The organism is Streptomyces sp. NPDC050504 (assembly GCF_044458065.1).
Classification (GTDB): domain Bacteria; phylum Actinomycetota; class Actinomycetes; order Streptomycetales; family Streptomycetaceae; genus Streptomyces.
In genome coordinates this window covers 114,201-171,871 of record NZ_JBITHO010000012.1, presented here as the reverse complement: position 1 = coordinate 171,871, position 57,671 = coordinate 114,201, and the positions used below count along the sequence as shown (strand labels likewise).

40 protein-coding genes (2 of these 40 cut by a window edge) are annotated in these 57,671 nt (G+C 73.5%); 21 read left to right on the top strand and 19 right to left on the bottom strand.

Annotated elements, in window-relative coordinates; genetic code table 11:
- The 19 genes in view from ACIBNE_RS35540 to ACIBNE_RS35450 are tightly spaced (at most 25 nt apart) and all read left to right on the top strand, a layout consistent with a single transcriptional unit that may run on beyond the window.
- Window positions 1-476 carry the final stretch of a glycosyltransferase family 4 protein gene (locus ACIBNE_RS35540; protein WP_399279137.1) on the top strand. Its footprint begins 793 nt before the window's first position, so only the last 476 of its 1,269 coding nucleotides appear in the window; the start codon falls outside the window, past its left edge; its stop codon occupies window positions 474-476.
- Window positions 473-1,840, top strand: coding sequence for a Wzz/FepE/Etk N-terminal domain-containing protein (locus ACIBNE_RS35535; RefSeq protein ID WP_399279135.1), 1,368 nt, complete (start codon window positions 473-475; stop codon window positions 1,838-1,840). Before ACIBNE_RS35540 ends, ACIBNE_RS35535 begins: the two co-directional genes overlap by 4 nt.
- Window positions 1,837-3,363, top strand: a complete 1,527-nt coding sequence (locus ACIBNE_RS35530; protein ID WP_399279133.1) for a Wzz/FepE/Etk N-terminal domain-containing protein — start codon at window positions 1,837-1,839, stop codon at window positions 3,361-3,363. The genes ACIBNE_RS35535 and ACIBNE_RS35530 overlap by 4 nt, the downstream gene beginning before the upstream one ends.
- A gap of 3 nt (window positions 3,364-3,366) precedes the next feature.
- Complete coding sequence (gene asnB, locus ACIBNE_RS35525) at window positions 3,367-5,295, top strand: asparagine synthase (glutamine-hydrolyzing) (protein ID WP_399279132.1); 1,929 nt, start codon at window positions 3,367-3,369, stop codon at window positions 5,293-5,295.
- 25 nt (window positions 5,296-5,320) lie between these two features.
- A complete protein-coding gene (locus ACIBNE_RS35520) occupies window positions 5,321-7,513 on the top strand; it encodes a bi-domain-containing oxidoreductase (protein ID WP_399279130.1) in 2,193 nt (730 codons plus the stop codon).
- Complete coding sequence (locus tag ACIBNE_RS35515) at window positions 7,510-9,450, top strand: alginate lyase family protein (protein WP_399279128.1); 1,941 nt, start codon at window positions 7,510-7,512, stop codon at window positions 9,448-9,450. The genes ACIBNE_RS35520 and ACIBNE_RS35515 overlap by 4 nt, the downstream gene beginning before the upstream one ends.
- A gap of 9 nt (window positions 9,451-9,459) precedes the next feature.
- Entirely contained in the window at window positions 9,460-10,995 is a 1,536-nt protein-coding gene (locus ACIBNE_RS35510; protein ID WP_399279126.1) for a right-handed parallel beta-helix repeat-containing protein, read from the top strand.
- A gap of 1 nt (window position 10,996) precedes the next feature.
- Window positions 10,997-12,334, top strand: coding sequence for an O-antigen ligase domain-containing protein (locus ACIBNE_RS35505; protein ID WP_399279125.1), 1,338 nt, complete (start codon window positions 10,997-10,999; stop codon window positions 12,332-12,334).
- Window positions 12,335-12,336: 2 nt separating this feature from the next.
- Complete coding sequence (locus ACIBNE_RS35500) at window positions 12,337-13,614, top strand: glycosyltransferase (protein ID WP_399279123.1); 1,278 nt, start codon at window positions 12,337-12,339, stop codon at window positions 13,612-13,614.
- On the top strand, window positions 13,611-14,846 hold the full coding sequence (locus ACIBNE_RS35495) for a class I SAM-dependent methyltransferase (protein WP_399279121.1): 1,236 nt from the start codon (window positions 13,611-13,613) through the stop codon (window positions 14,844-14,846). Before ACIBNE_RS35500 ends, ACIBNE_RS35495 begins: the two co-directional genes overlap by 4 nt.
- Window positions 14,843-15,637, top strand: a complete 795-nt coding sequence (locus tag ACIBNE_RS35490) for a glucose-1-phosphate cytidylyltransferase (protein ID WP_399279119.1) — start codon at window positions 14,843-14,845, stop codon at window positions 15,635-15,637. The genes ACIBNE_RS35495 and ACIBNE_RS35490 overlap by 4 nt, the downstream gene beginning before the upstream one ends.
- Entirely contained in the window at window positions 15,634-16,281 is a 648-nt protein-coding gene (locus ACIBNE_RS35485; protein WP_399279117.1) for a PIG-L deacetylase family protein, read from the top strand. Before ACIBNE_RS35490 ends, ACIBNE_RS35485 begins: the two co-directional genes overlap by 4 nt.
- 3 nt (window positions 16,282-16,284) lie before the next feature.
- Window positions 16,285-17,310: an NAD-dependent epimerase/dehydratase family protein gene (locus tag ACIBNE_RS35480; protein WP_399279115.1), complete on the top strand. Its 1,026-nt coding sequence runs from the start codon at window positions 16,285-16,287 to the stop codon at window positions 17,308-17,310.
- Complete coding sequence (locus ACIBNE_RS35475; protein ID WP_399279113.1) at window positions 17,307-18,581, top strand: DUF4910 domain-containing protein; 1,275 nt, start codon at window positions 17,307-17,309, stop codon at window positions 18,579-18,581. Before ACIBNE_RS35480 ends, ACIBNE_RS35475 begins: the two co-directional genes overlap by 4 nt.
- A gap of 5 nt (window positions 18,582-18,586) precedes the next feature.
- The gene (locus ACIBNE_RS35470; protein WP_399279111.1) at window positions 18,587-19,882 is read left to right on the top strand and encodes a hypothetical protein; all 1,296 of its coding nucleotides are present in this window, start codon (window positions 18,587-18,589) and stop codon (window positions 19,880-19,882) included.
- Window positions 19,879-20,835 (top strand): glycosyltransferase family 2 protein, encoded by a 957-nt coding sequence (locus tag ACIBNE_RS35465; RefSeq protein WP_399279109.1) that lies wholly within the window; start codon window positions 19,879-19,881, stop codon window positions 20,833-20,835. Before ACIBNE_RS35470 ends, ACIBNE_RS35465 begins: the two co-directional genes overlap by 4 nt.
- The gene (locus ACIBNE_RS35460) at window positions 20,832-22,076 is read left to right on the top strand and encodes a polysaccharide pyruvyl transferase family protein (RefSeq protein ID WP_399279107.1); all 1,245 of its coding nucleotides are present in this window, start codon (window positions 20,832-20,834) and stop codon (window positions 22,074-22,076) included. Before ACIBNE_RS35465 ends, ACIBNE_RS35460 begins: the two co-directional genes overlap by 4 nt.
- Window positions 22,073-22,624: a dTDP-4-dehydrorhamnose 3,5-epimerase gene (rfbC, locus tag ACIBNE_RS35455; protein ID WP_399279105.1), complete on the top strand. Its 552-nt coding sequence runs from the start codon at window positions 22,073-22,075 to the stop codon at window positions 22,622-22,624. The genes ACIBNE_RS35460 and rfbC overlap by 4 nt, the downstream gene beginning before the upstream one ends.
- Before the next feature lie 22 nt (window positions 22,625-22,646).
- The gene (locus ACIBNE_RS35450; RefSeq protein WP_399279394.1) at window positions 22,647-23,966 is read left to right on the top strand and encodes a glutamate-1-semialdehyde 2,1-aminomutase; all 1,320 of its coding nucleotides are present in this window, start codon (window positions 22,647-22,649) and stop codon (window positions 23,964-23,966) included.
- Window positions 23,967-23,978: 12 nt separating this feature from the next.
- On the opposite strand, the gene ACIBNE_RS35445 is transcribed toward ACIBNE_RS35450, so the two are convergent.
- From ACIBNE_RS35445 to ACIBNE_RS35410, 8 genes are all read right to left on the bottom strand, one after another.
- Window positions 23,979-24,713, bottom strand: a complete 735-nt coding sequence (locus ACIBNE_RS35445; protein ID WP_399279104.1) for a phosphatase PAP2 family protein — start codon at window positions 24,711-24,713, stop codon at window positions 23,979-23,981.
- A gap of 149 nt (window positions 24,714-24,862) precedes the next feature.
- Window positions 24,863-25,528 carry a DUF5825 family protein gene (locus ACIBNE_RS35440; protein WP_399279102.1) on the bottom strand — a complete coding sequence of 222 codons (666 nt, stop codon included), beginning with the start codon at window positions 25,526-25,528 and terminating at the stop codon, window positions 24,863-24,865.
- A gap of 60 nt (window positions 25,529-25,588) precedes the next feature.
- Window positions 25,589-27,490 (bottom strand): RiPP maturation radical SAM C-methyltransferase, encoded by a 1,902-nt coding sequence (locus ACIBNE_RS35435; protein WP_399279100.1) that lies wholly within the window; start codon window positions 27,488-27,490, stop codon window positions 25,589-25,591.
- A 218-nt stretch (window positions 27,491-27,708) separates the two neighbouring features.
- Complete coding sequence (locus ACIBNE_RS35430) at window positions 27,709-29,577, bottom strand: prolyl oligopeptidase family serine peptidase (RefSeq protein WP_399279098.1); 1,869 nt, start codon at window positions 29,575-29,577, stop codon at window positions 27,709-27,711.
- Window positions 29,574-30,836: an MFS transporter gene (locus tag ACIBNE_RS35425; RefSeq protein ID WP_399279097.1), complete on the bottom strand. Its 1,263-nt coding sequence runs from the start codon at window positions 30,834-30,836 to the stop codon at window positions 29,574-29,576. The genes ACIBNE_RS35430 and ACIBNE_RS35425 overlap by 4 nt, the downstream gene beginning before the upstream one ends.
- A 201-nt stretch (window positions 30,837-31,037) precedes the next feature.
- Entirely contained in the window at window positions 31,038-31,907 is an 870-nt protein-coding gene (locus ACIBNE_RS35420; protein WP_399279095.1) for a DUF4436 family protein, read from the bottom strand.
- Between the two features lie 20 nt (window positions 31,908-31,927).
- Complete coding sequence (locus ACIBNE_RS35415; protein ID WP_399279093.1) at window positions 31,928-33,097, bottom strand: agmatine/peptidylarginine deiminase; 1,170 nt, start codon at window positions 33,095-33,097, stop codon at window positions 31,928-31,930.
- Between the two features lie 201 nt (window positions 33,098-33,298).
- The gene (locus tag ACIBNE_RS35410; RefSeq protein WP_399279092.1) at window positions 33,299-33,889 is read right to left on the bottom strand and encodes a TetR/AcrR family transcriptional regulator; all 591 of its coding nucleotides are present in this window, start codon (window positions 33,887-33,889) and stop codon (window positions 33,299-33,301) included.
- A 225-nt stretch (window positions 33,890-34,114) separates the two neighbouring features.
- Between ACIBNE_RS35410 and ACIBNE_RS35405 the strand changes: the two genes are divergently transcribed.
- Window positions 34,115-34,693, top strand: a complete 579-nt coding sequence (locus ACIBNE_RS35405; RefSeq protein WP_399279090.1) for a TetR/AcrR family transcriptional regulator — start codon at window positions 34,115-34,117, stop codon at window positions 34,691-34,693.
- A 293-nt stretch (window positions 34,694-34,986) separates the two neighbouring features.
- Here the strand turns inward: ACIBNE_RS35405 and ACIBNE_RS35400 are convergent, their stop codons facing one another.
- From ACIBNE_RS35400 to ACIBNE_RS35370, 7 genes are all read right to left on the bottom strand, one after another.
- The gene (locus ACIBNE_RS35400; RefSeq protein WP_399279392.1) at window positions 34,987-38,070 is read right to left on the bottom strand and encodes an AMP-binding protein; all 3,084 of its coding nucleotides are present in this window, start codon (window positions 38,068-38,070) and stop codon (window positions 34,987-34,989) included.
- 60 nt (window positions 38,071-38,130) lie between these two features.
- Entirely contained in the window at window positions 38,131-41,421 is a 3,291-nt protein-coding gene (locus ACIBNE_RS35395; RefSeq protein WP_399279089.1) for an amino acid adenylation domain-containing protein, read from the bottom strand.
- Window positions 41,418-47,066, bottom strand: a complete 5,649-nt coding sequence (locus tag ACIBNE_RS35390) for an amino acid adenylation domain-containing protein (protein ID WP_399279087.1) — start codon at window positions 47,064-47,066, stop codon at window positions 41,418-41,420. Before ACIBNE_RS35390 ends, ACIBNE_RS35395 begins: the two co-directional genes overlap by 4 nt.
- 165 nt (window positions 47,067-47,231) lie before the next feature.
- Complete coding sequence (locus tag ACIBNE_RS35385; RefSeq protein WP_399279085.1) at window positions 47,232-50,366, bottom strand: amino acid adenylation domain-containing protein; 3,135 nt, start codon at window positions 50,364-50,366, stop codon at window positions 47,232-47,234.
- A 622-nt stretch (window positions 50,367-50,988) separates the two neighbouring features.
- Complete coding sequence (locus ACIBNE_RS35380; RefSeq protein WP_399279084.1) at window positions 50,989-51,171, bottom strand: hypothetical protein; 183 nt, start codon at window positions 51,169-51,171, stop codon at window positions 50,989-50,991.
- A 266-nt stretch (window positions 51,172-51,437) separates the two neighbouring features.
- Entirely contained in the window at window positions 51,438-51,656 is a 219-nt protein-coding gene (locus ACIBNE_RS35375) for a DUF6243 family protein (protein WP_399279082.1), read from the bottom strand.
- Between the two features lie 187 nt (window positions 51,657-51,843).
- Entirely contained in the window at window positions 51,844-52,980 is a 1,137-nt protein-coding gene (locus ACIBNE_RS35370; protein ID WP_399279080.1) for a magnesium and cobalt transport protein CorA, read from the bottom strand.
- Window positions 52,981-53,123: 143 nt separating this feature from the next.
- On the opposite strand from ACIBNE_RS35370, the gene ACIBNE_RS35365 reads away from it, so the two are divergent.
- Window positions 53,124-54,245: a winged helix DNA-binding domain-containing protein gene (locus ACIBNE_RS35365; protein WP_399279078.1), complete on the top strand. Its 1,122-nt coding sequence runs from the start codon at window positions 53,124-53,126 to the stop codon at window positions 54,243-54,245.
- Window positions 54,246-54,291: 46 nt separating this feature from the next.
- On the opposite strand, the gene lysA is transcribed toward ACIBNE_RS35365, so the two are convergent.
- The 4 genes from lysA to ACIBNE_RS35345 all read right to left on the bottom strand — a co-directional run.
- Window positions 54,292-55,638, bottom strand: coding sequence for a diaminopimelate decarboxylase (lysA, locus tag ACIBNE_RS35360; RefSeq protein ID WP_399279075.1), 1,347 nt, complete (start codon window positions 55,636-55,638; stop codon window positions 54,292-54,294).
- A gap of 26 nt (window positions 55,639-55,664) precedes the next feature.
- Window positions 55,665-56,042: an SAV_915 family protein gene (locus tag ACIBNE_RS35355; RefSeq protein WP_399279073.1), complete on the bottom strand. Its 378-nt coding sequence runs from the start codon at window positions 56,040-56,042 to the stop codon at window positions 55,665-55,667.
- Between the two features lie 582 nt (window positions 56,043-56,624).
- A complete protein-coding gene (locus ACIBNE_RS35350) occupies window positions 56,625-57,362 on the bottom strand; it encodes a LysE family translocator (protein WP_399279071.1) in 738 nt (245 codons plus the stop codon).
- A gap of 62 nt (window positions 57,363-57,424) precedes the next feature.
- Window positions 57,425-57,671: the 3' end of a response regulator transcription factor gene (locus tag ACIBNE_RS35345; RefSeq protein WP_399279390.1), read on the bottom strand. It continues 623 nt past the right edge of the window; only the last 247 of its 870 coding nucleotides appear in the window; its start codon lies beyond the right edge, outside the window; the stop codon is at window positions 57,425-57,427.

Here is a 57,671-nt window from a genome sequence, read left to right as displayed (position 1 = left end):
ACGCGATGGTGGAGCTCTCCCGGCAGCTCGGACTCGCCGACCAGGTGCAGTTCACCGGGCGCATCCCGGACGCCGACCTGGCGCGCTACCTCTCCACCGCGGACGTGTGCCTGTCGCCCGACCCGCACAATCCGCTCAACGACGTGTCGACCATGAACAAGGTCCTGGAATACATGGTGATGGGCCGGCCCATCGTCTCGTTCGACCTCAAGGAGGCGCGGGTCTCCGCCGGCGACGCCGCCGTCTACGCCCCCGCCAACGACGAGGCCGAGTTCGCCAAGCTCGTCGCACTGCTGCTGGACGACCCGGAGAAGCGCGCCCAGATGGGGAAGATCGGCCAGGAGCGGATCAACGGACCGCTCTCCTGGCGGAACTCCCAGAGATCGCTGCTCGACGCCTACGCCGCCGCATGCCGTGACCACGCTCCGGTGTCGGCGGGCGACCAGGGCCGGGCGGGGAGGAGGCCGCACCATTGAGCGATGACACGATACGTCTGGTCACGATCGGGCGGATCCTCCGTCGGCGGTGGCGGCTGCTCGTCGTGCTCGCCGCCGTGGGCGCGCTCGTCGGCTACGGCGCGTCCGTGGTGTTCCCGCCCCGCTACACGGCATCGGTCTCGGTGCTGCTTCCCGGGCAGTGGGAAGAACGCGAGCTGCTGACCCAGGCGGAGATCGCGACCACCTCGGCGGTGGTCGACCGCACCGCCGCGACGCTCGGCTGGGCCGGGGTCGGCGGCAGTGACCTGCGGGACCGGGTGGGCGCCACGGTCGCGGACGGAAACATCATCAAACTCTCCGGAACGGCCGAGACCCCCGAGCGGGCGCAGCGGCTGTCCGACGAGATGGCCCGGCAGTTCGTCGCGTTCGCCGCGCGGATCACCGGCGCCGACACCGCGGCCGACCCGGAGACGGGACCCGAAGCGCTGCGGAAGAAGGTCGCCCAGACCAACACCCGCATCACCGACCTGGCCAACGCGGCCGACCCAGGACAGACCGTGGAGAGCGTGCAGGCCCGCACCGAGCTGGAAAAGCTGCGCACCGCGCTGCAGGACGCCATGAAGAAGCTGGAGGAGGCCGACCCGTCGGCCAACAAGGCCACCATGGTCGTCATGGGCCCGGCCGCCAAACCGACCGGCGAGGCCCCGCCGACGCGCGTGCAGCTCATCGCCGCGGGGGCGGCGCTGTCCTTCCTGCTCGCGGTCATCGGCCACCTCACCGCCGCCCGGATCAACCGCAGGCTGCGCACCGCCCCCGAGATCGCGGCGGCGCTTGGCACCGCGCTGCTGGGCACCGTCGACGTGCCGGGAGAGCGCCCCGCGCGCCGCCCGGACAGCGGCGGACCCGGTGCGCTGGTGCGCCGTCTGCTGGGCGTCGACACCCGGTGGGACGTACCGGCGGCGCGGGTTTCGGGCGACGAGGCCAGCAGGCAGGTCCGCTACCGGCGGGTGCGCACCCGCCTCAGGGAGAAGCTGCCCGCCCCCCGGCGGCTGCTGGTCGTCGTGCCGGAGGGCGACGAGACCGCCCACCGGGCCGCCGCACAGTTCGTCGCCGAGGCCGAGGGCGACCCCGCGCTGCGCGTGGTCGAGGTCGAGATGGCCCGCCCGCTGGTGCCGGACCGCGCCACCGACTCGGGCGCCCTGGTCGTGCTCAGCGCGGGCAACTGGACCGCGGTGGAGCTCGCGGGCATCGCCGAGGCGTGCGCGGACGCCCGGCACGAGGTCGTCGGCGTCGTCGTCTCCGACCCCGTACGGGCCCGTACGGGACGGACCGCCGAACAGCCCCCGCAGCAGCGGGCCGTGCCGGTGGCGGCGGGCGACGACGCGAGGGGCGGTTCGGCGTGACCGGCGTGACCGGCAGGACCGCAGAGCCGTCGACCGCCGCTCCGCTCGTAGACCTCCAGGCACTGGTGGTGTCGGTGCGCAGGCGCCGCCGCCTCTGGTCGTCCCTGGCGCTCCTGGGAATGCTGCTCGGCGCGGTGGTCGCGGTCCTGATGCCGCCGCCGCCGACCGCGATGACCAAACTGCTGGTCGCGCACCAGGAGGACCAGCCGAACGACATGGGAACGCTGATCCGCACCGACATCGAGCTGCTGAAGACCACCCGGATCGCCGGGGAGGCCCTGAAGACCCTCAAGTCCGCGGAGAAGCCCGAGGACTTCATGGAGGAGTACCAGGGCACGGGGGTGACCAACAACCTGCTCCAGATCACCGTGACCGCCGACAGCGACACCGCGGCGCTGGCCCGCGTCAAGGCGCTGTCCGCCGCGTTCATCGCCGACCACGTCAGGCGGATGCGGGAGGCGGCGAAGGCCGAGTCCGACGCCCTGCTCGCCCAGCGCGACCGGATGAAGGGCGAACTCGCCAAGGTCAACAAGGAGATCGGGGACCAGCCGCCGCAGAGCGACCCGAAGACGTCGGCCAGCACGGAGTCGCTCTTCGCCCGCAGGGCCGAACTCAACTCGCGGATCGCCGACTTCGACCAGCGCGCCGAAGAGGCCCGCATCGGCGTGCCCCGGGTCATCTCCGGCACCCAGGTCGTGGACGCCCCGCGCATGGTGCCGCACTCCCTGCCCAAGGCCCTCGCCACCAACGCCGTGATCGGGTTCGTCCTCGGGCTCGCCCTCGGACTTGCGGTGGCCGCGGTCGGCTCGGTGGTCGCCGACCGGCCCGTACTGCGCCGGGAGGTCGCGGCGAACATCGGCGCGTCGGTCATCGCGGAGCTGCGCCGCACGCCCCGCCTCTCGTTCAAGGTGTGGCGGCGCGGGCGGGACCGCGTGGCGCGCGAACGGCTCACCCTGACCCTGGCCCGTACCGTACGAGGCTCCGGGGAACCGGTGTCCCTGCTGGAACTGGGCTGTGCGCGCGTCACGAGCGAGATCGCCCTGGACGTCGCCGCCGCGCTGGCGGACGACGGCCCCGTGGCCGTCGTCGACGGCCTGCCGGGACCGCAGCTCGCGAACGGCGGGGGGAAGCCGGGAGCCCCGACCGTGGTCAGCGGCGAGGAAGCCGCGGCGCTGCCGCACCAGACGCGCCGGATCGGCGTCGGCTCGGTCGCGCCCGGCACCGCGTGGACCGACCTCCAGTACCTCGGGGGCCAGACCGTGCTCGTCGTCCGGGCCGGGCACGGCAGCGCCGCCTGGCTGCACACCGTCGCACGACAACTCGCCGACCAGCACATCCCGGTGCTCGGCGTGGTGCTGATCGACCCCGATCCGCGCGACAGGACCGACGGCACGCTGTGGGACGGGCTGCACATCGCACTGCGGGGACATAGCGAGCGGCCGGCCCGCCCGAACGGGACGGGCCGGCTGCGGATGCCGATGCGGGCCGCACGGGTTCCGGACATCGACCAGGAGGCGCAGTAGCACATGTGTGGCATCGCAGGCACGTACCAGTGGCCGGACGGCAAGATCGTCACCGACCGGCTCACCGACACCCTCGCCCACCGCGGCCCCGACGGGGCCGGGCGCTACAACCACCCCGCCGGAGACGGCGAAGTACACCTGGGGCAGCGCAGGCTGGCGATCGTCGACCTGTCCGAGACCGGCGCCCAGCCGATGGTCAAGGACGGCCTCGCCCTCACCTACAACGGCGAGCTCTACAACGCGCCCGAGCTGCGCGCCGAGCTGGAGTCCGGCGGAGTGCGCTTCCGCGGCACGTCCGACACCGAGGTGCTCCTGGAGGCGTGGCGCCGCTGGGGCACCGACTGCCTGCACCGGCTGCGCGGCATGTTCGCGCTCGGCGTCTTCGACGAGCGCACCGGCGAACTCGTCCTCGCCCGCGACCAGCTCGGCATCAAGCCGCTGTTCCTGCTCAGACGCGGCACGGGCGTGGTGTTCGCCTCCGAGCTCAAGGCGCTCGCCGCCGCCACCGGCGGCACGCTGGAGGTGGACCACGCGGCGCTGGTGTCCTCGCTCCTCTACTACTGGGTGCCGGACTCGCGCTGCGCGTTCCGCGAGGCGGAGAAGCTGCCGCCGGGCAGCTGGCTCAGGTGCCGCCCCGACGGCCGGGTGGAGCGCGGCCGGTTCTGGAACCTCAAGGACGTCGCGGCCGAAGGACAGGAGCGGGCCCGCAGCGGCGAACTGCCCGACCTGGCCGCCGTCATCGAGGACTCGACGCGCAGGCACCTGCTCGCCGACGTGCCCGTCGCGACCTTCCTCTCCGGCGGCCTCGACTCCAGCTACCTGACCGCGCTCGCCGCCCGCCACCAGCCCGGCATCTCCGCCTACACGATCGGATTCCGCGCGGAGGACGCCAAGTTCGAGGCGATGCCCGACGACCTGCGCTACGCCCGGCAGGTGGCCCGGCGCTTCGGCGTCGACCTGCACGAGATCGAGATCGCCCCGAACGTCCTCGACCTGCTGCCGCAGATGACGTACCACCTCGACGAGCCGATCGGCGACCCCGCCGCGATCAACACGTACCTGATCTGCACGGCCGCCCGGGAGGCCGGGGTCAAGGTGATGCTCTCGGGCATGGGCGCCGACGAGCTGTTCGCCGGGTACCGCAAGCACTACGCCAACCTGCTCGCGCTGCGCTACCAGCGCGTCCCGCGCCCCCTGCGGCGCGGGGTGTTCGCGGCCGTGGACCGGCTGCCGGTCGCCACCGCCAACAGGGGACTGCGGTCGGTGCGGTTCGCCAAGCGGTTCCTCTCCTTCGCCGAACTGCCGGAGGAGACCGCGTTCCGGCGCAGCTACACCATGTACGACCAGGACGAACTGCTCGCCCTGATCGACCCGGACCTGGCGGGGACCGTCGACGACGTGCTCACCGAGCACGCGGACGTCTACCGGGACAACGACCTCGACGACTTCGTCAACCGCATGTGCCTGGGCGACGCCCGGATGTTCCTGCCGGGCCTCAACCTCACGTACACGGACCGCTCCAGCATGGCCGCGTCGACCGAGGTGCGGGTGCCGTACGTGGACGTGGAGGTGGTCAAGGCGGCGTTCGCCTTCCCCGGGAGCCGCAAGATCGCAGGTCGGCAGGGCAAGGCGGTGCTCAAGGAGGCGGCCACCTCGATCCTGCCCAAGGAGATCGTCTACCGGCCCAAGGGCCTGTTCAGCGCCCCGCTGCGGGCCTGGATGAGCCGGGACCTGGCCCCGCTGGTGCGCGAGGTGATCAACGACGGCGAGCTGGTCCGCTCCGGGATCCTGCGCCGCGACGCGCTGGCCCGGATGGTCGCCGACGACGCCGCGGGGCACCAGGACTACTCCAAGCATCTGTGGCACGTGCTGACCCTTGAGTACTGGTATCGCGGCGCGACCTCTGGCACTGACCAGAGTCGAGCGGCCTGACGGCGTAGAGAGCAAGAGGACTTCGGTGAAACAGGTTGTGCAGAACTACAAGAGCGGCGAACTGGCGCTGCTCGACGTGCCGGTGCCGGGGTGCAAGCCGGGCGGAGTGCTGGTCCGCAGCGCCTACTCGCTGATCTCCACCGGGACCGAGATGATGAAGGTCTCCGAGGCCGGCATGTCGATGGTGGGCAAGGCCCGCTCCCGCCCCGACCAGGTCGCCAAGGTCATGCAGAGCGTGGCCACCAACGGGCTGCCCGCCACCTACCGCAAGGTCATGGGCAAGCTGGACTCCTACACGCCGCTCGGCTACTCGCTGTGCGGGATCGTGGAGCAGGTCGGCCCCGGCGTCGACGACGTGGCCGTCGGCGACCTGGTGGCCTGCGCGGGCAACGAGCACGCGCTGCACGCCGAGCTGAACTGGGTGCCGAAGAACCTCTACGTCCCGGTGCCCGAAGGACTCGCGCCGCAGCACGCGGCCTTCGGCACCGTCGGGTCGATCGCCATGCAGGGCGTGCGCCAGGGCGAACCGCAGCTCGGCGAGGTCGCGCTGGTCATCGGCCTCGGGCTGATCGGGCAGTTGGTCGTGCAGCTCCTGGACGCGGCGGGCGTGCGCGTCGTCGGCGTCGACCCCGACCCGACGCGCTGCGAACTCGCCGAGCGGCTGGGCGCCGCGGCCTGCGGCGACCCCGAGTCGGCCGCCGTGGAGGCCGCCGTCGCCGAACTCACCGGCGGCCACGGCGTGGACCAGGTGTACCTGGCGGCGGGCGGCGGCAGCAACGGGCCCGTCGAGCTGGCCGCCAAGCTGTGCCGGGACCGCGGCCGGGTCGTCGACATCGGCAAGTGCCGCCTCGACCTGCCGTGGAACGCGTACTACGAGAAGGAACTCGACGTCCGGTTCTCCCGCAGCTACGGCCCCGGGCGCTACGACCCGGAGTACGAACTGGAGGGCCGCGACTACCCGATCGGGTACGTGCGCTGGACCGAGCGCCGCAACCTCGCGTGCTTCCTCGACCTCGCCGCCCGCGGCCGCGTCGACGTCGGCCCCCTGGTCTCCCACGTCGCCGACTTCGACGACGCGGTCAAGACGTACCAGAGCCTGAAGGACGGCGACCTGAAGGCCGTCGCCGTGCTGTTCCAGTACCCGGGGCAGACGGACGGAGCGGTGGAGGCCGAGGCCCCTGAGGTGGCCGTGCCCGAGGTCAAGCGGAGCACGCGGACCTTCACGCCGCCGCGCCGCCCCGCGGGCGCCCCGGTGCGCCTCGCGTTCGTCGGCGCGGGCAACTACGCGACGTCGATGCTGCTGCCGCACCTCGCGGAGCGCGAGGGCGTCGCGCTCTCGACGGTCGTCACCACCACCGCGCTGTCCGCCGCCAACGCCCAGCGCAAGTTCGGCTTCGCCAAGGCGACCACCGACCTCGACGCGGTCCTCGGCGACGACTCCGTCGACGCGGTGTTCGTGGTCACCCGGCACAGCTCGCACGCCGAACTGACCCGCAAGGCCCTGCTGGCGGGCAAGACGGTGTTCGTGGAGAAGCCGCTGGCGCTCGACGAGGCCGAACTGGCCGGGGTGCTCGCGGCGGTCGAGGAGTCCGGCAACGACCGGCTCCAGGTGGGCTTCAACCGCAGGTTCGCGCCGCTGCTCCAGGAGGCCAAGAAGGAGTTCGGCCTCAGGACGGGCCCTGCGAACGTCCGCTACCTGGTCAACGCGGGCCGCCTCGGACACGGCAGCTGGTACCTCCAGCAGGGCAGCGAGGGCTCGCGGTTCGTCGGCGAGGGCGGCCACTTCATCGACACGGTGAGCTGGCTGCTGGGGGCCGACCCGGCGTCGGTGTACTCGATCGCCACGTCGGGCAACGAGGACCTCCAGGTCGTGCTGCGCTACCCGGACGGCTCCAACGCCACCATCAGCTACGTCACCACGGGCCCCTCCGGCTTCCCCAAGGAGACGCTGGACATGGTCGCCGACGGACGCGCGCTGCGGCTCGACGACTTCGTCCGCGCCTCGGTCTACGGCCGCAAGCGGTGGGTCAGTTCACGGCTGCCCAAGGCCAGGGACAAGGGCCAGCAGGCCGAGCTGGACGCGTTCCTCAAGGCCGTGCGGACCGGCGGCGCCATGCCGGTGCCGCTGGAGTCGCTGGTCGCCACCACGGCGGCCACCCTCGCCGTGCAGAGCGGCCTGGCCGCCGGCGCGCCGGTCACGCTGGCGAGGACGTCATGACCATGAGCGCGGCCTGGTACCTCCGGCGGCTGTCCCGGATGGGACCGCAGGAGGTCGGCGGCCGGGTGGGCGACGCGGTGCGCAGGCGGCGCTGGCGCGCGGCGCCGCCGGCCGGCCCGGACGCGACCGGCGCCCGGTTCACCGCGGTGCTCCCGCCCGAGGCGCTCGCCGCGGTGCCGCAGGACGCCGTGAAGCGCCTCGTCGCCGAGGCGGACCGGCTGATGTCCGGGCACGCCGAGTTCTTCGGGGTGGCCCGCGACGACCTGGTCGACCCCGACTGGTGGTACGACCCGAAGACCGGGCGCAGGGCCTCGGACGGCTACGCCTTCGACGTGCCCTACCGGGACGAGGACGCGGTCGGGGACATCAAGCAGATCTGGGAGCCGTCGCGGCACCAGTACCTCACCGTGCTCGCCGCCGCCTACGCGGTCACCGGCAACGAGCGGTACGCCGAGCGCGTGGCCGAGCACCTGCGGTCGTGGTGGACGGCCAACCCGCCGCTGCGCGGCGTGCACTGGATCAGCGGCATCGAGCTGGGGATCCGGCTGCTGTCCTGGGTGTGGATCAGGCGGCTGCTCGACGGCTGGCCGGGCGCCCGCGACCTGTTCGAGGGCAACCCGGTGGCGCGCGAGCAGATCTGGCACCACCAGCGCTGGCTGGCCGCCTTCCCCAGCCGGGGCTCGTCGGCCAACAACCACGTCGTCGCGGAGGCCGCCGGACAGCTCGCCTCGACCTGCGCGTTCGGCTGGTTCCCCACGTCCGCGCGGTGGCGCACCGACGCGCTGCGGCTGCTGGAGCGGCACCTGCGGAGCAACACCTTCGTCTCGGGGCTCAACCGCGAGCTGGCCACCGAGTACCACGGGCTCGTGCTGGAACTGGGCCTCGCCGCGGTGGCCGAGGCCGACGCGGCGGGCGTACCGGTCCCCGCGACGGTCCGGCTCGTGCTGCTGCGGATGACCGACGCGCTCGCGGCCGTCGTGGACGACCGGCTGCGGCCGCCGCGCCAGGGCGACGCGGACGACGGGCACGGCCTGGTCGTGGACGGCGCGGGCACCGACCGGTGGGCCTCGCTGCTGGCCACCGGGGGCGCGGTGTTCGGCCGGCTCGACTGGTGGCCGGCCGTCCCGGCCGCCGACGCGCGCACCCCGCTGCTGGCCGCGCTCGTCAAGCCGTACTCGCCGTCCGCAGGCCGACCGAAGACCCGCCCCGACCACTTCGCCGACGCGGGGACGACCATCCTGCGCGGCCCCGGCGGGATCTGGTGCCGCTGCGACGGCGGCCCGCACGGGTTCCTGTCCATCGCCGCGCACGCCCACGCGGACGCGCTGTCCGTGGAGGTCAGGCACGACGGGGTCGACGTCCTCGCCGACCCGGGGACCTACTGCTACCACGGGCAGCCCGAGTGGCGGCAGTACTTCAGGTCGACCCTCGGCCACAACACCCTGCAACTGGACGGCGGGGACCAGTCGGTCTCCGGCGGCCCGTTCCTGTGGACCCGGCACGCCCGCACCCGCGTGCTCGTCGCGCAGCCGGGGGGCGACACGGCCCGCTGGTGCGCCGAACACGACGGCTACCAGGGCTCCGTACACCGCCGCAGGGTCGAACTGTCCCGGGAGACGGCGGAGTTGACGGTGGTCGACGAGGTGCGCGGCGAGCGCGGGCCCGTACGCCTGGCGTTCCACCTCGGCCCCGCGGTCACCGCCGACCTGACGGGCGACCGCGCCGTCCTCACCTGGACCCGCGACGGCGAGGAGCGCTCCGCGGAACTCGACCTGCCCGGGGAGCTGACCTGGCGGACGTACCACGGCCAGAGCGAGCCGCCGCTGGGCTGGTACTCCGCGGGCTTCGGACGCAAGGAACCCGCCACCACGCTGATCGGCACCGGATTCGCCGACGACGCGGAGGGGTTCACCACCGTGCTCAGGTTCCGCGACTAGGGGGAACACGTGGTGATCAAGAGGGGGTACAGGGCGCTGCGGGCCGCACCACTGGTGCTGGTCCTGCTGGCGACCGGCTGCACGGGCTCGTCGGACACCTCGGACAGACCGAAGGCCGGGCCCTCCGCGTCGGGGGCGCCCGCCGGGGCCGTGGCCCGGGTGTGCGACGCGCCCGCCGCCGGGCCCGCGAAGGCTCCGGCGGGCGCGGTGACGGTCGACCCCGCGGTCGTCGGCGACCTCGCGGCGAAGACCGAGAGCAGCCCCCCGAACACCACGTTCTGGCTCCGCCCCGGCAGGCACCGGCTCGCCCCGGAGCGCTTCGCCCAGGTCATGACCAAGAAGGGCAACCGCTACGTCGGCGCGCCCGGCGCCGTGCTCGACGGCGGGAAGACCAACCAGTACGCGTTCAGCGGCACCGCCCCCGACGTCACCATCAGCCACCTCACCGTGCAGCGGTTCGTCGCGCCCAACAACGAGGGCGTGGTCAACCACGACATGGCCGACGGCTGGGTGATCGAGCACGCGAAGATCCAGTACAACTCCGGTGCGGGGCTGATGGCCGGGGCGCGCCAGCAGCTCCGCGCCAGCTGTCTGCGCGACAACGGGCAGTACGGAATGAACGCCTACAAGACCGGTGACACCATCAAGGGCCTGGTCGTCGAGGGCAACGAGATCACCGGCAACAACACCGACGACTGGGAGCGCAAGGACCCGGGCTGCGGCTGCACCGGCGGCATCAAGTTCTGGGCCGTCGACGGCGCCGACGTCCGCGGCAACTGGGTCCACGGCAACCGCGGCGCCGGGCTGTGGGCGGACAACAACAACAACGACTTCCGCATCGAGAACAACCTGCTGGAGGCCAACGACGGCGCCGCGCTGATGTACGAGACCAGCTACAACGCGGTCATCAGGAACAACACGATCCGGCGCAACAACTGGGTCGAGGGCCGTGAGTACGCCAAGAAGGGCGACAGCTTCCCGTACGCGACCGTCTACGTCTCCGAGTCCGGCGGCGAACCGCGGGTCCGCGCCCGCACGAACAAGATCGAGATCTATCGGAACGTCCTGGAGGACAACTGGTCGGGCATCGTCCTGTGGGAGAACGCCGACCGGTTCTGCAACAGTCCGGCCAACACCTCGACCGGCTACTGCACCCTGCTGGTGAAGGACCTCAAGCGCTGTGCGCGGCCGGGGATCGCCACCGCGCCGCTCTACGACGACTGCCGCTGGAAGACCCAGCGGGTGGAGGTCCACGGCAACCGCTTCCTCCTCGACGCGTCCGTCGTCAAGTGCACGACGGAGTGCGGCCGCTCGGGGGTGCTCGCCAACTACGGCACCTACCCGGACTGGTCGCCGTACATGGGCAAGAAGGTCGCGGACGCCATCACCCTCAAGCAGGGCAACCGCTGGCACGACAACGTCTACCGCGGCCCGTGGAGCTTCGTCGCGGGCGACCAGGAGCAGAACCTCGACCCCGCGCAGTGGCAGACCACGCCCTACCGGCAGGACGAGGGCAGCACCTTCACCGCACGGGCCGGTGGTTGAGATGAGCGGGGACCTGATGCACGGCGGCGTGCCGGGCGCGCGCGAGGCCGCGGACCGGACCGACGCGAAGGGCACGGCCCAGGCGCGCACCGGCACCCCCAGGGCCGTCGGCGTCGTCTGGGCGCTGCTCGGCCTCAACACGCTGGGCTCGGCGGGCGCGAAGACCGTCATCACGCTGCCCCGCTCCCTCATCCAGATGGCCACCATGGGCGCCCTGGTCGCCGCGTTCGCCCTGGCGCTCGCACTCAACCTCAAACTGCGCGTCAGGCCCAGCGCCTTCGTCTTCCTGCTCACCCTGCTGCTGGTGCCGAGCCTGATCTCCAGCATCCAACTGGCCGGGGCGGGCGCCCTGTTCCGCTGCACCAGACTGGCCCTCTTCGTCGGCACGCTGTGGCTGCTCAGCCGCTGGTGGGACGGCGGCACGACGTTCGTCCGCTACCACGTCAGGATGTACTTCGCGGTGCTCGTGCTGGTCGCGGCCGGGCTCGCCGTCGCACCCGGCACCGCCATGCCCGAGTACTACGGCGGACGGCTTGTCGGCGCGCTGTGGCCGCTCACCCCGCCGCAGATCGGGCAGTACTCCGCGATCATCGTCGGGCTCACCGTGCTGCTCCTGCTGGACCGCAGGACCACCGGGGCCAACGCGGCGCTCATCATCGTGCCGACGCTCGCCCTGCTCGCACTCACCCACACCAGGACCGCCACCGTCGGCCTGATCGTCGGCCTCGTCGTGGCGATCGGCTCGCTCATCCTGACCAGCGCCGCCGCCCGCCGGTTCTTCGCCTGGACGGTGGTGATCTCCACGGTCGCCGTCGTGGCGTTCATGTCCGCGCTCCAGTCGTGGTTCATGCGCGGCCAGAGCAAGGAGGGCCTCTCCAACCTCACCGGCCGGGCCAAGGTCTGGGACTCCCTGCTCGCGGAGCCCAGGACGCTCGGCGAGCAGGCGTACGGCACGGGGCTGGGCGACAAGTCCTTCGGCGGGCTGCCCATCGACAACAGCTGGCTGGCCATCTACCACGAGCAGGGCGTCATCGGCATCACCATCGTCGCGGCGTTCCTCGCCGTGATGGGCGGCGTCGCCCTGCTGCGGCCGCCCTCCCTGGCCAGGGCCTGCGCGCTCTTCCTCATCACCTACTGCGCGATCTCGTCCTACACCGAGGTCGGACTCGGCGACTCCTCGCCCTACCTGCTGCACCTCGCCCTGGCCGCCTCGCTGCTCGTGCCGTCCGCCGCGACCGGGGACACGGCCGCCACCGGGCCCGGGACAGCGGCCGCCCCTCCGTCCGCCCCTACGCCCGCGGCCCCTCGACGACGCATACCGCGATGGGCCCGGAGGTGACCATGCATGTCCTCGTAGTGCACAACCGCTACTCGTCGGCGCAGCCGAGCGGCGAGAACAGAGTCGTCGACGAGGAGGTCGGGCTGCTGCGCGCGGCCGGCCACCGCGTCGAGACGTTCGAACGGCGCAGCGACGACATCGCGGGCCGCTCCCTGCTCGGCAAGGTCGCGGTGCCGCTGCTCGTCCCGTGGAACCCGGCGGTCCGCACCGAGCTGGCCGCCCGGCTGCGTGCCGAGCGGCCCGACGTGGTGCACGTCCACAACGTCTTCCCGCTCCTGTCGCCCGCGGTGCTGGCCGCCTGCGCCGACGTCGGCGTGCCCGTCGTCGCCACGCTGCACAACTACACCCAGGTCTGCCCGCCGGGCACCCTGCACCGCGAAGGCAAGCCGTGCCACGAGTGCGTCGGGTCGCCGCTCTCGGTGCCCGCCGTCCGGCACGGCTGCTACCGCGACTCGCGGCTCGCGACCGTGCCCCTCGCCCTCAGCCTCGCCGTCAACCGGCGGCGGTGGTGGTCGGGCGTGGAGCGCTTCTTCTGCATATCGGGGGCGCAGCGCGACGTGCTGGTGCGCTCCGGAATGCCGTCCGAGCGCCTCGCGGTGAAGCACAACTTCGTACCGGAGCCCGGGGTGCGCCGCGAGGGCGGGGGGGAGCACCTGCTGTTCCTCGGCAGGCTCGCCGAGGCCAAGGGCGTACCGCTGCTCATGGCCGCGTGGGACGAGATCGCCGCGGGCGGCGGGATCGGCGTGCCGCTCGTGCTCGCCGGGGCGGGGCCGCTGGAGAAGGAGGTCACCGACTGGGCCGCGGGCCGCGACGACGTGCGGTACGTCGGCCTCTACGACCCGGCCCAGTGCCGGGAGGCGGTCGCGCGGTCGGTGGCCGTGGTGGCGCCCTCGATGGCCAGGGAGACGTTCGGCCTGGTGGCCGCGGAGGCGATGGCGGCGGGGGTCCCGGCCGTCGCCGCCCGGCACGGCGCCTTCGTCGAACTCGTCGAGGACGGGGAGACCGGGCTGCTGCACGAGCCAGGCGACGCCTCGTCGCTCGCGTCGTGCCTGCGCCGGATCGCGGCCGATCCGGACCGCAACCGGGAGCTGGGCCTGGCGGCCCGGCGCAGGTACGAGCAGTACTTCAGCCCGGCCGTCGGGCTGGAGCGGCTGCTGGAGGGGTACCGCTCCGCGATCGCGGAGCGGTCCGGCGACGGGGCAGGCCCGTCGCCGGTAGGGAACGGAAACACTGGCCCGCTGCGGGGCACCCGCGCGGGCAGGGATGGGGGCAGTAGATGACAGGATGCCGACTCTGCGGCTCGGACGCGCTGGAGAGCGTCGTCGACCTCGGGGCGACCCCGCCGTGCGAGAGCTTCCTCGCCGCGGACCAACTGGACCGGCCGGAACCGGCGTACCCGCTGCACCTGCGGGTCTGCACGGACTGCTGGCTCGCCCAGATCCCGCCGCTGATCACACCGGAGGAGACGTTCAAGGAGTACGCGTACTTCTCCTCCTTCTCGACCTCCTGGGTGGAGCACGCGCGCACCTTCGTCACCGGCGCGGCCGAGCGCCTGGAACTGGGCCCCGACTCCTTCGTGGTCGAGGTCGCGAGCAACGACGGCTACCTGCTCAAGCACGTGGTGGACCGGGGGATCCGCTGCCTGGGCATCGAGCCCTCGGTGAACGTCGGCGGCGCCGCGCGGGACGCGGGCGTCCCCACGCTCACCGAGTTCCTCAGCCCCGAGACCGGGGCGGCCGTCCGCGCCGAGCACGGCCCGGCGGACCTGGTCGTCGCCAACAACGTGTACGCGCACATCCCCGACGTCATCGGGTTCACCCAGGGCCTGCGCGCGCTGGTCGCCGACGACGGCTGGGTCTCCATCGAGGTGCAGCACCTGCTGACCCTCATCGAGGAGAACCAGTACGACACGATCTACCACGAGCACTTCCAGTACTACACGGTCGCCTCCGCGATCCGGGCGCTCGCCAGCGGCGGACTGACCCTGGTGGACGTCGAGCTGGTGCCCACCCACGGCGGCTCCATCCGGCTGTGGGCCAGGCCCGCCGAGGTCGCGGGCGAGCCGAGCGCGCGCGTCGCCGACGTGCTGGCCAGGGAGAAGGCCGCCGGGCTCCAGGAGCTGTCCGGCTACACCGAGTTCTCCGCCCGGGTCGCCAAGGTCCGCCGCGACCTCCTCAAGTTCCTGATCGAGGCCGCCGAGCGCGGCGAGACGGTCGTCGGCTACGGCGCCCCCGGCAAGGGCAACACCCTGCTCAACCACTGCGGGATCCGGCCCGACCTGCTCGCCTACACGGTCGACCGCAACCCCTACAAGCACGGCAGGTTCACCCCCGGCACCCGCATCCCGATCCTGCCGCCCGAGCGGATCGCCGCCGACAAGCCGGACTACGTCCTGGTCCTCCCGTGGAACCTGCGGGCCGAGCTGACCGAGCAGCTCTCCTTCGTGCACGAGTGGGGCGGCCGCCTGGTCTTCCCCATCCCGGAACTGAGCATTGTCGAGGTCACGCGATGAAGGTCGTCCTGTTCTGCGGCGGTTACGGGATGCGGATGCGCGCCGGAGCCACCGACGACGTGCCCAAGCCCATGGCGATGGTCGGCCCGCGCCCGCTGATCTGGCACGTCATGCGCTACTACGCGCACTACGGGCACAAGGAGTTCATCCTGTGCCTGGGCTACGGCGCCCACCACATCAAGGACTTCTTCCTCAACTACGAGGAGACGACGTCCAACGACTTCGTCCTGCGCCAGGGGAAGACCGAACTGCTGTCCACCGACATATCGGACTGGACGATCACCTTCGCGCAGACCGGCATCGAGTCGCCGATCGGCGAGCGGCTGCGCCGGGTCCGCCACCACCTGGACGGCGACGAGATGTTCCTCGCCAACTACGCCGACGTGCTCACCGACGCACCGCTGCCCGAGATGATCGAGAACTTCTCCCGGCGCGACGCGGGCGCCTCGATGACCGTCGTACCGCCCCAGTCCTCCTTCCACTGCGTGGAGCTGGGCGAGGACGGCCTGGTCGGCGGCATCACCGCGGTCAGCGACATGCCGCTGTGGGAGAACGGCGGCTACTTCGTCCTGCGCCAGGAGGTCTTCGACCACATACCCGAGAACGGCGACCTGGTCGCCGACGGCTGCGCCCAACTCGCCAAGCGCGGCAGGCTCGTGGCGCACCAGCACCGCGGCTTCTGGAAGCCGACCGACACCGTCAAGGAGCGCGCCGCGCTGGACGCCGCCTACACCAGGGGCGACCGCCCGTGGGCCGTGTGGGAGCAGGGCGCCGCCGAGGTGGGCGCGTGATCGAGCTCGGCCCCGGCACACTGGAACGGATCGTCGCGGTGGGCGCGCACTGCGACGACATCGCCATCGGCGCGGGCGGCACCCTGCTCACCGCGTGCCTCGCGCGCCCCGGCGTCCGCGTCGACGCGCTGGTGCTCTCCGGCGGCGGCACCGACCGCGAACAGGAGGAGCGCGAGGCGCTGGCCGCGTTCTGCCCCGGCGCCGACCTCCGCCTGACCGTGCACAAGATGCCCGACGGCCGACTGCCCGCGCACTGGGAGGAGGCCAAGGCCGCCGTCGAGGAACTGCGGTCCCGGACGGACCCCGACCTGGTCCTTGCCCCGCGCACCGACGACGCGCACCAGGACCACCGCGGCCTGGCCCGCCTGATGCCCACCGCGTTCCGCGACCACCTCGTGCTCGGCTACGAGATCGTCAAGTGGGACGGCGACCTCGGCCGCCCCAACGCCTACCAGCCGCTGGCACCGGAGACCGCCGAGGAGAAGGTGCGCCTGCTCCAGGAGCACTACCCCTCGCAGCGCCACCGGCCCTGGTACGACCGCGAGGCGTTCCTCGGCCTCGCCCGCATCCGCGGCATCGAATGCCACGCGCGCTACGCCGAGGCGTTCACCGTCACCAAACTCACTCTGAACCTGGGGAACTGAACCATGCGCGTACTGCTGACCGGCCACCAGGGCTACCTGGGCACCGTGATGGCCCCCGTCCTCGCCGCCGCGGGACACGAGGTCGTCGGCCTCGACTCCGGCCTGTTCGCCGACTGCGTGCTCGGCCCGACGCCCGCCGACCCCGCCGGACACCGCGTCGACCTGCGCGACGTCACCGCCGAGCACGTGAGCGGCGTGGACGCCGTGATCCACCTGGCCGCGCTCTCCAACGACCCGCTGGGCTCGCTGGCGCCCGACCTCACCTACGACATCAACCACCACGCCTCCGTGAAGCTGGCCCGGCTCGCCAAGGAAGCCGGAGTCGGACGCTTCCTGTACGCGTCGACCTGCTCGGTGTACGGCGCGGCCGGCGGCGACGAGCTGGTGACCGAGGACGCCCCGCTGCGCCCCGTCACGCCGTACGCCGAGTCCAAGGTGCGCGTCGAGGACGACCTGCACGCGCTCGCCGACGACGACTTCACCCCGGTCTACATGCGCAACGCCACCGCCTTCGGCTACTCGCCCCGGCTGCGCGCCGACATCGTGCTGAACAACCTGGTGGGCCACGCCCTGCTCTCCGGCGAGGTGCTGGTGCTCTCCGACGGCACCCCCTGGCGCCCGCTGGTGCACGCGGCCGACATCGCGCGGGCCTTCACGGCCGCGCTGGACGCCCCGCGCGAAGCGGTGCACGACAAGGCGTTCAACATCGGCAGCGAGACCAACAACGTCACGGTCGCCGAGATCGCCGAGCAGGTCGCGGAGGCGGTGTCCGGCGCGAAGGTGAACATCACCGGCGAGAACGGCGCCGACCCGCGCTCGTACCGCGTGGACTTCTCCCGGTTCCGCGCCGCGATCCCCGGCTTCGACTGCGAGTGGACCGTCAAGCGCGGCGCGCTCGAACTCGCCGAGGCCTACCGCACGCACGGCCTGACCCGGGAGGGCTTCGAGCAGCGCTTCACCCGCCTCGCCGTGCTGCGCGCCTCGTCCGAGTCCGGCGCCGTCGACGACACCCTGCGGTGGCGCCGATGACGACGGTGGGGGAGGAGATGCACGCCCTGGTGGAGCGGCTGTACCCGCTCTGCCGGAGCATCACGGGCGACGGGGTGCGCGCCACCCTGGACATCGTCGGCGAGTACCTCCCCCTCCAGGTGCACGAGGTGCCGACCGGGACCCAGGTCCTCGACTGGACGGTGCCGCAGGAGTGGAACATCAGGGACGCGTACGTCGCCGACGCCGAGGGCAGGCGCGTCGTCGACTTCGCCGCGTCCAGCCTGCACGTGCTCGGCTACAGCGTGCCGGTGTCCGCCACCATGCCGCTCTCCGAGCTGCGCGCCCACCTGCACACCCTGCCGGACCAGCCGGCCCTGGTGCCGTACCGCACCAGCTACTACGCGCCGCAGTGGGGGTTCTGCCTGGCGCAGGAGACCCTGGACGCGCTGCCCGAGGGCGACTACGAGGTGCGGATCGACTCCACGCTCGCCGACGGCCACCTCACCTACGCCGAGCACGTCGTCCCCGGACGGGTCCCCGACGAGGTCATCGTCTCCTGCCACGTCTGCCACCCGGCACTGGCCAACGACAACATGGCGGGCGTCGCGGTGGCGACGTTCCTCGCGCGGGAACTCGCCGAGCGCGACCCGTACTACACCTACCGGTTCATCTACGCGCCCGGCACCATCGGCGCCATCACCTGGCTGGCCCGCAACCGCGAGCGCATCGAGCACGTCAAGCACGGCCTCGTGCTGGCCTGCGCGGGCGACCGGGGCCAACTGACGTACAAGCAGAGCAGGCGCGGCGACGCGGAGATCGACCGGGTGCTGCGGCACGTGCTGACCGCGTCGGCACGCCCGCACGAGATCAGGGAGTTCACGCCGTACGGCTACGACGAGCGGCAGTACTGCTCGCCCGGGTTCGACCTCGGCGTTGGCTCGCTCAGCCGGACCCCGTACGCCGGATACCCCGAGTACCACACCTCGGGCGACAACCCGGACTTCGTCACCCCCGGGGCGCTGGCGGACACCCTCGCCGTCTGCCGCGAGGCGTTCGCGGTGCTCGACCGCAACCGGAGCTACCTCAACCTCAGCCCGTACGGCGAACCGCAGCTGGGCAAGCGGGGACTGTACGCGTCGCTGGGCGGCCGCAGCGACGCGAAGGAGGCCCAGATGGCGATGCTCTGGGTGCTCAGCATGTCCGACGGCGAGCACAGCCTGCTGGACGTCGCCGAGCGCTCCGGACTGCCGTTCGACACCGTCGCCGTCGCGGCCGACGCCCTGGGCGCCGCCGGACTGATCAAGGCATGACGCCGATGACCACCGAAGGGGAGAAGGCGACGGCACCGGCGGACGGGCGCACCGCCAAGCGGGCCATGGCGGGCCGGCTGTCCTGGGGACTGGCCGACCAGGCGGTCTGCAGCATGACCAACTTCGCGGTGGGCATCTACGTGGCCCGCTCGCTCGGGCTGACCGCGTTCGGCGTGTTCAGCCTGGCCTGGGTGACCTACGGCGTGGTGCTCAGCATCTCCCGCGGGCTGGCCACCGACCCGCTGGTGGTCCGCTTCAGCGGCGTGTCCGACGCGTCCTGGCGCGGGGCGGCGGCCCGCTCGTCCGGCACCGCGCTCGGCGTCGGCGCCACCGTCGGCGCGGTGTGCCTGGTCATCGGGCTGAGCCTCGGCGGACGCGTGGGGCCCGCGTTCGCCGCCCTCGGCGTGGTCCTGCCCGGACTGCTCCTCCAGGACGCCTGGCGGTACTCCTTCTTCGCCGCGGGCACCGGAAGGAAGGCCTGCGTCAACGACCTGCTGGGAGCCGTCGCGCTCGTCCCCGCCCTGCTGCTCGCGGCCAGTGTGGGCAGCGTGCAGGCCTTCGTCCTCGCCTGGGGCGCGGCGGCCGCCGTGGCCGCCGGGTACGGCTGCTTCCAGTCCGGCATCAGGCCCAGGCCCGACAAGGCGCGCGCCTGGCTGCGCGAACAGCGCGACCTCGGCTACCGCTACCTCGTCGAGAACGTCGGCGTCAGCGGCGCGTCCCAACTGCGGGCGTACGGCCTCGGCGCGATCGTCGGGGTCAGCGCGGTGGGCGTGGTCAGGGGCGCCGAACTCCTGCTCGGCCCGTTCCTGGCCCTGCTGATGGGGCTGTCGCTGGTCACCGTCCCCGAAGCGGCCCGCGTGCTGCGCCAGGCCCCGCACCGCCTGGCGAAGTTCTGCCTCATGCTGTCCGGCGGCCTCGCCGCCGCCGCGCTGCTCTGGGGCGTGGCGCTGCTCCTGGTCCCCGACGGCGCGGGCGAACTCGTGCTCGGCGACGTCTGGGGCTCCGCGTCCGAACTCATCGTGCCCGCCGTGCTCGGCGTCGCGGGCTCGGGCCTCGGCATCGGCGCGGCGGCCGGGCTGCGGGCGCTCGCCGCGGCCCGGCGCAGCCTGCGCGCCCAGCTCTTCGCCTCCGCCTGCTACGTCGGCGGCGGGCTCGGCGGGGCGGCCGCCGGCGGCGCGGTCGGCTCGGCGTGGGGCGTCGCCGCCGCGACGCTGGCCAGCTCGGCCGTGTGGTGGCTGCACCTGAGGACCGCGCTGCGCGAGCACCACCAGAACCCCATCCCCGAAGTGAGGACACCGTGACCGCCCAACCCCGGCTCAGCATCGGCCTGCCCGTGTACAACGGCGAGGAGTACCTGGCCGAATCGCTCGACGCCCTCCTCGGCCAGACCTACGAGGACTTCGAGCTGGTCATCACCGACAACGCCTCGACCGACGGGACGCAGGACATCTGCCGCAAGTACGTCGCGCGCGACTCCCGCATCCGGTACACGCGGCTGCCCAGGAACATCGGCGCCGCGCCCAACCACAACCACGTCTTCACCCAGTGCCGCGGCGAACTCTTCAAATGGGCCTCGCACGACGACCTGTACGCCAGGACGCTCCTGGAACGCTGCGTGGAGGCGCTCGACGAGCACCCCGAGGTGATCCTCGCCCACGCCGACCAGGCGGTCATCGACGAGCACGGGCAGGTGAAGGTCCCGTACGAGTACACCCTCGCCACCGCGTCCCGGCGCGCGCCCGAACGCTTCCGCAGCATGCTCTTCGAGCCCGGCGGCGACGACTTCTACGGTGTGATGCGGGCCGACGTGCTGCGCAGGGTGAAACCGCACGACAGCTACCACCACGCGGACCGCACGTTCGTCACCGAGATCGGCCTGCACGGCCCCTTCCACCAGGTGCCCGAGCTGCTGTACTTCCGCCGCGACCACCCCACGCGCGCCGAGCGGGCCAACCCCTCCAAGCGCTCCCGGTGCGTCAACCTGGACCCGCGCAGGGCGGGCCGGCTCCACCCCACGCCCCGGCTGCTCGCCGAGTACGTGTGGGGCTTCGTCTCGGCGATCCAGCGGGCGCCGCTGTCCGCGGCCGACCGGCGCGCCTGCTACCGCCACCTCGTCGAGTGGGCGGCCAGCCGGGCCAAGCCGGGCGCGGGCGAGCGCGTCGAGGACCGCGCCCCCGTCGACCCCGCCAAGCTCACCGTCTGCGTCGACGACATCGTCGCGGGCCGCGAGGGCCGGTCGGGGAGGCAGGGGTGAGCGGACCGCGCGTCGGGGTGTTCGGCCTGCTCGGCTCGGGGAACCTCGGCAACGACGGGTCGCTGGAGGCCGTGCTCGGCTACCTGCGCGCCCAGCACCCGGACGCCGTCGTGGACGCGCTGTGCGGCGGCCCCGAGGCCGTCACGACCCGGTACGGGATCCCCGCGACGCGGCTGCACTGGTACCGCGGCGAGTACCGCACCGCCTCGCGCGCGGGCGCGGTCGTCGGAAAGGGCCTGGGCAAACTCGTCGACGTCGTCAGGACCGCGGCCTGGGTGCGCCGCCACGACGTGGTGATCGTGCCGGGCATGGGCGTCCTGGAGGCCACGCTGCCGCTGCGGCCCTGGGGCTTCCCGTACTCCCTGTTCCTGCTCTGCGCGAGCGGACGCCTCACGGGCACCAAGGTCGCGCTGGTCGGCGTCGGCGCCGACACCATCCGCGACCGGCCCACCCGCGCCCTGGTGCGCCGGGCCGCGCGGCTGGCCGCCCACCGCTCCTACCGCGACGAGCTGTCCCGCGACGCGATGCGGGCGATGGGCGTCGACACCGCGCGCGACGCGGTCCACCCGGACCTCGCGTTCGCCCTGCCGGCCCCCCGGGGGAGCGCGCCCGAGGACGGGCGGGGCCCGGTCTGCGTCGGCGTCATGGACTTCCACGGCGGCAACGACGACCGCGCCAGGGCGGCGGAGATACACCGGCGCTACCTCGAAGGGACGACCCGGTTCGTCCGCACGCTGGCCGAGGACGGCAGACGGGTCAGGCTGCTCACCGGCGACGCGTGCGACGCCGAGGTGGTCGACGCGATCATCGCGGCGGTGGACTCGCCGCTGGTCACCGCGGCCGAGGCGACCTCGCTCGCCGACCTGATGGCGGAGACGGCCGCGGCCGAGTCCGTGGTGGCGACCCGCTACCACAACCTGATCTGCGCGCTGAAGGTCGGCACGCCGACGCTGGCCCTCAGCTACGCGGCGAAGAGCGAGGCGCTCATGGCCGGCATGGGCCTCGACGCGTACTGCCACCCGGCCCGCGAGGTTGACGCCGACCGACTCATCGAACAGTTCCGGGAGTTGGAGAGCCGCTCGGCCGAACTGCGCGAGACCCTCGCCGAGCGCAACGCGGACGCCACCCGGCGCCTCGAAGCCCAATTCGCCGCCCTGACCAAGGCGTTGTTCCCCAAGTCCCCGGCGGCGGCCACGACCGCCACCACCCCGCACGCACCCGCCCGGCAGGAGACTCCATGAAAGCGACCGCGGTACCGGAGATCTCCGGCGCGTACCTCTTCGAACCGACGCCGTTCGCCGACGAACGCGGCTTCTTCTGCCGCACCTTCGACGCCGACGTGGTCCGCTCGGTCGGCATCGACCCGAACGGCTTCGTCCAGGACAGCGTGTCCCGCTCCGTCCGCGGCGTGCTGCGCGGCCTGCACCTGCGCTCCGGAGCGGGCGAGGCCAAGCTGGTGCGGTGCTCGTACGGGAAGATCTTCGACGTCGTCGTCGACCTGCGGCCCGACTCGCCGACCCACCGCAACGTGGCCACCTTCGAACTCTCCGGCGAGACGCAGAAGACCCTCTACATCCCGGCGGGCTGCGCGCACGGCTTCCAGGCGCTGACCGAGACCGCCGACACCTCGTACCGCATCGACCGCCCGCACGACCCGGCCGAGGACGTGACGATCGCCTTCGACGACCCGGAGCTGGCCGTCCCCTGGCCGCTGCCCGCCGTGTCGATGTCCCAGCGGGACCGCCAGGCGCCGAGCCTCGCCGAGGTCCTGAAGCAGAAGGAGAGCTGACACCACCGTGGACGACGTCACCGTGGACACCGAAGAGTTCGACCTGCCCCGCTCGCGCGCGGCCAACGAGCGGCTGCACGCCCTGATCCCCGGGGGCGCGCACACCTACGCCAAGGGCGACGACCAGTACCCCGAGGGCCTGGCCCCCGTCATCAGCCACGGCAAGGGCGCCCACGTGTGGGACGTCGACGGCAACCGCTACGTCGAGTACGGCTCGGGACTGCGCTCGGTCAGCCTCGGCCACGCGCACCCGCGCGTCGTCGAGGCGGCGCGGCGGGCGATGGAGCGCGGCGGCAACTTCGTCCGGCCGTCCGCGCTGGAGGCCGAGGCCGCGGAGCGCTTCCTGGCCACGGTGCCGACCGCCGAGATGGTGAAGTTCGCGAAGAACGGCTCCGACGTCACCACCGCCGCCGTGCGCCTGGCCCGCGCGGTCACCGGGCGCTCCCGGGTGGCGATCTGCGGCGACCAGCCGTTCTTCTCCACCGACGACTGGTTCATCGGCACCACCCCGATGTCCGCGGGCATCCCCGACACCGGACTCACCGTGACCTTCCCCTACGGCGACCTGCCCGCCACCGAGGAACTGCTCGCGCGGTACGCGGGCGAGGTCGCCTGTCTGATCCTGGAGCCCGCCACCCACACCGAGCCCGCCCCCGGCTACCTCGCGGGCCTGCGCGAACTGGCCGACCGGCACGGCTGCGTCCTGGTCTTCGACGAGATGATCACGGGCCTGCGCTGGTCGGAGGCGGGCGCCCAGGGCCTGTACGGCGTCGTCCCCGACCTCTCCACGTTCGGCAAGGCGCTGGGCAACGGCTTCGCCGTCTCCGCGCTGGCCGGACGCCGCGAACTGATGGAGCGGGGCGGCCTGCGCGACCCCCGCGACCGGGTGTTCCTGCTGTCCACCACGCACGGCGCGGAGAGCCACTCGCTGGCCGCCGCGATGGCCGTGCAGAGCACCTACGTGGAGGAGGGCGTCACCGCGCGGCTGCACGCCATCGGCGAGCGGCTGGCCGCCGGGGTGCGCGAGGCCGCGGCCGCCCACGGCGTCGGCGACCACGTCGTCGTACGGGGCCGGGCCAGCAACCTGGTCTTCGCGACGCTCGACGGGAACGGGCAGCCGTCGCAGGAGTACCGCACCCTGTTCCTGCGCCAGCTCCTGGTGGGCGGGGTGCTCGCCCCGTCGTTCGTGGTGAGCAGCGCACTCGACGACGCCGACGTGGAGCGCACGGTCGAGGTGGTGGCCCAGGCGTGCGCGGTGTACCGCAAGGCGCTGGACGCGGGCGACCCCGCTCCGTGGACGGGCGGCCGTCCGGTGAAGCCGGTGTTCCGCCGCACGGCGTGACCTGACGGTCCCTCAGTCGCCGCTCCGCCGACCGGCGTCGGTCCCGCGGCCGGCCAGCCGGTCGGCCGTGCGGTCGACGAGCCACGCGGTCGCGGGCACCACCGCGAGCGCGGTGCACCAGCCGCCGAGGGTGTCGGTCGGGTAGTGCGCGTTCAGGGTGACCTGGGCCCAGCCCATGGCGGCCCCCGCGACCAGCGCGGTGCCGAGCAGGACCAGCGTCCCGGCCGCCCTGCCGAGGCCGAGCAGACCGGTCACGAGCAGCGCCGCCACGAGGGCGAACGCGGTGGCGAACGCGGTGTGCCCGCTGGGGTAGGACAGGTACTCGCCGTTGATGGTGCGTCCCACCAGGGGTTTGAGCAGCGCCGTCGTCACCACGGCCAGGCCGACCCCGACGACGGCGAGCACCGCGGCCCGGGGCCGCCGCAGCAGCAGACAGCCCGCCACCGCGGCCGCGACCAGCACCGCCGCTCCGACGGGCTCCCCCCAGAAGTCCGTGGCCAGGGCGATGCCGCGCCACGGCGGCCCCACACCGTCCAGGGGCGGCCGCAGCCACGCGTCCACCCTGCTGCCGGGCTCGCCGCGCCCCGCGTACAGGACCCCGAGGGCGACGAGGACCAGTGCGGCGACGGCCGCGACCGGTCCGATCCCGGCGTGCAGCGGCGGCGGCAGCGCGGGCGCCGACCAGCCGTCCGTCCGGCGGTCGGGTCCCGCGTCGCGCATCGGCTGCTGCCGGAGCCAACTCGCCATCCAGGAGCCCCCCGTCGTGTGCGGTCCGCCGCGTCCGACGGGCCGTTGGCGCCACCCTAGCCAACACCGCGGGGCGGCGATCGCCGTCGGCGGGATTCGGCGCGCTGGTCCGGTCCTGTCCGGTCCGACCCGGGCCGGGGCACCGGCGCTCAGATCACTAGCGGCGCCTCCGACCAGCGGCGGACCCGGTAGGGCGCCCACCACAGGTGGTCGCCGTAGCGCAGGACGAGGGTCTCGGCCATGAGGTCGTCCAGGACGGCGCGCGGCACGGCGTCGACGCGGGCGCCGTCGGTGAGCGCCCCGATCGCCTCCTGGTACTCCGGCTCGTCGTCGCCGATGGTGAAGCGGCGCAGCTCGCCGTAGCGCCGGTCGCGGATCTGGACGAACCCGGGGCCGTGGCGGAAGACGCACTTGCAGATGTAGTACGCGCTGCGCCAGGCGAGCGCCGTCGCGGCCGGGTCGGCGGTGCCGAGGACTGCGGTCGGCGGGTGGAGGTGGCCGTAGTGGCGCCAGGCGTCGGGGTCGGGCCCCGTGTGGAGCTGCCAGCCGACCGAGACGGCCAGGCTGGTGAGGTCGCCGACGAAGCTGAGCGCCCTGACCGTCCAGGCCGCGTCGGCGGGGTCCGTCACGTCGACGGGGCGGGGGAGCACGACGTGCCTGGCTCCGGCGGCGAACAGCCGTCGGGCGGCCTCGCCGCCGCTCATGTCGATCTCGTAGCTGCCCAGGGACATGGCGGGCAGCGTGCTCACCTCGGGGTCGTAGTCCCGGGACGCGGTCACGGTGAAGGGTGCGGTGCCGGTGAGTGCAGCGGTCATCGTCGTCTCTCTGTCGGGCAGCCGTCGTACGGGTCGTCGTGCGGGTGCGCGGGCGGAGCGTCAGGCCGTCGTCGTGGCGAGTTCGGACTCGCGGGCCGCGGTGTGCCGCATGAAGTCGATCCGCAGGAACTCCTCGTTGAGCGCGGGCGGCGCGACGTGCACGAACTGCCCGCTGTCCTCGAAGACCACCCCGAGCGCCCGCCACCGCTTCAGCACCTGCCGCAGGGCGTCCTCGTCCGCCCGGTGCGCGTCGGCCAGCTTGCGGGCGGCGGCCTTCACCGTGTGCGGCTGGTCGAGCAGCCGGAACAGGTCCAGTTCGACCGGCTCCGTCAGCTCCAGGTGCGTCCAGTCGAAGGACCGGCGCCTGTTGACCAGGACGATCCGGTCCTCCAGGTCGCAGTGGGTGAGCCGGCTGCCCGCGTAGTTGCGCCGCCAGTGCCCGATGCCCTCGTCGAGGCGGGCGACGACGTCCTCGCCGATCCCGCGCGGCGGCACGTCGAAGACGTACGCCAGGTCGAACATCTCGGCGTCGGGGAGGTCGTAGGTGAGCCGGTACGGTTCGGCGGGGCGCAGTTCGGAGAAGCCGAGCCCGGGGTCGTTGAAGTACGGGCTGAACCGTTCGATCGCGATCCGGGAGGACGGGCCGACGGGCGGGTTGAGGTGCTCCAGCGCGGCCAGCTGGTCCACCACCTCCTCGTAGTCCTCGCCGTCCTCGCCGGGGAAGCCGTGCAGGTAGTTCCAGGCGACGGAGAGGCCGACGGTGGCGGCGTCGCGGAGCATCCGGACGTTCTGGCCGCCGGTCACGCCCTTGTCCATCAGCGTCAGCACCCGGCTGTTGAGGCTCTCGATGCCCGGCTGGACGAAGATGAGGCCCGCGTCGGCGAGGGTCTGGAGCTGGCCGCGCCGCATGTTGGCCTTGATCTCGATGTGCATGCGCAGGTCGTACCCGCTGTCGATGATGCGCGGCAGCACCGTCTTGACGTACCCCATGTCCAGGATGTTGTCGACGACGTACATGTCCAGGACCCGGTGCTTGCGGGCCAGTTCCATGATCTCGTCGTAGAACACGTCGGGGCTCTTGCTGCGGAACTCCATGAACGAGCCGTTCAGCCCGCAGAAGGTGCAGTGGTGCTTCTCGCCCCACCAGCAGCCCCGCGCGCCCTCGACGACCAGCTTGGGCTCGACCCAGTGCCGCGCGTGGGAGGAGGCGAGCCGCTCGAAGTAGCCTGAGTAGTCGGGCGGCAGGATCGCGGCGGGCGGCAGCGGTTTGGTGCTCATCGCGTTGACCACGGAGTTGCCGTCCGCGTCGCGCCAGCACAGCCCGGGGACGTCCGACAGCGGTTCGCCCGCGTCCAGCGCGTTGAGCAGCGCGGGGAACGACACCTCGCCCTCGCCGCGCAGGACGTGGTCGACGAAGGTGAAGTTGCGGTGGACGGCCTCGCCCTGCTTGCCGTCGCAGTTGGCGCCGCCCATGGCCGTCACGATGTGCGGGGCGAGCCGCTTGACGTACTTGGCGGCCGCGAGGGCGGCGGTGTTCTGCTGGAAGGTCGAGGTGAAACCGACGACGTCCGGGGCGAGTTCGACGATCCGCTCGGCAATGTGCCGGACGAAATCGGGCGCGGTCGTGTGCAGTGCCTTCGTCATCTCCATACGGGCCCCGCGCACGCGGTTGCTCATCGCCTCGGTGAATTCGTCGACCCGCCACCCGGGGTCGTCGTAGAGGGCGGAGGAGAACACCCAGTCGCCGCAGCCGAGGAAATAGGAGCCGAGCGCGTAGTAGGAGTAGTCCTCCAAGGTGAATTCCGTGTTCTTGGTGATCCAGTCCACGTATTCGATATTCGCATGGAGCACATCGGCCGTTCCGTTCGGAACGCGCTCGTCGACACTGCGCTTGAGAATTCCGAGAGCCAGCGACGGGAGATCGATCGGGGCCCAGGGCATGTTCACCAGGAGTACGCGCACGGCTCGCCTCTTCTCATGTGACCGGTCCGGCCGGTGGGGGTGGGGGCCGGTCGCGCACGAGGTGCGAGGCCGGCCCCTTGGTGCTCGGTGCCACTACTTGCTCTCGTCCTCCATCTCCTCCGCGGAGCGGAGGTAGACGACGACGCCGACGCCGGGCTTGCGGCTCTCCTCGTCGCCCTCAAGCGGGTCACCGTGGATGATGTCCTTCTGCATGATGTTCACCTCCTCTCGGGGGACGGGGGCGGCTCGGCTCCCACGGGCGCCGTAGGCAGCCCGCGGCCGAGAAATCTGAGGGACCGCCGGATCACGGCCAGGTGGTCGGCCCCGTCGTAGCCGTCGTGGCCCGAGTCGAGCCACATCAGCTCGTGGGCCACGCCGCTCGCGCGCAGCGCCGCCAGGTACGCCTCGACCTGCTCCGGTGGGCACTTGGCGTCCTGCTTCGCCGCGACGACCAGCAGCGGGGCGCGGATGTCGGCCGCGTACGAGGACGGGGACGCGTGCGCGTAGGCGTCGGGCACCTCGTCGGGGGTGCCGCCGAACAGCGCGGTGTCCAGCGCCTGGAGGGCGGGCGTGGAGTGCCGGAAGGCCGTGACGCAGTCGGCGAGCGGTTTGACGGCCACCCCGACGTCCCACAGCTCCGGCCGGGTCCCCATGGCCAGCAGCGTCAGGTAGCCGCCCCACGACGTGCCGCACAGGCCCACCGCGCCCTCGCGGCCGATGCCCCGCTCCAGCAGGTCGGCCCTGGCCCGCACCAGGTCGGCGACCTGGGTGTGGCCGACGCCATCGGAGTAGGCGGAGCGCCAGCGGGGCCCGTACCCGGTCGAGCCCCGGTAGTTGACGCGGGCGACGGCGTACCCCGAGCCCACGAGGGCCTGCACCATCGGGTCGTAGGCGTCGCGGTCGTGGTCGGCGGGGCCGCCGTGCACGAGGAGGACCAGCGGGTGCGGCGCGGGGCGGTCGGCGGGCGTGGTGACGAAGGTGTGCACCGGGCCGTCGGGCCCCGGCGTCCACAGGTCGCGGCGGTGGCCGAAGCGGGGGAGGCGCCACTGGCTCTGGCCGGGCAGCGGGGCGCCGGACAGGGACAGCGCGCGCGGCACGTTCACCGCGTCGGTCCAGATGAAGTGCACGTCCCCGTCGGCGGCGGGCGACGCGTCCAGGATGCTGCCCTCGGGCGTGGGCACGGGGACCGGGGCGCGGCTGCCGGATTCGGGGTCCGGGTCCAGGTGGGCGGTGAACAGCCGGCTGCGGCCGTGCCGGTCCTGCCGGAGCAGGACGCGCGGGCTGCCGGGGCCCGGGTACCAGCGGGCGGTCGTCTCGGTGTCGAACGAGCACCCGGGCAGCAGGTCGAGGCCGCGCTCCGGGGTCCAGGTGCCGAGGTGGTAGCGGCCGGCGCGCTCGCGCATGACGAGGAGCCGGGCGGGGCCGGGCGCGGGGTCCGCACCGGGCGCGAAGCCGAGCGCCCAGGTGCGTTCCGCCGTGCCGGAGAGCACCTCGACGACCGTCCCGTCCGGGGCCAGCAGCGTCACGGCGCGGGCGGAGTGGGCGGGTCCCGACACCGCGAGCAGCCCGCCGTCGGGGGCCAGGTCGCACAGCGTGCCCGAGTCCGTCGTGCGCAGGACGGGCGTGCCCGCGCCGCCGCGCCGCCCCAGGTACACGCCGAGCCCTTCGGGGCCGCGGATGCCGACGGCGACCGTGCCGCCGCGCGTCAGCGCCAGTCCGGCGGGCCGCCCGTACGGCACCCCGGTCAGCGCCGTGCGGTCCGGGCCGCCGTCGAAGTCCTGGGTGCGCCAGCCGCCGCTGCCCGCCCGGTCCTCGTCGAACCACCAGACGGCCTCGTCGCCGTCGAGGGCGCACAGCAGGGTGCCGTGCGGACGGTCCGTCAGCTGCCGCCCCCTGCCGGTGGACCGGTCCCAGGTGAAGATCTCGCACCGGCCGTCGGCGTCCCCCGTGTAGACCATCCGGTCGGGGTTCCGCGGGCTGGTGACCGGCAGTACGGGCCGGTAGACGCCGTAGGTGCGAGCGGCGGTCTTGGGCGGGGCCGCCCCGGACGCGGCGGTCTCGGGCGCGTCCGCTTTCGGGGAGGTCACGGCGCCTCCCGTACCACGAGACCGGCCCTGACGGTCGCGTACAGCGCGAGCCCGGCGAACGCGCCCGCGCAGCCCAGCGCCACCGTACGGCCGTCGTACGCCGCGACCAGCACCCCCGCCGCGACCGGCGCGAGGACGGCGACCGCCTGGCCTGCGGTGCCGAGCACCGTCCCCATCCGGGCCAGCAGCCGGTCGGGAGTGATCAGTACCGCCTTGGTCTGCAGGACCACCACCACGGACGGCACGATCAGCGACACCCCGCTCAGCAGCAGCCCGTAGGCCCAGGTCGTGGACGCGTACGCGAGCCCGGCAGCCGTCGGGACCATGGCCCACGACGCGCCCGTCACGATCCGCGCGGGCGGCACCCGCCGCACCAGCCACGGCGCGGCGAGCGCGCCGAGGAGGCCGCCGACGCCGGCGAGGGTGAGGATGAGCCCGATCGAGGAGGGGCTGGCTCCCCGGTCGTGGGAGGTGAGGACGGCGTGGAAGTACAGCGCGCCGAGCAGCGCGTTGATCCCGGAGGTCCACACCACGACGAAGCGCAGGAAGGGCTCGGCCCACACGAAGCGCAGGCCTTCGGCGAGGTCGCGGACGAAGGACGCGGGGGGACCTTCCCGCTCGGGCGTCAGGTCCGTGCGGATCGCCCTGCTGACCACCGCCACCAGCAGGAACGACACCGCGTCGGCGAGCAGCGGCACCCAGCGCGCCAGTTGGTACAGCACGCCGCCCAGCGTCGGCCCGACGATCTGCACGGCCTGGTCCCGCGCCTGGAGGTAGCCGATGGCCCGGGGGTACTCGTCGGGCGGCACCAGCCGCCGGATCGTCCCGGACGCCGCCGCCCCGTAGGCGGCGCTCGCGGCCTGCTCGACCACGGCGGCGACGAGCACGTGGGCGAGGACGACGTGCCCGAGGGCCACGGCCACGAACACCGACCCCATGGCGCCCGCGGCGACCAGGGCCGCCGCGTACATCATCGGCTTGCGGGGCCACCGGTCGGCGAACACGCCCGCGACGGGCGACACCACGAGTCCGCTGACCAGGGCCACCGACGCGACGAGTCCGGCGAGACCGGAGGAGTGTCCGGCGCCCAGCAGGATCAGCGGGAGGAAGAGGGAGGAGGCGCAGGTGCCGAGTCCGTCGATGGCGCCCGCGGTCCAGAAGAACAGGTAATCCCGTCTTCGAAAGGGAGAGGAAAGCGATTTCCCCTTCTCCGGTAACTCGTTTCCGGAGGTTCTTAACTTCCCCTCGGCCTCGCCCATCAAAAAAACCGCTCGGAAGGTATTGCCGACGCTGACGCACCCACAATGCCCCCTGTAATAAGCGGACTTACTGCGGTTGAGGGTTGCGATCGTAGCGAACGGAAGGAGCCCGTCACAATACCTGAGTTCGAATAGGGTTCCTGATCAAGAAAGGCCCTCCGCCGCACGGCACCGGTCCGGGCGGCGGACCGGTGCCCGCGCCTACCCGGCGGCGGCCGACCCGCGCTCGGCCCTGAAGCCCGAGACGACGGAGGCGACGAGGCAGCAGGCGACGACCGTCTCGGCCCAGAGGAAGGCCAGGTAGTCCAGCAGGGAGCCGATCGGCGGCGTGCCGGGCGCCGTGTTGCGGAAGGCCGCGAGAGCGAAGAGCGTGGCGGCCATCCAGCCGAGCGCGGGCCAGGTGAGCCCCTTGCGGCGGGTGACGAGGAACCACGCCCCGATGAACACGGAGACGGCGAGGGCCCACATCGCGACCATCATGAAGACGGCGAAGACGAGCACGCTGTTCGAGCGTTCGACGACGACGTCGAAGACCGCGGTCCCCCGGTCGTCCATCGCGTCGACGCCCACGGAGAACAGGGCGTCGCCGCTGGTCAGCGTGGTGCGGACCGGGACCTTCGCGCCTCCTTGGACGGCGCTGAACTCGATGGCCGCGTCATAGGCGTCGAACGGGTAGTCCGTGATCGAGCCGCCCGTCAGCGCGACGGGCAGGTCCACGGTCGCGATGCGGCTGTGCGCCTTGAAGGTCAGGTCGCCCCGGGTGGAGGTCGACGTCTGGAGCGTCAGGTCCTCGGTGGGGGAGAGGCCGCCGGCCTCGGCGAGCTCTCCCCGCGGGGTGACCAGGACGCGCAGCGTCAGCTCCCGGCCCGCGGCGTCGACCCGTTGGACCGAGGCCCTGACGTCCACGCGGTCGGGAACCGGACCGCCCGCTGTGTACGCCTCGTCCAGGGCCTGGCGTTCGCCGATCTGGAGCCAGGCGCCCACGGCGACGGCCGCCACGGCCAGCAGGCACGCCAGCGCGGCGGGGAAGGGGAGGCCGCCGTGCGGCCCGCGGCGTCGGACGGGGGGCATGGTCGCTCCTCGGGCCGCGGTCAGTCGACCGGCTTGCCGGGCTGGTCGTGGGTGGCGCAGTGGATGCCGCCGCCCCCGGTGGCGATGGTGTCGATGTTCACCTGCACGACGTCCCGCTTGGGGAAGTGCTCCTGGAGGATGCCCCGGGCGCGGGAGTCGGCCTTCCGGTCGCCGAACTTGGGCACGTACACCGCGTCGTTGCCGATGTAGAAGTTCGCGTAGGTCGACAGGAAGTCGTCGCTGTAGCCGGAGACGCGGTCGGGGTCGGGCTGCGGGAGGTCGATGATCTCGAAGGGGCGGCCCCGTGCGTCGGTCGCCTCGCTCAGCACCGACATGGCCTGGTCGGAGGAGCGCGACCAGGAGTCGGCGGGCGTTCCGGGGAAGGCCCGGTCCAGGAGGATCACCCCGGGCGCCGTGAACCGCACGAGGCTGTCGACGTGGGCGTCGGTGATGTCCTCGCCGCGCACGCCCTTCAGCCAGATCACCTTCTCCATGCCCAGCAGTTCCTTAAGCTCGGCCTCGATCCGGTCGCGGCTCCTGCCCCGGTTGCGGTTGTCGTTGACGATCGAGCTCTCGGTGATCAGGAGGGTCCCCTCGCCGTCCGTCTCGAACGAGCCGCCCTCGGCGACCAGCGGCGCCTGCACGCGGGGGATCCGGTACTTCGACAGCAGCTGCCTGCCGACCTCGCCGTCGTTGGTGTGGACCTGCTTGCCGCCCCACCCGTTGAAGTTGAAGTCGACGCCGACGACCCCGCCGTCCTCCTCGACGAAGACGGGGACGGTGTCGCGGGCCCACAGGTCGTCCACGGCGAGCGGAATGACCTCGACACCGGAGCCGCACGCCTTCTGCGCCGCGGCCGCCTGGTCGGGGCGGGCCATCATCACGACGTACTCGTACTCCGCGACGGCCCGTGCGACGCGCGCGATGTCCTGGCGCACGTAGGGCAGGTCCTCGTCCCAGACGGACTCCAGCGCGGGCCACGACATGAAGGTCCTGGCGTGGCTCTCCCACTCGGCGCCCAGTCGGCGCGCCCCGTCGGCGAGGGGGGAGGGGGCGGGCGAGTCGGCGGCGCTCGACGCGCCGGTGCCGTCGGTGCCGCCAGTGCCGCACGCCGCGGCGCCGAGGGCGAACGCTCCGAATCCGGCGAGCGCGCGCAGAGCCGACCGGCGGGAGGGGCGGAGGTCGAACATCGGGGTCTCCGATCGTGGGGGTGGGGACCAGATCCGGCAGCGGCGGGCATCGGGAGGGGTGGGGCGCGACCGCGGCCCGTGCCGTGCGCCGTGACGGTGGTTCCGCCGCGAACAGGGTGCACGTGCGACCCGCCCGACCCCCGGCATCTGCGCACCGGATGTGTCTTCGTGTCGCCACCCTGACACTGACTGAAAATTCAGTCAAATTATTCGTCCCAATGCGTCGAGCTCGATGGAGATCGCCTCCCTCACCAGTTCCCGGGCGTGGTTCAGGGGCAGGGCGCCGCTGAGCCAGCGCGTGCTGAGCCCTTCCAGGAGTCCGGTCAGCCGCTCCGCGGACGCGGTGAGGGCCGGTGCGGGTGCGGTCGGCCGGGTGCGGCCCAGAAGGCCCGCGACGTCGTGGATCCAGGTCAGCGTCGCCCCGGCGAGGTCTCCGCGCAACTCGGGCTCGAAGACGGCGCTGGCCCGCAGCTCCCCCCACGCGGTGCTGTTCTCGCGGACCTCGGGGACGTCCTGGAACTCCAGGAGCAGGGACCGCTCCAGCTCCTGCCGGGCGTCGTGCGGGCCTCCGCCGTCGTCCTCGCCCTCGCCCTCGCCCTCGCCCTCGTCTTCGTTGGAGGTGTACCGCTCGGCCCGGTCGCTGATGAACTCCAGCGTGTGGCGCAGGACGCCGGCCCGGTCCTGGAAGTGGTAGTAGACCAGCGCGGTGGACACCCCGGCCTCGGCCGCCAGCTCCGCCACGCGCAGCCCCCGCACGCCGCGCCGGGCGATGACCCGGGCGGCGCCTTCCATGATGGCTCTTCGGCGGTCCGTCGCCACGGGATCCCCTCCTGGGTGGTCTGAACCAGCAGTGTCACATATTGACTGAAACTTCAGTTAGTGGTGCTATGGGCCAGCCGTGGTGATCGAACCCGCGGCAGCCGTCTCCCTCGGCCTCCCGGTGCACGGGCCGCCCCCTCCGGTCGCGCTCGCGGGCCGTGATCGGGGGGCCGGGAGGTGCCCGGTAAGGTTCGGGCCATGGCGTCTCGCAGTACTCAGATCCTCGAAGCCGCCGCCCGGGTGATCGCCCGGCGCGGGGTTCGCGGCCTGCGCGTGGAGGAGCTGGCCGCCGAGGCGGGCGTGTCCACCGCGCTGATCTACTACCACTTCAAGGACCGCGCGGGCGTACTCCGCAAGACGCTGGAGTTCATCAACGACCGCGCCGAGCGCTACACGGCCCAGCGCGACCCCGACGCCGAACCGCTCGGCCCGCGCGAGGAGCTGGAGGAGACGCTCCTCCTCGAACTCCAGGACTCGGCCGAGGTCAGGGAGAACAGCTGCGCCTGGGGCGAGCTGCGGGCGAGCGCCGTCTTCGACGACCTGCTGCGCGAGGATCTGGCGAGGGCCACCCTGGTCTGGGTCCAGGAGGTGGCCGCCCTGCTGGGCCGGGTCAGGCCGATGGCCTCCGCCGTCGCCCTCACGGCCGCCGCCGAGCGGCTCACGGCCCTCCTGGAGGGGCTGAGCATGCGCTGGCTCAGCGGAACGCTCCAGCTCGCCCACGCCAGGACGCTGATGAGCGAGGCCGTCGACGCGGAGATCGCGCGGCTCGGCGACTGATCCTCCCGGCTGGGAAGCACCGCGCTCGGTCACGTCCAGTGTGCTGACTGAAACTTCAGCCAGTGCAAGAATGCGGCCCCCCGACGATTCAAGGACGGCACCCGGCCGGCCGTGGCCAGTGGCCCGTTCGGCGGTGCGGAGCACCCCGACGGCTCCCCGGGCGCCGTCCTGCCGCGCGACGGCGCCCTGCCTGTGCCCGAGCCGGTGGCACAGCCACCACACCACCACAGCCACCACTGCGCCGCCCAGCAGCAGCCCGTGGCCTGGGAGCCCCCTTCACTGCCGGGCGGCGGTCACCCGCAGGCGGCGGTCAGCGCGGCGGTGAACTCCTCGGCGAGTCCGGTGACCACCGGAAGGTCGAAGGCCAGCGCGTTGTACTGCAACCAGCACCGCAGGCCGCCGTCCGGCTGCTCGACCACGGTCAGCTCGGGCACGCCCCGGTCGCCGCCCGGCAGCGGCCAGGGCACGGTGCTCCCGCGCGGCAGCTCCCAGGGCTCGCAGGCCAGTCCGGGCAACTGCGCGGGCGCGGCCCACGCCTCGTACCGGAGCCAGGCCGCGAACGGCACGGCGGGACTGAACTCGGCGAACGGATACAACTGGTGGTCCAGCGCCTCGCTGTAGACCACCCGCAGCCGGTCGACCAGCTCGGCGAAACCGGGGCTCCCGCTCGCGTCCACCCGCAGCAGCAGCGACTGGACGAAGCAGCCCACCGTCCGCTCGGAGTCCGGACGCGGACGGCCGGGCACCGGGGTCATGACCACCAGGTCGGGACGGCCGCTGCGGCTCGCCAGCAGCCCGGACCAGGCCGCCGCTACGGCCAGGAAGGGGGTCGCGCCCAGCTCGGCCGCCCGGTCCCGCAGGGCCTTCGCCACCCGTACGGGCACCTCGAACTCGTGGCCCTTGGTGAGGACTTCGTCCACCGCCCTGCGGCCGTCGAACCGCTCGACGGCCTCCGGCGCCCCGGCCAGCGCCGTACCGAAGTGGGCCCGGGACACCGGCCAGTGCGCGTTCGCCCAGTCCACCAGCTCCCGGTAGCCAGGACCCGGGCGCGGCGGCGGAACCGCCCTGCCCCGCCGCAGCGCGGAGTAGAACACCCCGAGGTCGGCCAGCAGCACGCCGACCGACCAGCCGTCGGAGACCATGTGGTGCGTCGCGACCAGCACCACGTGGTCGGTCTCCGACCTGCTGACCACCAGCAGGCGCGCCATCGGGTCCCGGGCCAGGTCGGTGAGCCGGTCGCGCTCGGCCAGCAGCAGGGCGTCCACCTCCGCGTCCGTGGCCCCCGGCGCCCGCGTCAGCGTGATCCGCACCCGGGGCTCCTCGTCCAGCACCGCCCGTACGACACCGTCGCCCACCGCCTCGAACCGGGTCCGCAGCGCCGGATGGCGCCGTACGGCCTCGGTGAGCGCCCGGCCCAGGGTCTCGGGCTCCAGCCGGTCGGTCACCCGGAACAGCGCCGTCACCGCACCGGCGTCCCGCCCCGGGGCCTCGGACATCCAGCGGAAGAAGTTCTCCTGCTGCGAGGTGAGGGCGACGGCGTGCGGCTGCGCCCGGAGCGCGGCCAGGTAGGGCGTCACGGTCTTCGTCCCTGCCCGCCCCGTGCCCGCGGCGGCTCCCCGCCGGTCGGGGTGGTCCACCCAGGCCGCCTGGGAGCGCAGCGAGGGCCGCTCGAAGACCACGGCGGTGCCCGCCAGGACCCCGAACTCCTCGCTGATTCCGGCGGCGAGCTGTACCGCCCGGAACGAGTCGCCGCCGAGCGCGAAGAACTCGGCGGCCACGTCGGCGACCGGACGGCCGAGCAGGCGCCGCCAGAGTGCGGCGAGCCGCAGCTCCGTCGGGGTGGCCGGGGCGACGGCGGGGCCTGCGGGCTCCACGGGCGCGTCGAACAGCGGGCGGAGCCGGTGCTTGACCACCTTGCCGCTCGGGTTCCTGGGCAGGTCGTCGGCGAGCAGGATCCGGACCGGCAGCTCGGGGCGGCTCAACCGGGCGCTCAGGAACAGCCGGAGCCCGTCCGTGTCCAGGCCGCCGGGCCCCGCCACCACGACCGCGACGGGGACGGCGCCCATCACGGGGTGCGGCAGGCCGAGCGCGGCGGCGTCGGCGACCGAGGGGTGCTCGTGCAGCACCTCCTCGATCCGCAGCGTGGAGACCTTCAGCGCGCCGCTCTTGATGACGTCGCTCTCCCGGTCGACCAGGTACAGGTAGCCGTCCTCGTCGAGCCGCCCGAGGTCGCCCATCCGCACCCAGCCGTCCCGGAACACCCCCTCGCTGCGCCCGGCGGCGCCCAGATAGGCGCGGGGCGGTCCCGGCTGGCGCAGCCAGACCTCGCCGACCTGCCCGGCGGGCAGCGGCAGTCCGTCCGCGTCGAGGATCCGCACGTCCCGCGGGTCCGCCGGGCGGCCCAGCGAGCCGGGGCGGCGGGCGTCGACCACGGTGGAGACCTGCGCGGGCGAGGCCTCGGCCGAGGTGTACGTGTTGACCAGCGTCGCGCCCGGCAGCGCGGCGGCCAGCGCGGCCGCCACCGGCACGGGCAGCGCGGCGGCGGACGAGTTGACCAGGCGCAGACTGCTCAGGTCGTACCGCCCGGCGGTGCCCGCGTTGAGCAGTTCGATCGCCATCGAGGGCACCAGGAAGGCGGTGCCGATCCCGAACTCCGCGACCGCGCCGCCGAACGCGTCCGCGTCGAAGCGCGGCAGGCTGAGCACGGCGGGCGCCGCGGTCAGGGCGGTGAGCAGCATCACCTGGCCCGCGTTGGTGCCGATCGGGAAGGCGTGCAGGGCGTGCTCGGAGTGCGCGTAGGCGCGGCGGCGGGGGCGGGCGGCCAGCCCCGCGGTCAGGTTTCCGTGCGCGGCGAGCACGCCCTTGGGTGCGCCCGTGGTGCCCGAGGTGCCGATCACCTGGGCCGGGTCCGCGGGGGAGACCCGGTGCGGCGGCGCGGTCGGCGGCTCGGGGTGCGCCGCCAGCAGGGCGTCCAGGCGCAGCTCCACCAGCCCTGCCGTGGACGGGAATTGACCGTCCGTCAGCGCTGTGCGGGCCTCGGCCAGCGCGGCCAGGGCGGCGGCATCGGCCTCGGACAGGTCCTCGCGGACCGGGACGGGCACGCCGCCCGCGTACTGGACGGCGAGGAAACCGACGGCGTACCGCTCCCAGCGCGCGTTGGCGAACCGCAGCACCACCCGGTCGCCGGGCGCGACCCCGGCGGCGGCCAGCCCGACGGCGGCGCGCAGCGCCTCGTCGCGCCAACGGCGGTAACTGAGCCGCCCGCCACCGACGACCTGGAGCGCCACGCGGTCCGGATCGTCGGCGGCCCGCGCGTCGAGGAGCTCGGGAACGGTGGCGGCGGGCGGCGCGGCGGTGGGCGGCGCGGTGGTGGAAATGGCGTCCTCCGGTGTGGTTCGACGGGCTGGGGTGGGCGGGGCCTTGCTTGTCCTCGGGCGTCAGGTCAGCCGACCGGCGGCCTCCTCCTCGCTGAGGGCGTCGATCTCCGCGATCAGCAGCGCCTCGATCCGGGCCGCCAGGACCGCCGGGGTGGGGCTCTCGAAGACGTCGCGGATCGACACGTCGAGGCCGATGCCGGCCCTGATGCGGGCGGCGACCCGGGTCACCAGGAGCGAGTCCCCGCCGAGCGCGAGGAAGTCGTCGTGCACGCCGACCTCCGGTACGCCGAGCACCTCCTGCCAGAGGCCGACCACCAGGGCCTCGGCGTCGGTGCGGGGCGCCAGGTACTCGGCGGCGGCGCCCGCCGGGTCGGGGTCTGGCAGGGCGCCGGTGTCGAGCTTGCCGTTGGCGGTGAGCGGGAGGGTGTCGAGCAGCACCACGGCGTCCGGCACCATGAAGGCGGGCAGCCGCAGCGCCAGGTGCTCGCGCAGTTCGCCCGCGCTCGGGCCCGGGTCGGCGGTCGGCCGCGGGACGGCGTAGGCGATCAGCCGACGGCCGTCGCGGACCAGTACGGCCGCACGGCCGACGGCCGGGTGCGCGGTGAGGGCGGCCTCGATCTCGGCGGGCTCGATCCGGTACCCGCGGATCTTCACCTGGTCGTCGGCCCGGCCGAGGAACTCCAGCTGCCCGTCGGCGCGCCACCGGGCGCGGTCGCCGGTGCGGTACATCCGGCCGTCGGGACCGTCGGCGAACGGGTCGGGGAGGAATGCCTCCGAGGTCAGCTCGGGCCGGGCCAGGTAGCCGTGCGCGAGGCCGTTTCCGCCGACGTACAGCTCGCCCTCGGATCCGGCGGGCAGCAGGCCGCCGCGCTCGTCCAGGAGGTAGAGCCGCACCCCGGGCAGCGGACGGCCGAGCGGCGGGCGCTCGTCGGCGGGCCCGCCGAGGGAGTCGCCCCCCGCGCCGCCGCCGAGGTCGCCCGCCGTCACGATGATCGTTGCCTCGGTCGGACCGTACGTGTTGACCAGCCGTACGGAGTCGCCGTGCCGCTCCCGCCACTGGGCGAGCGCGCCCGCGCCGGCCTCGGAGCCGCCGAGGACCACCAGGCGCAGCGCCGGGGGCCAGGGGGCCTGGTCGCCGAGCGAAACCAGCTCCTGCCAGTACGCGGTGGGCAGGTCGAGCACGGTGACGGACCGCCCTGCCCCGCCGCGCAGCAGGTCGGGCAGCATCCGGCCGCCGCCGGGCAGCAGGACGACACAGGCGCCCGCGGTGAGGGCGGGCCAGATCTCCTCGGCGTGGGTGTCGAAGCCGACGGAGGCGAACTGGACGATACGGTCGCCGGGCCCGAGCCGGTAGCCGTCGGGGCCGGCCATCCACCGGACGCGTTCGGCCAGGGCGGCGTGCCCGACGGCGACGCCCTTGGGCGTCCCGGTGGAGCCCGAGGTGTAGAGGACGTACGCGAGGCCGCCCGGATCGGTCCCGGGCAGTGCGGCCCCGGCGCCCCGGTGTCCGGTGCCGACGGCCCCGGTGTCCGGACCGCCGACGGCCAGCACCGGGACGCCCAGGTCGGGGACGCCCGGGTCCTGCCGCTCGCCTCCGGTGAGCAGCAGCGCGGCATCCGCCTCCCCGAGCATCAGCCGTTGGCGCTCGACCGGATGCGCGGGATCGAGCGGCAGATAGCCCGCACCGGCCTTCCAGACCGCCAGCAAGGCGGTGACCAGTGCGAAGGACGGCTCGATCCTGACGCCCACCGCACGGCCCGCCACCTGGCCCAGCCGCCCGGCCAACTCGTCCGACGCGCGGTCGAGTTCGGCGTACGTGAGCGTGCGGTCCGCGCACTCCAGGGCGGGCGCGTCGGGGCGGGCGGCGACCTGGTCGGCGAAGCCGCGCAGGATCGACCGGGCCCCGTCGGCGACGGCGGGACCCGCGCCGAGGGCGAGCAGCGCGGCGCGCTCCCCTCCGGTCAGCAGCCAGTCGCCGTGCAGCGGGACCTCCACGTCCGCGACGGCACGGGCGAGCAGGTCGCGGACCCGGCGCGCCAGGGCCTCGACCGTGGCGCGCTCGAAGAGCTCCCGGTCGAAGCAGAACGAGAGCGTCATCCCGCCGTCCGGGGTGCGCCAACTGTCCAGCAGCAGATCGGTCTTGGCGCGGTCGAAGCCGGAGTCCATGCTCGCGGTCCGCACGCCGGGGGGCAGCGCGGTCCCCGCGTCGGCACCGTCGCCGGTGCCGTCACCGGCGTCGGCGGTGGCCAGCTCGTACTGGCTCTGGTGGACGAACACCGCCTGGTACAGCGGGCCGACGCCGGGCAGTACGGGCAGCCCCAGCTCGGCGGCCACCCGCTCGACCGGGACGTCCTGATGGCTCAGCGCGGCCATCGTGGCGGAACGCACCCGGCGCAGCACGGTGCGGAAGTCGGGCTCGCCCGTGAGGTCCGCGCGGATCACCCCCGTACGGGAGAAGTAGCCGAGCAGGGCCTCGTGGGCGGTCTCGTTGCGACCGGCCAGCGGGGTGCCGACGGCGAAGTCGTAGCAGCCGCTCCAGCGGGCCAGCACGCTCTGGTACGCGGCGAGCAGCACCATGAACGGGGTGCAGCGCTGCTCACGGGCCAGGGCGTCGATTCCGGCGACGAGGCCGGGCTCGACGGCGAACTCGGCGAAGCCCGCCGGACGGGCGGGGGCGGCGGGCCTGGGGCGGTCCAGCGGCATCCGCAGCGCGCCGACCCCGGCCAGCCGTCCGCTCCAGTAGCGGACCGCCTCCTCGGCCGCGCCCCCGTCCAGCCTGGCCCGTTCGGCGCGCGCGAAATCGCCGAACTGTAGCTTGAGTTCGGGAAGGTCGGCCGGTCCCTCGCCGATCTCCTCGCGGTACAGCGCGAGCAGTTCGCGCCACAGCACGGTGAACGACCAGCCGTCGGACACGATGTGGTGGACCACCACGCCCAGCGCGTGCTCGTGCTCGCCCGCACTGACCAGGACGGCCCGCAGCGGCGGGCGCCCGCCCAGGTCGAAGGGGGCGTTGACGAAGGGCGCGCAGGCCGCGGTGAAGGACTCCTCCGCGGCGTCCGGGACCTGGACCAGGGCGAGTTCGACGTCCCTCACGGGCTCCACGACCTGGACGGGCTGCTCGCCGTCCAGGGCGAACCGGGTGCGCAGCACCTGGTGCCGCTCGGTGAGCCGGGTGAGCGCGGCGCCCAGCGCCCGGGGGTCGATCGGGCCGCTCCAGCGCCGGTTCAGGTACATGTTGAACCCGGCGTCCCGCGGGTTCAGTTGCTGGAGGAACCAGAGGCGGCGCTGCTCGTCGGTCAGCGGATGGCGGGCGGCGGCGGGTGCCGGGGCGGCCGAGGTGGGCGATGTCATGCGTTCATCTCGCTTTTCGCGCGGGCCCGCAGGGTCTCCAGACCGATCAGGTCGTCGGACTCGGCGTCCGGGACCTCCCGGTCGAAGCGGGCCAGGACGGGAATGCAGAAGCTGATCAGGACCAGTACGGCCATGGCGAGGCCGAACACCAGGTAGAGCAGGCCGATGCCGCGCCCGTCGCCGGTGCCGATCAGCGCGCCGACGCTGGAGGCCAGCGCGCCGCCCTCGTCCATCAGGGGCTGGAGCAGCCCGGGACCGACGGGGGCGACCAGGGCGAAGCCGATCGGCAGGGTGGACCAGGCGACCATGGTGTTCACCGCGATCACCCGGCCGTGGAAGCGCATCGGCACCTTGGTCTGGACGACCGTCGCGTAGATGCCGTTGAGCAGCGCCAGGCCGTACGTCATGCCGAACGCGCCGACGGCGACCACGGCCACCGAGGGCCGCAGTCCGGTGACGACGCAGGCGGCGGCGAGGCCGAGGGTGGCGAACAGGACGCCGCGCAGCCGCATCCGGCGCGGGCCTCCCCAGACCAGCAGGGTGAGGCCGCCGAGCACGGCGCCAAGGCCGGCGGCGGTGGAGACCCACCCGGCCGCCGAGGTCGAGGAGAAGGAGAGCACCAGCGGGGTGACGAGCAGGAAGAGCGGCGAGAGGAAGACGTTCAGCGCCGCGAACCAGAACAGCATGGCCCTGAAGTGGCGGCTGCCCAGCGCTCGTTGGAAGCCCGCCCGGATCTCGGTGCCGACGCTCTCGCGGCGGGCGGCGGCCATCGTGTCGGGGAACCGCAGGGCCAGGGTGACGCCCGTGGCGATCAGGTAGCTGACGACGTCGAAGACCAGGATGCCGCCGAGGCCGATCGCGTGCAGGATGCCGACCGCGATCAGCGGGACGAGGAACTGGGCGAGGCCGAGGGCCATTTGGACCACGCCGTTGGCGCGGCCCAGGAAGCGCTTGGGCACCAGTTGCGGCACCGCCGAGCCCCAGGCGACGCGCTGGAAGGCGAGCACCGCGGAGAGCACGGAGATCATCACGTAGCAGTGCCAGATCTCCAGCGAGCCGCTGAGGTGGAGCACCAGCAGGGCCGCCTGGGTCAGACCGGCCGCGACGTCGCCGTACAGCATCACCCGGCGGCGGTCGCCGCGGTCGACGACGGCACCGGCCAGCGGGGCGACCACGATGCCGGGCACCAGCCCGAAGGCCGCGAGCAGGCCGAGGTGGAGCAGCGAGCCGGTCTGCAGGTAGATCCAGATGGGCAGCGCGAACTCGGTGAGCGCCGAGCCGATCATCGAGAGCTGCTGGCCGGTGGCGACGGCCAGGAAGCGGCCCATGGTCGGGCGTACGGGACGGCGCGGGCGTACGGGACGGCGCTCGCGGCCCTCGCGGGACTTCTCCGGCACTTCGTGCGGCGCGGAGATCCCGTCCTCGGGCCCGGCGGCGTCGCGGGACAGCCCGGCCAGCCACCACGTGGCGTCCTCGGTGCGCGCGTGGCGCGCCTCCTCGCCCGCGGCGATCGAGCGGTGCACCCCCGTCAGGATGTCGGCCAACTCTTCGGCGCGGTACTTGAGGTAGAAGTGTCCGGCCTCGTCCAGGACCACCACGGCGGCCGTCCCGGTGATCCGGTGCCACTCGCGGAACCGCTCCTCGTAGAACTCGGTCGCGGGGTCGCGGTCGCCGCAGACGGCGATCACCGGCGCGTCGAGGGTGCCGCCCTCGCTCTCGTACAGCTCGCCGAAGTAGCGCTCGGCGCCCTTGGTGCCGACCCGGCGGTTGCGCACCATCAGCCGCAGCTGCTCCTCGTCGACCTCGTCCACGTCCAGGCCGGCGGCCGCCAGGGCGTTGATCATGCCCTGGTCGCTGCGCAGACGGGCGGCCAGCTCGGCGAAGCGCTCGGAGAGCGCGGCGCCGCGGCCCTTCGGACGGGCGAAGGGGAAGATGCCGCCGAGGTGGACGGCGTCGATCTCCCGGCCCGCCGCCTCCACCCTGCGGGCGATCTCCACGGTCAGCCGGACCCCGACCCCACAGTGCCCGTAGAGCACCAGCGGTCCCTCGACGTGCGCGAGGATCTCCTGGGCGCAGAGCCGGGCGACCTCGTCGATGTCCATCGGTTCCTCGCCCAGCTCGTGGCCGGGGACGGCGATGGAGTGCAGGGCCCAGTCCGCGGGCATCGCGTCGGCGAGCGGCTTGTAGATCAGCGCGCTGCCGCCGCCGTAGGGGGCGCAGACCACGCTCGCGGCCACCGTGCGGCGCTCGGGGGTGAGCAGGTGCAGCAGCCGTCGCGGGCCGCGTTCGCCCTCGGGGGCGGCCACGAGACCGGCGAGCCGACGGACGGTGGGGTACTTGAAGAGGTCCATCACGCCGACCGGGACGGCCAGTTCGGGGAAGGCCCGGCGCATCCGCGCGACCACCTGGGTCGCGAGCAGGGAGTGGCCCCCCAGCTCGAAGAAGTCGTCCAGCGCGCCGACCCGGGGGAGGCCGAGCAGGTCCGCCCACATGGCGGCGATCACCTGCTCGGTTTCGCCCTCGGGGTCGACGTGGGTGCCGGTGGCCGGGCCGTCTTCGGGTGCGGGCAGCGCCCTCCGGTCGACCTTGCCGTGCGCGAGCAGCGGCAGCCGCTCCAGCACCACGTAGCGCGCCGGGACCATGTAGTCGGGCAGCGACTCGCCCAGGGCGGCGCGCAGTTCGGCGGAGGTCGGCGGTTCGCCTTCGCCGGGGTGCTCCAGGTAGGCGACGAGGTTCTGCCGCACGCCCTCGCCGCGCGCCATGACCACCGCCAGGGTGATGCCGGGCAGGGCGGTCAGCGCGGCCTCTATCTCGCCGGGCTCGACCCGGTGGCCGCGGACCTTGATCTGGTCGTCGGCACGGCCGAGGTAGTCCAGGGTCCCGTCGGCGCGCCAGCGCGCCAGGTCGCCGGTGCGGTACATCCGGGGGCCGTCGGGGTCGGGGGCGCCCTGCCCGGATGGGGACGGACCGGAGGGGGACGGGCCGGAGGGGGGCTGGTCGGCGTACGGGGCGCCTTGGCCGGAAGGGAGTGGGGTGGCGTACGGATCGGGCAGGAACCGCTCGGCGGTCAGGTCGGGCCGCCCGAGGTAGCCGCGGGCCAGCCGGTCCCCGCCCAGGTACAACTCGCCGGTGACGCCCGGTGGCACGGGGTTGCGGGCCCCGTCCAGCACGTAGCAGCGCCCGCCCGCCAGCGGGCTGCCGATCGGGGTGTTGCCCGGCGCCTCCAGTCCTTCGGCGGTGACCTCGTGGACGGTGATCCCCACCGTCGCCTCGGTCGGCCCGTAGTGGTTGAACACCGCGCACCGGCCGAGCGCGGCGATGCCCGCGGCCCAGGACCAGCCGCTGGCCTCGCCGCCGAGCACCAGCGCACGGCGCGGCAGCAGCCGTTCCAGCGGTGCGTCGGCGGTCAGCGCGGCCAGGTGGGAGGGCGTCATCTTCAGGTAGTCGATCCCGGCCCGCTCCATCGCCCCGGCCAGTTCCACGCCCGCGATCCGGCGCGGCAGCAGGTGGACCCGGCCGCCGGTCGTGAGCGCCAGGTAGAGCATGGTCATGCTGAAGTCGAAGGAGAGCGACTGCAACAGCCCGAAGGAGGAACCGGGCTCGATCCGCAGCCGTTCGCCCGCGCCCGCCAGGTAGTTGAGGATCTGGCGGTGCTGCACCGCGACGCCCTTGGGCGTGCCCGTGGAGCCCGAGGTGTAGATCACGTACGCCAGGTCGTCGGCGCCGGACACCTCCGCGAGCGGCGCCCCGTCCCACTCACCCGCGTCCGCGCCGTCGCCGGTCAGCAGGTCCACCGCCGGATGGTCGCCGAACCGGGGCCGCAGCACGGCGTCGGTGATCAGCACCTTGGCCCCGGAGTCGGCGACCAGGCGGGCGAGCCTGGCGGGCGGCTGCTCCGGGTCGAGCGGCAGGTAGCCGCCGCCCGCCTTGAGTACGGCGACCAGGGCGACCGCGAGTTCGGCCGACTGCTCCAGGCAGACGGCCACCCGGTCGTCCGCGCCCACCCCCAGCGCCCGCAGGCGCCGGGCCATGGAATTGGCGTGCCGGTCGAGCTCCCCGTAGGCCAGCGTGCGGTCCTCGAAGACCAGCGCGGGCGCCCCGGGCGTCCGCGCCGCCGCCGAGGCCAGCGCCCCGGTGAGCGTGGCGGGGCCGCCGTCCGGCAGGGCGGGACCGGCCGCCCAGGTCTCCAGCACGGCCGTCCGCTCGGCCGCGCCGAGCAGCGGCAGCCGGTCGACCGGCAGCGCGGGGTCGGCGACGCCCGCCGCGGTCAGCAGCTCGAACCGCTCGACGAGGCGCTCGACGGTCGCGGCGTCGAAGAGGTCGGTGCGGTAGGTGAGCAGGCCGTAGAGGCCGCCGTCCTGCTCCTCGCGCATGTAGAGCGCGAGGTCGGCGTGGGTGGTGGTGGCCTCGTAGCCGAAGCCCTCGGAGTCCGGGCCCGGGGCTGGGGCGGCGGCACGGTCGCCGTAGTTCTGGAAGGCGAAGGTGGTCTGGAAGACGGCGGCGCGGCTGACGTCGCGTTCCACCGCGAGGTCGTTGACCATCTGCTCGAACGGCACCTCTTGGTGCGCGTACGCGTCGAGCGTGGTCTCGCGGACCCGGCTGACCAGACGGCCGAAGTCGAGTTCGGCGGAGAGCCGGGCGCGGATCGGCAGCATGTTGACGAACGCGCCCACCACGCCTTCGAGTTCCTTGTGCAGCCGACCGGCGACCGCGGATCCGACGGCGAAGTCGCGCTGACCGGAGTGCCGGCCCAGCAGGGCCTGGAACGCGGCCATCAGCACCATGTACGTGGAGGCGCCGGACGCCCGAGCCAACTCGCCGATCTGTCCGGAGAGTTCGGCGCTCCAACGGAACTCGACAGCGGCCCCGTCGAAGGTGAACAGCGGCGGCCTGGGCCGGTCGGACGGCAGCTCCAGGGCCGGTACGCCGTCGAGCTCGCCGCGCCAGTGCTCACGGGACGCGGCGAGCTGCCCGTTCTCCAGCCGGTTCCGCTGCCAGGCCGCGTAGTCGCCGAACTGCACGTCGAGGGGCGGCAGTTCGCCCGGGGCGCCGTGGGCGTGGTGGGCGTAGCGGACGTCGAGCTCGCGGTTGAGGAGGTCGATCGACCAGCCGTCGCAGATGATGTGGTGCATCACCAGGGCGAGTACGTGGTCGTCCTCGGCGATCCTGACCACCAGGGCGCGCAGCAGCGGTCCCGTACGGAGGTCGAAGGGTTCGGCGATCAGCGCGCCGAGTTCGGCGGCGGCGCGCGCCTCGGGGTCCGGGTCGGTGCCGACGTCCAGGTGCTGGGCGGCGAACGGCGCGGGCTCGGCGACCCGTACCTCGGCGGTGCCCGCCTCGGTGGTGCGGAAGGTCATCCGCAGGCTCTCGTGCCGGGCCACCAGGTCGGTCAGCGCGGCGTCCAGCGCGGCGCGGTCGAGGGGGCCGCGGAACCGGCGGGCGGGCGCCAGCGTGTAGGCCGTGGAGCCGGGAGCGAACTGGTCCATGAACCAGAGCCGTTCCTGGCCGCTGGAGAGGGGCGGCTCGGTGTCCGCCGGGCGGGGGGTCACCACCCGGGTGGGCGCCGCGGCGCCGCGCAGCCGCTGGCTGAGCAGGGCGCGCTTGGCCGCGGACCAGTCGGCGGGCAGGTCCTGGATATCCGTCATCGGGTTCCTGTTCGGGCGTTTCAGCGGGGAGCCGCGGGGTGCGGGCGCGGCGGGACATGGCTGATCGGGACGCGGCGCGGTGGGGCGGGTGGGTCGGGGCCGAGCGGCGCCCGGCGCGCCGGGGCGGGCGCGCCCGGCGCGCGTGGGGCACCCGGCGCGCCGGGACTACTGGCGCTCGCGGACGGCGGCGGCGATGCCGGACGGGGTCGGGACGTCGAAGAAGAGGTCGAAGTCCAGTTCCACGCCGAGGGCGTCGCGGATCCGGGCGGCGATCTGGATCACGGTCAGCGAATGTCCGCCGAGGTCGAACAGGTCGTCCTCGGGGCCGACGTCGGGCAGGTTCAGCACCTCGGCCCAGACCCGGCGGACCGTCCGGACCGTCTCGTCACCGCCGTCACCGCTATCGATGCCGTCGATGCCGTCGATGGCGGCGGTCTGCGGCGCCGGAGCCTCGCGGGGCGGTACGGGCAGGGCCCGCCGGTCGAGTTTGCCGTTCGGGGTGAGCGGCAGGCGCTCCACGGCGAGCCAGCGCTGCGGGACCATCGCGGCGGGCAGCGTGCGCGTCAGGTGGTCGCGCAGGTCGGCGGGGGCGGGCGGCCGGACGTCGGCGACCGGCACCAGATAGGCGGCGATGAAGGGCTCACCGCCCTCCTCGGCGTGGACGGCGACGGCGGCCTGGGCGAGGGCGGGGTGTTCGAGCAGGGCGGACTCGATCTCGCCGAGTTCGATCCGGTGCCCGCGGATCTTGACCTGGTCGTCGATCCGGCCGAGGAAGTCGAGTTCGCCGTCGGTCGTCCAGGCGGCGCGGTCCCCGGTGCGGTAGAGCCGGGCGCCGGGCGGGCCGTACGGGTCGGGTACGAAGCGTTCGGCGGTGAGTCCGGTGCGGCCGAGGTAGCCGTGGGCGACGCCGTCCCCGCCGATCAGCAACTCTCCGGGCACGCCGAGCGGGGTGGGGTTCAGCTGTCCGTCGACGACGTAGGCGCGGGTGTTGGCGATCGGCCGGCCGATCCCGACCCGCTCGGGCTCGGCGGGGAGTTCGGCGCAGGTGGACCAGACGGTGGTCTCGGTGGGCCCGTACACATTGAGCAACCTGGCGGTACGCGACCGGAGTTCGCGCGCGAGCGGCAGCGGCAGCGCCTCCCCGCCGACCAGACCGGTGACGGGGGCGAGCGGGTCGAAGCCGGTCCCCGCCGTGAGCATCACCCGCCAGCCGGACGGGGTCGCCTGGACGTGGGTGACGCCTGCGGAGCCGATCAGCGCGAGCAGCCCCGGGCCGTCGACGGCGAGGCCGTCAGGGGCCAGGACCAGGCGGCCGCCGGTGATCAGCGGCAGGTAGATCTCCAGCGCGGAGATGTCGAACGAGAGCGAGGTCAGGCCGAGCCAGGCGTGCCGGGGGCCGGAGTCGAGCCGGTCGGCGAAGGAGGCGAGCAGGTTGACCAGCGACCGGTGGCCGACCGCGACGCCCTTGGGGCGGCCGGTGGAGCCCGAGGTGTAGAGGACGTACGCCACGTCGTCCGGACCGGGTGAGGCGTGCGGCGCCGTATCCGGACCGGCTTCGGCCTGCCCCTTCTCGAACGCCTCCGGGAGCCGCAGGACCGCGGGGGCCGCCGCGGCGACCACGGGCGAGGGCTCGCGGTCGGCGAGCACCAGTACGGCTCCGGAGTCGCGCAGGACGAGGGCGAGGCGCTCGGCCGGATAGCCGGGGTCGAGCGGCAGGTACGCCGCACCGGTGGCGTGGACGGCGAGCAGCGCGGCGGGCAGGTCGGCGGTGCGGTCCAGGTGGAGGGCGACCAGGTCACCGGGCCGCACGCCGCTTACGCGCAGCGCGGCGGCCAACTCATCGACACGGGCGGTCAGTTCGCGATAGCTGAGCCGACGGTCCGCCGCGCTGACGGCGATGGCGTCGGGGGTGGCGGCGGCCTGGTCGCGGACCAGGTCGAGCACGGTCCGGTCCGCCGGAAAGGACCGGTCGGTGGCGTTGGGCGCGGTGGTGACGGCGCGGAGTTCGGCGGTGTCCAGCAGCGGCAGGTCCAGCAGCCGGACGCCGGGCGCGGCGACCGCACCGGCGAGCAGGTTGCTGTAGTGGCGGGCGATCCGGCGGGCGGCGTCCGGGGCGAGCACGGACGGGTCGTACTGGAGGCTGAAGTCGATGCCGCCGCCCGGGGCGCCGGAGGTGTCGGGTCCGTCGGGCGCCTCGACGATCTGGAGGTGGAGGGTGTTGCGAGCGGTGCGGTTGTGCACGGCCCAGGCGATCCGGGCACCGGTGCCTGCGAAGTCGGGGGCGGGGCCGCGTCTTCGGTAACCGAGCGAGACCGGGGTGAGTCCCACGCGGGGCCCCAGTCCGGCGACGGCGGTGCCGAAGGGCACGCCGCGGTACGGATAGCAGGCCCGCAGCTCGGCCCGGACGGCGGCGGCGAAGGACGCGAAGGTCTGCGACGCGTCGGCCGCGGGCGCGGGGACGGGCAGCTCGTTGACGAACAGCCCGATCTCATCGGCGAGTTCGGGCGTACGAGTGGAGAGCGGCACGGAGACCGGCACGGCTTCCCCGCCGTAACGCCGCAGCAGCCCGTGCAGCGCCGCGAGCAGGAACTCGAAGACGGTGGTGCCGCAGCGGGCCGCTGCCGCCGCCAACTCGTCGGCCTCGACGGCGCCGAGCCGCCACTCGACCGCTTCACCGGCTCCGGCGGTGGTCGGGGTGCGCGGCATGCCCGGCAGTACCGGTTCGGTGGCGGCGGCCCAGCGCGGCCCGTACCACGCGGCGGCCCTCCGCGAGGTGTCCGGGTCCGCGCTCGGCGGCGCCGGTGCCGTGACCGCGTGCGGGAGCACCGAACCGTACGCGGCCGCGAGGTCCCGGACGAGGACGTCCTTGGAGTTGCCGTCGAAGACCGAGTGGTGCGCGGTGAAGAACAGTTCGGCGCTTCCGTCGGAGCGCTGGTACAAGGTGAACCTGCTGAGCGGCCCGACTTCCAGGTCAAACGGCAGAGCGGCCTCCTCGGCCAACCGCATCTCCAATTCGCCTTCTTCCAGGCCCACTTGGTGAAGCGTCAACTCGGGCCGCAGTGCTGCGGGCTCCTGCCGGACCTGCCCGTCACGCTCCACCAGCCGGGCGGCCAGCGCGGGATGGCGCCTGGTCACGGCGTCCACCGCGCGGGCCAGCGCCGCCGCGTCGATCCGTTCGAAGGAGATCCGCAGGGGCATGTGGAACGCCTCGCGGGCCAGCCCCAGTCGTTCGGTCAGCCAGACGCCCTGCTGGGCCGGAGAGGCCGGGGTGCGGTCGGTCAAGGGGAGGACTTCGGACATCGGCGGCTCACTTAGGACGTCGGAGCGGAGCGGAGGAGCGGCGCGGGTGCGTACGGGCGCGGCGTGGGGCGCGGGGCACCGCACGTCGGGGCGTCAGAGGTCAATGGCCGTCTGTGGCAGCCGGGTCGAACGAAGGGCCCTGCCATCGTGTGGCTGAGGCCCACCCCCTCGGGGACCTGGCCGACGGCCGTGAGTGGTCGGTATCGCGGGACATGGTCAGAATCCCCCGAGGCGTCTGGTATCTCCGGCTCCCGCCCGATGAAGACCATTGGTCCAGACCTGTCGAGAGATTCGCACAACCTCCACGTACCGTCAAGAGTCCTCCACACCTTGGAATCAGGCGCTATGCGCGCGCCGAGCTGTGCGGACGTCCGCCCGGACGTTCGCGGGCGTGATCGGAGCTGACGAACCATCAACATCGGTGCGCCCGGCGACGGATGGAAGTAAGCCGGGCCCGCCCCCGCGCCGACGCCACTGAGTCGACGCGGACCACGGGCCGTTTTCGGACGTTGGCAGGAGCTAATCCGGGCAACGCCCGATGGGCCGGAAACAGCCGTCCGCCGGACGCGGGAAGCCCGCTCCGGCGGCCGGCCGGACTCGGGCGCACGGACGGCGCTGCTCCTCAGCGGTGGTGGACGCCGCCCTGCCCGCCGGGGGCGATGGTCCTGGAGGCCTCGTCCTCATGACGCGGGACGTGGCAGTGGTACGTGTACGGGATCCGCGCGTCGGCCAGGGTGCCGAAGGGTACGGCGAGCGGGACCGTACCCGTGCCGGGCAGGTGGACGGTGTCCTCGGGGCCGCGCATGCAGGCGGGCAGTTCGCCCGATGCGCCGGTGGACGTGGCTGCCGGTCGAGCCGTGCGGGTGCGGGTGGTGTCAGAGCGTGGCGGCGGGCCGGCGGACCGTCCACCGCGGCTCCCGCGTCTGGCCCGCCCCGACCGTTGCGCACGGCCATCGCGACGCGCTCGCCGTCGCGCGCGCAGGGCCGGGACGACCCCGGGGATTCCCGGCCCGGCGAGAGCGCAGGGTCAGCGGCAAAGCCTGGTGATGATGTCCCCGGGGCGGCGGTGCGTCAGTCCTGTGCGGTGTCGTCGCCCGCCTGCGCGGCGGCGGCCTCGGCCGCGCGGGCCTTCTCGCGCATCTTGCGCACCAGCTCCGCCTTCTGGTCGGCGGCGCTCTGGCGGTCGAGGTTGCGGTGCGGACCGTTGTTCTGCCGCTCGGCGCGGGACTGCCTCTTGCGCTGGCCGCCGCCCTGGCCCACGGGGTTGTTGATGTTCTTGCTGTCGGTCACGGGTTCTCCCGGTGGTGATGTGAAGTGATCTGCGGATTCATCGGTGGGGAACGGGCACGGCGACGCCGAAGGGCGTCAGCGGGGGCCCGTCACGCCCTCACTCGTGAATCGGCTTGTGGAAGAACATGACAAATACGGTACCCGACGTGCGCCGACCCCAAGGTGAGGGTGAGTGCCGGTGTGCCTCCTACAGCCAGTCGCGGCGCTTGAAGATGACGTACAGGCTCGTGCAGACCACTGCCATCAGCAGGATCGCGAAGGGGTAGCCCGCCGCCCACTTCAGCTCCGGCATGGTCTCGAAGTTCATGCCGTAGATAGTTCCCACGAGTGTGGGCGCGAAGAGGATCGCGGCCCAGCTGGAGATCTTCTTGATCTCTTCGTTCTGTTCGAAGCCCGCTTCGGCCAGTGCCCGCATCTCCGCGTTCTGCTGCTGGGTCACCAGGGTGCCGTTCACCGTCAGGATCTCGGTCAGGGCCTGGCGGAAGCCGTCCACCCGTTCGCTGGTGTGCGTGACGTGGTCGGCCACGTCGCGGAGGTAGCGCTGGAGTTCGGCGTCCGTGCCGTACTTGGCGAAGCCCGCCATCAGGGCGTGCAGCATGCCGACCAGGGGGCGGGTCGCCCGCTGGAACTCGACCATTTCGCGGGAGAGTTCGTAGATGCGGCGCGACACCGCCGGGTCGCCGCCGAAGACTTCAGTCTCGATCTCGTCGATGTCGGTCTGGACGCCGGCCACCACCGGTGCGTAGCCGTCGACGACCGCGTCCAGGATCGCGTACAGCACCGCCTCCGGGCCCAGCGCGAGGAGTTCGGGGGTCTCCTCCATGCGGCGGCGCACCGCCGACAGGTCGGGGGCCGCGCCGTGTCTGACCGTGATCACGAAGTCCTTGCCGACGAAGACGTGCAGCTCGCCGAAGTCGACCTCTTCCTGCGCGTCCAGGTAGCGCGCCGCGCGCAGCACGACGAAGAGCGTGTCGCCGTAGCGCTCCAGCTTCGGGCGCTGGTGGGCCTCCATCGCGTCCTCGACCGCCAGCTCGTGCAGATCGAACTCGGCTGCCAGGGAGAGGAGTTCGGAATCCGGCGGGCGGTGCAGGCCGATCCACGCCATTCCGTCGGGCTGTTCGCGCAGCAGCCGGAACGTCTCGGCCAGCGTCGACGGCGTCGAGACGCGCCTGCCGTCGCGGTAGAGCGACGCCTGGACCACCGTGCTGTGCTGATCGGGGGACGCGGGCGGCGGAGTCGAGGGCTCGGGGGCCGGGGGCGGGGCGGCCGGCGTCTCGGGAGTGCCGCGCGGGGGTGTCGTGGAGCGGCGCCAGGTGTGCCTCATGGTGGGGTCCACCTCGCGATTCGATCGAATGTACGTCTCTGGGCAGGGAGCAGGATATACGTCCTGAATTGCACCGGCATTACGATGGAGCGGCGTGCGATTGCGGACCGGAGGTGTCCTCAAGGGTGCGTAGCGTACGGATCATGACCACGCCGACCGCCACGCCCCGCGTCCTCGACGCCCGCGCCCTCAACCGCGCCACGCTCGACCGTCAGCTCCTGCTGCGCCGGGCGGACCTGTCCGCGCTCGACGCCGTACGGCAGCTGGTCGGGCTCCAGGCGCAGAACACCAAGCCGCCGTACTTCGCGCTCGCCGCCCGGCTCACCGACTTCGACCCGATGGAACTCTCCGGGCTGATGGCCTCCCGCGACGTCGCCCGGCTCGTCACCCTGCGCTCCACCATCCACACGCACACCGCCGAAGACTGCCTCGCCCTGCGGGCGCTCGTGCAGCCGGTGCGGGAGCGGGAACTCAAGATCTTCCGGACGCGGCTCGTGGGCGTCGACCTCGACCGGCTCGCCGCCGTCAGCCGCGAGCTGGTCGAGGAGCGCCCCCGGCCGCTCAAGGAGCTCAGGGCGGAGCTGCTGGCGCTCTGGCCCGCCGCCGATCCCTCCGCCCTCACCGTGGCCGCACGCTGCCTGCTGCCGTTGGTGCAGGTCACGCCGCGCGGGCTGTGGGGCGAGAGCGGACAGGTCACCCTCACCACCGCCGAGCGGTGGTTCGGTACGGACGCGGTGCCCGCGGCCTCTCCCGACGAGACCGTGCTGCGCTATCTGGGTGCCTTCGGGCCCGCGTCCGTCAAGGACATGCAGACCTGGTGCGGGCTCACCCGGATGCGCGAGGTCTTCGAGCGGCTGCGGCCCGAGCTGCTCGTCTTCCGCGACGAGAACGGGGTCGAACTCTTCGACCTGCCGGACGCGCCCCGCCCCGACGCGGCCGTCCCCGCCCCGCCGCGCTTCCTGCCCGAGTTCGACAACGTACTGCTCTCGCACGCCGACCGCACCCGGATCGTGCCGCCCCAGTACCGCGACCGGATCTGGACCGGCAACCAGTCGCACCCCACTTTCCTGGTGGACGGCTTCCTCGCCGGGGTGTGGCGCACCGTCGAGGAGGGCGGGGTCACCACGCTGGAGATCGAGGCGTTCGGGGAGCTGGGGCGCCGCGAGCGGGACGCCCTGGCGGAGGAGGGGGAGCGGACGGTGAGCCGGATGGTGACCTCGGGCCCGACCTCCGTCGCCTTCCGGGCGTGGCGGACGGCCGGGTGAGGGGCCCTACGGGGTGCCGGGTCCCCCTACGGGGACCTGGGGTCCCTCATGGGGTCATGTCGCGTTCCAGCATGTCCGCGAGCGTCTCCCGCCGCACCAGCAGCCGCGACCTGCCGTCCGCCACGGCCACCACAGGGGGCCTGCCCGTCATGTTGTAGCCCGAGGCCATCGACACGTGGTACGCCCCCGACGCGGGCACCGCGAGCACGTCGCCCGGTCTGATGTCCGCCGGCAGCTCCACCGCGTCCGCCAGCACGTCGCCGGCCTCGCAGTGCCTGCCGACCACCGTCGCCGTGCGCATCGGCGCGGTCGGGGCCCGGCCGATCAGCCGGGCCGTGTACCGCGCCCCGTACAACGCGGGGCGCGGGTTGTCGCTCATCCCGCCGTCCACCGCGACGAAGACCTTGCCGCCGGTCCGCTTCACGGAGAGTACGCGGTACAGCGCGACGCCCGCGGGGGCCGCTATCGAGCGGCCCGGCTCGATGGTGATGCGGGGCATCGGGAAGTCGAACTCCGCGCAGGCGCGGGTGAGTTCCGACGTGATGCGATGGCCGTACGCCGCCGGGGACGCGGCCGGGTCGCCCGGTGCGTACGGGACCGCGAAGCCGCCGCCCAGGTCCAGCTCGGGCAGGGTGACGCCGTGGCGGTCGCGGATGCGGGCCATGAACGAGATCAGGCGGCGCACGGACTGGGCGTACGGCTCCGGGGACGCGATCTGCGAACCGAGGTGGCTGTGCAGGCCCACCAGGTCGAGGCGGGGCTGGCCCAGGACGCGGGCCACCGCGTCTTCGGCGTCGCCGTCCGCGATGGAGAGGCCGAACTTCTGGCCCTCGGCGCCGGTCCTGATCTTCTCGTGGGCGCCGGCCTCGATGCCGGGCAGGACGCGGACCAGCACCTGCTGCGCGTCGGGGCCCGGGACCTGGGTCGCCAGGCGGGCGATCTCGCAGTCCGAGTCGATGACGATGCGGCCCACGCCGATGCGGAGGGCCGCGCGGAGGTCCTCGGGGGACTTCGCGTTGCCGTGCAGGAGGACGCGGTCGGCGGGGAAGGCGCGGGTGGCGGCGAGTTCGAGTTCGCCCGCCGAGCAGACGTCGAGGCCCAGACCCTCTTCCGCGATCCAGTCGACCACCGCTCGGCAGAGGAACGCCTTCGCCGCGTAGACGACTTCGGCGTCGGGAAAGGCGCGGCGCCAGGCGCGGGCGCGGCCGCGGAGCTCGTGCTCGTCCAGTACGTAGGCCGGGGTGCCGTAGCGCTCGGCGAGCCGGGCGAGGGACACGCCGCCCACGGAGAGGTCACCGCCGGGGGCGGTGGTCGCGGAGGCGGGCCAGACGGAGGGGGCGGTGAGGGAGGGGGCGTCGGGAGCGGGGGAGCGGAGGGGCGTTCGGGTGGTCATGGTGGTGGGCCTCCAGCGGTCGGCAGTCAGTTGAGGTAGGTGCGGACGGCGGTGACTGCGTGCCAGGGGGCGCGACCGGCGCCCCGGGCGGCGGAGGCCGGGGGTGTCTTCGCGGGCGGGGCGGTCATGTGGGGGTCCACCGTGAGCGTGTGGACCCCCAGGGGCTCGGTCAGGGCGAGCAGGGCGGGGGCGGCCAGGCGGATCCACGGCTGGCCCTCGCCCATGACCGCGGTCAGGCGGTCGGGGGTGGTGAAGCCGACGGCGGTGCGGGCGCCCAAGGGGGTGCGCATGAAACGGAGTTGCTGCCCTCCGGCAGAGCCGGTCCTCACGGGGACGTACAGCGGCCCTGCCGGGCGGCGTTCGTCGGGGTCGGAGTCGGTGGGGGAGGGGGCGAGGGTCTTCACGAGTACTCCTTGGAGTGGGGCGGGTCGTGGTCCGACGCTACGGGCGGGTGCGGTGGGGGTGGGGGCGTCCTGACGGGACGCTGATCGTGGGGCGGGGAGTCTTGATGCGGTGCTAGCGGGGGGCGTTTCGCCTGCGGCGGGCCGCGTGTCCCTGACGGGGTGCCCGCTCCCCGGGACGGGGTTCGCCTGTGGCGGGCCCGCCGGGGGTGCGTGGGTATGTTGCGCGTGTGCCCGATTGCTCGCGCAGTTCCCCGCGCCCCTGACGGGGCGCGATCGCACCGGGGGCGTAATGGGTGCCCCGGGGTGGGGGTCGGAAGGGTGCTCCCCGCAGGAGCACGAGCCAAGACCGGGGTTATCCAGGACTGGAAACGGTTCCGGCTCGTGATCTGAGGAGTGCACCCTGGAGCGCCCCCGGCCCCCCAGGCACCCAACCCGTGACCGGATCACCCCATCCCCCTAGGGGCGCGGGGAACTGCGCAAAAAGACGGCACCCCGAGGCAACGGGACCCCAAAAGGACCGGGCACCCCGTGCTGCGCAAAAACGGCACCCCGAGGCAACGGGACCCAAGACCCCGCCGCCCCCTACTCCGCCCGCCCCGTCCCCGCCACCATCACGCCCAGCCCGATCATCGCGAAGCCGCCCGCTCCGCCGATCATCGACAGGCGGCGGTCCGAGCGGGCGAACCACGTCCTCGCCTCCGCCGCGCACACGCCCCACAGGGTGTCCGTCACCAGGCCGATGCCGATCGGCACCAGGCCGAGCAGCAGCATCTGGCCCACCACGTGCCCCGCCGAATGGTCCACGAACTGCGGCAGCACCGCCGCGAAGAAGACGATCCCCTTGGGGTTGGTCACCCCCACCACGATCCCGTCGACCGCCGTCCGCAGGTCACCCCGCCGACAGGCCCCGCGCGCCGCGCCCACCGGAGCGCCTCCCCGCGGGCCGCCGCCCACCGGGCCGCCGTCCACCTGGACGCCACTCGCGGGGGCACCGCCCACCGGAGCGCCGCCCACCGCCCCGATCCTCAGCTCCCCGCGGTGCCTGAACGCCTGCACGCCCAGGAACACCAGATACGCCGCACCCGCGAGCTTCACCGCCGTGAAGACCACCGCCGACCGCTCCACCAGCGCGCCCAGGCCCAGTGCGACCAGCACCACCAGGGCGTACGAGCCGACCACGTTGCCCAGGGCCGTGGCGACCGCGGTCCTGCGGCCGTGGGCCAGCGCGCGGCCGATCACGAACAGCACGCTCGGCCCCGGAATCACGATCACCAGCAAGGACATCGCCGCGAACGTCAGCAACTGATTGGTGGACACCATGTCCCTCACCCCCGACCGCCCAGGTTAGCGACTTGGCAACTTGGCGACTTGGCGACCGGCACTCACGGCAGCAGCCCCGCCCGCCTCGCGGCCACCACCGCCTCCATCCTCGTCGACGCGCCCAACTTCCGCATCGCGGAGCGGAGATAGCCCTTCACCGTCTCCGGCTTCAGCCCCAGCCGCAGAGCCGCGGTCCCGTTCGTCGCGCCCGTCGCCACGCACGCCAGGACGTCCACCTCGCGCGGCGCGAGCGTCACTTCGGGCAGCCGTCTGGCCGGTGCGGTGCCCGCCGTCGCCAGGCGGCCGCAC

What these genes read in the sequence shown, in the direction of transcription:
- asnB (WP_399279132.1), top strand. Translation starts at nt 3,367, where the DNA reads ATGTGTGGCATCGCAGGCACGTACCAGTGGCCGGACGGCAAGATCGTC.
- ACIBNE_RS35515 (WP_399279128.1), top strand. Translation starts at nt 7,510, where the DNA reads ATGACCATGAGCGCGGCCTGGTACCTCCGGCGGCTGTCCCGGATGGGA.
- ACIBNE_RS35505 (WP_399279125.1), top strand. Translation starts at nt 10,997, where the DNA reads ATGAGCGGGGACCTGATGCACGGCGGCGTGCCGGGCGCGCGCGAGGCC.
- ACIBNE_RS35500 (WP_399279123.1), top strand. Translation starts at nt 12,337, where the DNA reads ATGCATGTCCTCGTAGTGCACAACCGCTACTCGTCGGCGCAGCCGAGC.
- ACIBNE_RS35495 (WP_399279121.1), top strand. Translation starts at nt 13,611, where the DNA reads ATGACAGGATGCCGACTCTGCGGCTCGGACGCGCTGGAGAGCGTCGTC.
- ACIBNE_RS35490 (WP_399279119.1), top strand. Translation starts at nt 14,843, where the DNA reads ATGAAGGTCGTCCTGTTCTGCGGCGGTTACGGGATGCGGATGCGCGCC.
- ACIBNE_RS35480 (WP_399279115.1), top strand. Translation starts at nt 16,285, where the DNA reads ATGCGCGTACTGCTGACCGGCCACCAGGGCTACCTGGGCACCGTGATG.
- ACIBNE_RS35475 (WP_399279113.1), top strand. Translation starts at nt 17,307, where the DNA reads ATGACGACGGTGGGGGAGGAGATGCACGCCCTGGTGGAGCGGCTGTAC.
- ACIBNE_RS35470 (WP_399279111.1), top strand. Translation starts at nt 18,587, where the DNA reads ATGACCACCGAAGGGGAGAAGGCGACGGCACCGGCGGACGGGCGCACC.
- rfbC (WP_399279105.1), top strand. Translation starts at nt 22,073, where the DNA reads ATGAAAGCGACCGCGGTACCGGAGATCTCCGGCGCGTACCTCTTCGAA.
- ACIBNE_RS35445 (WP_399279104.1), bottom strand. Translation starts at nt 24,713, where the DNA reads ATGGCGAGTTGGCTCCGGCAGCAGCCGATGCGCGACGCGGGACCCGAC.
- ACIBNE_RS35440 (WP_399279102.1), bottom strand. Translation starts at nt 25,528, where the DNA reads ATGACCGCTGCACTCACCGGCACCGCACCCTTCACCGTGACCGCGTCC.
- ACIBNE_RS35425 (WP_399279097.1), bottom strand. Translation starts at nt 30,836, where the DNA reads ATGGGCGAGGCCGAGGGGAAGTTAAGAACCTCCGGAAACGAGTTACCG.
- ACIBNE_RS35420 (WP_399279095.1), bottom strand. Translation starts at nt 31,907, where the DNA reads ATGCCCCCCGTCCGACGCCGCGGGCCGCACGGCGGCCTCCCCTTCCCC.
- ACIBNE_RS35415 (WP_399279093.1), bottom strand. Translation starts at nt 33,097, where the DNA reads ATGTTCGACCTCCGCCCCTCCCGCCGGTCGGCTCTGCGCGCGCTCGCC.
- ACIBNE_RS35410 (WP_399279092.1), bottom strand. Translation starts at nt 33,889, where the DNA reads ATGGAAGGCGCCGCCCGGGTCATCGCCCGGCGCGGCGTGCGGGGGCTG.
- ACIBNE_RS35405 (WP_399279090.1), top strand. Translation starts at nt 34,115, where the DNA reads ATGGCGTCTCGCAGTACTCAGATCCTCGAAGCCGCCGCCCGGGTGATC.
- ACIBNE_RS35395 (WP_399279089.1), bottom strand. Translation starts at nt 41,421, where the DNA reads ATGACATCGCCCACCTCGGCCGCCCCGGCACCCGCCGCCGCCCGCCAT.
- ACIBNE_RS35390 (WP_399279087.1), bottom strand. Translation starts at nt 47,066, where the DNA reads ATGACGGATATCCAGGACCTGCCCGCCGACTGGTCCGCGGCCAAGCGC.
- ACIBNE_RS35385 (WP_399279085.1), bottom strand. Translation starts at nt 50,366, where the DNA reads ATGTCCGAAGTCCTCCCCTTGACCGACCGCACCCCGGCCTCTCCGGCC.
- ACIBNE_RS35380 (WP_399279084.1), bottom strand. Translation starts at nt 51,171, where the DNA reads ATGCGCGGCCCCGAGGACACCGTCCACCTGCCCGGCACGGGTACGGTC.
- ACIBNE_RS35370 (WP_399279080.1), bottom strand. Translation starts at nt 52,980, where the DNA reads ATGAGGCACACCTGGCGCCGCTCCACGACACCCCCGCGCGGCACTCCC.
- ACIBNE_RS35365 (WP_399279078.1), top strand. Translation starts at nt 53,124, where the DNA reads ATGACCACGCCGACCGCCACGCCCCGCGTCCTCGACGCCCGCGCCCTC.
- lysA (WP_399279075.1), bottom strand. Translation starts at nt 55,638, where the DNA reads ATGACCACCCGAACGCCCCTCCGCTCCCCCGCTCCCGACGCCCCCTCC.
- ACIBNE_RS35350 (WP_399279071.1), bottom strand. Translation starts at nt 57,362, where the DNA reads ATGGTGTCCACCAATCAGTTGCTGACGTTCGCGGCGATGTCCTTGCTG.